This window comes from Pseudomonas aestiva, assembly GCF_039908605.1.
Taxonomy (GTDB): Bacteria; Pseudomonadota; Gammaproteobacteria; order Pseudomonadales; family Pseudomonadaceae; genus Chryseomonas; species Chryseomonas aestiva.
In genome coordinates this window covers 3,381,196-3,437,200 of the sequence record NZ_CP150916.1, presented here as the reverse complement: position 1 = coordinate 3,437,200, position 56,005 = coordinate 3,381,196, and the positions used below count along the sequence as shown (strand labels likewise).

Sequence of the window (56,005 nt, the reverse complement as noted above, 5' to 3'; positions counted from 1 at the left end):
TCTTCCGGCTCGCCGAAATAGCCGATGGGAATGTGCCGGGCGATAAAGGCCTGGCGCGCCTCGGGCGTCGGATGCAGCCGCTGCAGGATCTGCTCGGAATTGATCCGCCCCGGGGCGATGGTGTTGACCGTGATGCCCTCGACCGCCAGCTGACTCGCCAGCCCCTTGGACCAGAACTGGATCGCCGCCTTGGCCGTCCCGGCGCCGTTCACGTCCCGTGGCTCCATGCTGCCGCTGAAATTGACGATGCGTCCCCAACGCCTTTCGCGCATTCCACCCAGCAGCGCCTGGGTCAGGCGACGCGTGGCGGTGAAGTTGAGATTCCAGGCTTCGTCCCAGGCCGCATCGTCCGCCATCACTGAAAGCGGTCGTGTGCCGCCGGCGTTATTGACCAGGATATCCACCCGGCCCAGCCCTTCCTCCGCTTCCCGTGCCAGGCGCTGGACGTCTTCGGCGTCGGTGATATCCGCCACGATCACCAGCGGCCGGGCATGACCCGCCGCGGCAATCTCCTCGGCCAGGTCCTCCAGGGCGTCCCGCCGCCGCGCGGTGATCGCCAGCCGAACGCCTTCGGCCGCCAGGACGCGGGCGATGCCAGTGCCTATGCCCATGCTGGCGCCGGTCACCAGGGCAGTACGGTCGTGCAGTTGCAGATCCATGATCGATTCTCCACTTCAGGGTCGTAGGGTGGAAAACGGCGCAGCCTTTTCCACGCGGTTGGCTGAGCGCGGCGAAGCCCAACACGGCGCCACCTCATCCACGCCCCTAGCCTCACCCACCACCCAAATGAGATAAACGCCGTCCCAGTGCGAGGATTCCTTAGCAGGAGTGTGGAATGGATCTGCTCGACAGCATGCAGGTGTTCGTCGCCGTGGTGGAGCGCGGCAGCCTGGCCGCGGCGGCCCAGGCCCAGGGCATCTCGCCGACCATGGCCGGCAATCACCTGCGCGGCCTGGAAAAGCGCCTGGGCCTGCAACTGCTGGTACGCACCACCCGGCGCCAGCGCCTGACCGCCTTTGGCGAGGGCTACTACGCCCGCTGCCGCGAGATCCTCGCCCTGATCGCCGACACCGACCGCCAGGCCGAAACCCAGCGCCTGGCACCCGCCGGCATCCTGCGCGTCTCGGCGCCGGTGTCTTTCGGTACCTACGGCCTCACGCCACGACTCGGCGACTATCTGGCGCGGCAGCCCCAGGTCACCCTCGATCTGGTGCTGAGCGACCGGGTCCAGGATCTGGTGGAGGAGGGCATCGACATCGCCATCCGCATCGGTGAACTGGCCGACTCCTCCCTGGTGGCGCGACCCCTGGCGCCCTATGTGATGTGGTGCTGCGCCGCGCCCGGCTATCTCGCCCAGCGCGGCACGCCCGAGCGACTGGCCGATCTGGAGGCCCACGACTGCCTGGGCATGGACCCTCGCGCCCTGAGCCAGTGGCGCGCCCAGACCGGCACCCCCTTCGGCCCGCTGCCACCCGGCCGCCTGCACCTCAGCAACGGCCCCGCCCTGCGCCTGGCCGCCTTGCAGGGCCTCGGCATCATCCTGCAGCCGGCCTTCCTGCTGCAGGACGACGTCGCCGCCGGCAATCTGGTCCGCCTCTTCCAGGGCCAGGAACTCACCCGCCCCCTGACCGCGCTCTATCCCCAGACGAGATGGCGCTCGGTGACAGTGAGGAGCTTCGTGGAATTCCTGTTAGCGGAGTTCGCCCCGTAGCGTGGATGACGGCGCCAGCCTTTTCCACCGGCGCCTCCAAGGCGTGATCCCGCGTGGACAAGCTGCGCGTCGTCCCCCCTACGGCGCTATTCCCCCCAACCTCCTGTCTCTACCGCGAAGTCTCCACCCCAATCCTGCGGATAGAGCCCTTCCCGCACCGCTCGATGGAAACTCGAATAAGGCCAGTCCTTCACTGCGCCAACGTGGCCATGCTTGACCGGATTGAAGTGGATGTATTCCACATGACGCTGGTAATCCTGCTCGTCTCTTATCAGGTGCTCCCAATATCGACGCTGCCATATCCCACGTTCACCCCGGGCCCTTTGCGTCGCCGTACGCCATTCACCTACCGGCAGCCGCTTGGAGAAACCGAACTTGATCACCTTCCAGCGCAAGGCGAAATTCGCATCGTCCTGCGGTAGGGTCCAGATGCAATGCAGATGATCGGGGAGGGTGACCCAGGCATTGATATGAAAGGGATGGCGCAACTGCGTTGCCCGCACGGTCTCGCGGAGCAGATCAATATGGCGCGTCAGCAGATCGCTACGCCGATCCGCCAGGACAACGGTGAAAAAATAGGAAGCCCCCGAAACACGGGCACGACGAAATCGAGACATGGCAGCTCTTCCTTGAGCAGAGACAGAAACGATAGCTCAACCCGTAGCGTGGAAAACGGCGCAGCCTTTTCCACCGGCGCCACCGACGCACGACCCCAAAACTCCCGCGCGGACAAGCTTCGCGTTGTCCACCCTTGTATCTCGACGACAGCCTCCTTAGGGGGGCATAGTCCCCGACTGATCATCGGGGGAGGATGGCAGGCCGTGTCCACCCTTAAGCCTTTGAGCTTGCAACGTAGATAGGCCGCCTCCTCCACACCCATCCCCGAGTCCGAACGGTATCTAGAGCCTCCAGAGCTCGTATTGCACAAGGTTGGACGGGATGACGTGATCGTGTCGCATCTGAAGGAGGAGACATCATGGCCGTAATCGGTGTTGATATCGCCAAGCGCAGCTTCGATCTGGCGATCCTGCAATCCAATGGCAAGCACCGGACCAAGGGCAGGCTGAGCAATGATCCGTCAGGCTTCGCGGTCTTTGCCGACTGGCTGCAACAGCATGCCGAGCCAGGCGCTTGGATCGTGATGGAGGCCACAGGCACCTATCACGAAGCGCTCGCCGAGCATTTCCATGCGCTGGGCTACCGAATCGCCGTGCTCAATCCGGCACAGATCGCTCGCTATGCGCAAAGCCAGTTGCAGCGCAGCAAGACGGACAAACTCGACGCCAAGCTGATCGCCACCTATGGCCAGCGGCATGAAGACAGCCTGCGGGCCTGGCACCCGGAGCCTGTGTCCATCCGCACGCTTCGCGCGCTGACCCGGCGCCTGGAGGATCTCCAATCGCTACGGCAGATGGAGCTCAATCGGCTCGAGGTCAGCCCGGAAAAAGTCCAAAACTCGATCCAGGCGGTCGTGCAGCGGCTCGATGAGCAGATCGCCTGGACGCTCGAACAGATCAAACGGCATATCGACGATGACCCGGACCTGCGCGGCAAACGTGATCTGCTGGTGAGCATAGACGGCATCGCCGACAAGACCGCCGCCCTGATCCTGGCGGAGCTCGGCGATATCGGTCGCTTCGCCGATGCCCGCGCCGTGACCGCCTTTGCCGGTTTGAACCCACGCCTACAGGAATCAGGTCTTTACCGCGGCCATACCGGCATCTCGCGCATGGGATCGGTCCGCTTACGAAGTGCGCTATACCTACCCGCCGTCGTGGCGCTGACCTACAACCCGGCTATCAAGGCGCAAGCCGAGCGTCTGAAAACCAGGGGGAAGAAAGGTAAACAAACCGTCTGTGCCGCCATGCGCAAGCTGCTGACCATCGCCTATGGCGTGCTCAAATCGGGCAAGCCTTTCGATCCTGCTTTAGCGATTGCACACTGAGGGGCGAAGACGGTATCTACGCCTCCAACCGCTTCTCCATAAACACACTCAACGCATCGTCCCGATACGCTCCAAAAGGACCACGCCGCTGGTAACCCGCCGTCTCATAGAGCCGCACGGCCTCCGGCTGATAGGGCCCTGTTTCCAGTCGCGCCAACTCACACCCACGGCCTGCCGCTTCACGCTCCAGTTCCGCCAGCAGGTGACCACCCAGCCCCTGCCCGCGACCCCTGGGGCTCACATACATCCGCTTGATCTCGCCATAGCCCTCATGCAGCACCATGGCCCCACAGCCCAGGGCACTGCCGCTGTCATCCCGGGCGACCAGGAACAGCACGTTCGGCTGCATGAGCGACGTCAGATCCAGGGCATGACGACTCTCGGGCGGATAGAGGTCGTCCTGGTAGGCATCCAGTTCGGCGATCAGGGCGATCACCTCGGGTTGGTCGGGGGATTCGAGGGCGATGGGCATGGTGGCTCCGGTCAGGCAATCGCCCAAGCCTAAGCCATTAGCGCGCCTTCATCCCAGGCTCATCCGCAAGCCATCCCGCCCGCCGCGCTTGGCCTCATAGAGGGCACCGTCCCCGCGCTCCAGCAAGGCCGCCAGACTTTCCGGCGGTTGATCGAACAGTACGGCGCCGATACTCAGGGTGACGGGCTCGGGCGTCCGCAGGCGCTGCGCCGCCAGCTGGTTGAAGCGCTGGCGCAGGGTGTCTGCCAAACGCACGACATCCGCATCAGCCGCCTCGCCCAGCAGCACCACGAATTCATCACCCCCCAGTCGGGCGGCCAGGGCCTGGCGGGGCAGGGAGGTGCGCAGCAGGTCGCTCAGGGCGATCAGCAGGCCGTCACCCGCGGCGTGGCCATGGAGGTCGTTCACCAGCTTGAAGTTGTCCAGATCGATCAGCAGCAGGGCGCCGGGTCGGGCCGGGGTCGCCTGGCCGAACAGTCGCGGAGCCTCGGCTTCCAGGGCGCGGCGATTATGCAGACCGGTCAGGGGATCGCTGCCGGCCAGGCGCTCGATATGCTGCTCGCGGCGATAACGCACCGTGCCGGTCATCGACAGGGCGATCAGCATCACTGCCATCACCCCCTCGACCAGCGAGACCTGGATGATGACGCCGCGATAGACCGCCAGATCGATCAGGGCGCCGGGGGTGAGCGGTGGGATCATCTTGATCAGGTAGAAGAGTCCATGGATCAGCAGCACCGCGCGCAGCTGCCGCTCTCCGGCATTGCGCCGGCGCAGCAGCAGGCTCGCCCGTATCGCCAGGATGCCGATCATGAGCGACTGCACCACCAGCAGTACCTTGGACCACCAGGGCTCATTGGGCAGCAGCAACATCCCTAGCCAGATCGCCGCGAAGGCCCACCAGCCCAGACTCAGGCGCCGCCCGGTGAAGCGTGCCACGCCAAGCAGGAAGAGGCCATGCACCAAGATCAGCAGCCCGTTGGCGAACCAGATGCCCACCAGCAGCAGCCCCTGGCTACGCAGCAGCGCCAGGGTGCTACCCACGCAAATGAGGGCGAAACCCGAGCTCCAGTACAGCAGCGCCGACTCGCGCACCGACCGCCACTCGATGGCCAGGTAGCCCGCCGCGGCAGCCGCCAGGGCGATGGTAAGGGTCAGCATGGTGGGTGCATCGAGTGCCATGGGCGAATCGGACCTGTCTGGATACGAGAAGGGCGCTCCCTGCCGGGGGCGAGCACCTGCCAAGGCGGAGCCGCACCGCAGTCTTATCGACACGGCAGGCGCGGGCTTGAGGCAAAGGATTGCGCGCCATGATGATGGGCCGATAAACCTAATTCAAACCAGACCTGAGGCTGGCCCAGGCGGACCGTCCGTTACTGGGGTTTCACCAACGTGCGAATCGCCGATGCCGGCAACCGCGCCGTGCTGCCATCCGCCAGCCGCAGCACGAAGGCCTCGCCCAGCGACCAGACCACCTGCACGTCCTTGAGCACGCACTGGTCATCGGTAGGCAGCACCCTGGCCTGCTCCTTGGCGCAATAGGAGGTATCGAGCACGATCGCCTTGGCCTGGTAGTTACCCAGGCCCAGCGTCTTGACCATGGTCTCGGGGAGGGTGGTGAGCACACCGCTATAGCCGGCTAGGAAGAGGGCGAAGAACAACGAAAACATCATCGCCGCCTTCCAGCCAGCGATGAACAGCATGGAGGTCATGGTCGTGACGAAGGCAATGATGAAGGGAGCGATGGCCAGAGCGCCCCACTTGAACAGCGGCTGCCAATCGCTTACCAGCGGATAGGCCTGGGCCAGCATCCAGACGATAAACAGGCCGACGACCATCGTCGACAGGTAAGCCTCCCAGACGAACTTCAGGAAGCTGAAGCGACGCAAGTCGAACAGCCCCTGTACGGTCATGCCCGCCAGTAGCGTGATGGGGATGGGCGCTAGCAAGGCAATGCTGGTGAATAGCTCGGGATCGACGAAGAGAATGGCCGCATCGCTGAACCCCGCCAGCAGATAGGGCACGAAGAACACCAGCGCCATCAACAGCATGATCTTGCGAAAGCGCCCCTCGCCGCGATAGGGCAGGGCGTAGGTGATGTCTTCCTTGATCGCCGCCGTATTGATAAAGCGGTAATAGACCCAGGCCCCAGGCAGGAACAGCGCGGCAACGAAGGCGCCGATTGTTAGGAAGCCCAGGCAGGCAGCGGCCAGCAGCAGCGACGAGAATTGGAAGAGATCGAAGCTGGGATAGAAGTGATTACGCGCGAAATAGGCCAGGAACATCCCGAAGCCGAGGGCCGGCGGCAACCCCTTGGCCAGCAGCGAAGCATGACGCCGCAGGAAGGTGCCGGAGAACTTGAGGATGAAGTCGAAGAAGGCATCCGTGTCGGTAGCCGGTTGGTCTGTCCAACGGGGCATTGGGTCGTCCTTGATTGGTAATGCCGCTAAAGTTTGTAGCGTAGAAAACAGAGGAGCCTATCTTCGAATTGAGAGTAGTGTTGGTCTAAATAGTAGAAAGTACTTAGGGTCGGCGCCGTAGATGGGTTAATTATGGTCGTACACCCTATTGGCGGCTAGGCTATTTTTGGCTCAAAAGTTTTTGCTGTCGTGTGGTGTGTTAAATATCATAGATCTGGCTTTAAGTAATACAGGCTCTGGAAAAGAAATTTCTTCTTTGCCCTCGATGATGATCTTGTGACTGTAGTAGCCATCTTCAGCACAAATTTTTATGCACCACCCCTGAAATAGTTGTGAATTGGCGTGATCGATTTTTTGGGACTGGCAATATTCAGATATAGTGAAATAGCTGAGGCTTGGCCCGCTCGTAGGCGTTGACGCGACAAGTCTTTGACTTAGCTCGTTGAGCTTCTTTTCTGTTATTAAAAAGCGCTCTTTCGTCTCTCGCTCTAATCTTTCTCTTTCTTCTATCTCGTCGAGAAGTAGCATTACCGCCTTTTTTACCTCAGAGCCTTGAGGCACAGCAGGAGGAGGGTAAGTTCCATAGCGCTGTATAGACGGAAGTACTTCGTGGAAAACCCAGCGTTGGAATTTTTTGCAAGCGGGACTATTGTCTCTAAGAATAATTCTGAATAGCCCCGGTTGCGTGACGAATTGAGCGTCCTTAGGGTTGCTCAGTTCAATCTCTGTAATAGAATGCTTTTCATCGCTATCAAGAGCGTCAAGTAGCGCCTTTGTTAGTCCGGCAAGTCCTATTTTCTTTCCATCCTGAGCTAATGTTGTATTTTGCTCGGCAAGTAAAGCTACTACGTCAGCCAAACAAAATAATACTTCGCCATCGCGATAGATGGTTCTTATCTCTTTGTTGCCTTCTGGGTAAGAAAGTATAAGTCCACTTGTGCTCATTTTTTTCTCCTAAAAAAAGCCCCGCATAGGCGGGGCTTTTTCATCCCAACATCCATGGCAGGTGTCAGGTCAATCTACTCTGTGATGCGCGTCACATCAATCCCAACTCAACGCCCCACCGGTCTGATACTCGATCACGCGGGTCTCGAAGAAGTTCTTCTCCTTCTTGAGGTCCATGATCTCGCTCATCCAGGGGAAGGGGTTGGTAGCGCCCGGGTACTCTTCCTTGAGGCCGATCTGGGTCAGGCGGCGGTTGGCGATGAACTTGAGGTAGTCCTCCATCATCGCCGCGTTCATGCCCAGCACGCCGCGGGGCATGGTGTCGCGGGCGTATTCGATCTCCAGTTGGGTGCCCTGGAGGATCATCTGGGTGGCTTCGTCCTTCATCTGGGCATCCCAGAGGCTCGGATTCTCGATCTTGATCTGGTTGATCATGTCGATGCCGAAGTTCAGGTGCATGGACTCGTCACGCAGGATGTACTGGAACTGCTCGGCGGTGCCGGTCATCTTGTTGCGGCGACCCATGGAAAGGATCTGGGTGAAGCCGCAATAGAAGAAGATGCCTTCCAGTACGCAGTAGTAGGCGATCAGGTTCTTGAGGAACTGGCGATCGGTCTCCGGGGTGCCGGTCTTGAACTCGGGGTCGGAGATGGAGCGGGTGTACTTCAAGCCCCAGCTGGCCTTTTTCGCGACGCTCGGGATCTCGTGGTACATGTTGAAGATCTCGCCTTCATCCATGCCCAGCGACTCGATGCAGTACTGGTAGGCGTGGGTGTGGATCGCCTCTTCGAAGGCCTGGCGCAGGATGTACTGGCGGCATTCGGGGTTGGTGATCAGGCGGTAGACGGCCAGTACCAGGTTGTTGGCGACCAGGGAGTCGGCGGTGGAGAAGAAGCCGAGGTTGCGCTTGACGATGCGGCGCTCGTCCTCAGTGAGGCCGTCTGCGCTCTTCCAGGTTGCGATGTCGGCGTTCATGTTCACTTCCTGGGGCATCCAGTGGTTGGCGCAACCATCCAGATACTTCTGCCAGGCCCAGTCGTACTTGAAGGGTACGAGCTGGTTGAGGTCGGCGCGGGCGTTGATCATCTGCTTGTCGCCGACGTGCACGCGCGCGGAGGAGCCTTCCAGGTCGTCCAGGCCTTCCTGGATGTCCAGCTCGTTCAGCGCGGCCTTGGCGCGTGCCACGGCGTCGGAGTCGTCGGCGGATGGGGCACGGGCGTCATGGACCAGAGCGTCGCCCTCGGAGTCCAGGCGCTCGGTCTGAGCGGGCGCCTGCTGGCCGGCGGCCTGCGCGGGCTTGGCGGTGGCGGTGTCGTCGTCTTTGTCGAATTCTTCCCAGTTCAGCATGGGGTGTCTCCTGGCGGGCCTTAGCAGGCCGATCTATTGATATGCGTGTCGTTGCACGCAGAAAGGAATTCTTTGGGCGCTGTCTGGCTTTGCAGAAAGCCCAAGAGCTCATCGCTCTTGGGCTGTTCTCTACTGTGGCTTCTTGACCGTTTCTACTACGTGAGTCTTCGGATTATTCCGAGCTTTCTCAACGGTTGTGAAACGGCCGTTACCTGCATTACGGCCAATTTTTTGGCCACCAGACTTTCTAGCCATGGCGCATTCTCGCATAGCGTCCCTTGACACCGGTCCGTCCAGATGGGGATCATGCGCCCCTCCTATGGATCTGAATGGATCCAGCCTCCCGTTGAGCGACGCAAACGCCCTGTGGGAGATCGAGCCCGGATCTAGTTGGCGCTAGATCCGGGCTTTTTTATGCCCGCCAGATTCTGGCGGGCGCTTACTTTACTGGCAGGCTTCACACTCGGGATCGTCGAGGCTGCAGGCCTTGGGCACCGGAGCCGGTGCCGCGGCGGGCGCCGCTTCGAACTTCTGCGCCGGGGCGGGAGCCGCGCTGGCCTGGACGCCGGTGATGGGATCGGCGCTCACGGCGTTCAGCTTGCCGGTGTTGATGGTGGACTTCTCGGTGCTGGTGGCGGCCAGGGCACGGAGGTAGTAGGTGGTCTTCAGACCGCGGAACCAGGCCATGCGGTAGGTCACGTCGAGCTTCTTGCCCGAGGCGCCGGCGATGTACAGGTTCAGCGACTGGGCCTGGTCGATCCACTTCTGGCGACGGCTGGCGGCCTCGACGATCCACTTGGTCTCCACTTCGAAGGCGGTGGCGTACAGGTCCTTCAGATCCTGCGGGATGCGCTCGATCTGCTGCACGGAGCCGTCGTAGTACTTGAGGTCGTTGACCATCACCGAGTCCCACAGGCCGCGGGCCTTGAGGTCGCGTACCAGGTAGGGGTTGATGACGGTGAATTCGCCTGAGAGGTTCGACTTCACATAGAGGTTCTGGTAGGTCGGCTCGATCGACTGGGACACGCCGGTGATGTTGGCGATGGTCGCGGTCGGTGCGATGGCCATGATGTTGGAATTGCGGATGCCCTTCTTGGCACGCTCGCGCAGCGGGGCCCAGTCCAGGGTCTCGGACAGGTCGACCTCGATGTACTTGGCACCGCGCTCTTCGATCAGGCGCTTCTCGGAATCGATCGGCAGGATGCCCTGGGACCACAGCGAACCCTGGAAGCTGGAGTAGCTGCCACGCTCTTCGGCCAGGTCACAGGAGGCCTGGATGGCGTAGTAGCTGATCACTTCCATGGAGGTGTCGGCGAACTGCACGGCGGCATCCGAGCCGTAGGCGATGTGCTGCAGGTACAGCGCATCCTGGAAGCCCATGATGCCCATGCCGACCGGACGGTGCTTGAGGTTGGAGTTCTCCGCCTGGGGCACCGAGTAGTAGTTGATGTCGATGACGTTGTCGAGCATGCGCACGGCGGTCTTGACGGTGCGGGCGACCTTGGCCACGTCCAGCTTGCCGTCGACGATGTGGTTCACCAGGTTCACCGAACCCAGGTTGCACACGGCGATCTCGTCCTTGTTGGTGTTCAGGGTGATCTCGGTGCAAAGGTTGGAGCTGTGCACCACGCCCACGTGCTGCTGCGGGCTGCGCAGGTTGCACGGGTCCTTGAAGGTCAGCCACGGGTGGCCGGTCTCGAACAGCATGGACAGCATCTTGCGCCAGAGGTCCTTGGCCTTGATGGTCTTGTGCAGCTTGAGCTTGCCGTACTCGGTCAGGGCTTCGTAGTACTCGTAGCGCTCTTCGAAGGCCTTGCCGTAGAGGTCGTGCAGATCGGGCACGTCGGCGGGGGAGAACAGGGTCCAGTTGCCATCCTCGAAGACACGCTTCATGAACAGGTCGGGGATCCAGTTGGCGGTGTTCATGTCGTGGGTACGCCGACGGTCGTCACCGGTGTTCTTGCGCAGTTCGAGGAATTCCTCGATGTCCAGGTGCCAGGTTTCCAGGTAGGCGCAGACCGCGCCCTTGCGCTTGCCGCCCTGGTTGACCGCCACGGCGGTGTCGTTGACCACCTTGAGGAAGGGCACGACGCCCTGGCTCTTGCCGTTGGTGCCCTTGATGTAGGAGCCCAGGGCGCGCACCGGGGTCCAGTCATTGCCCAGGCCGCCGGCGAACTTCGACAGCATGGCGTTATCGTGGATGGCGCCATAGATGCCGGACAGGTCGTCGGGCACGGTGGTCAGATAGCAGCTGGACAGCTGCGGCCGCAGGGTGCCGGCGTTGAACAGGGTCGGGGTGGACGCCATGTAGTCGAAGCTGGCCAGCAGGTTGTAGAACTCGATGGCGCGGGCTTCTTTATCTTTCTCCATGTGCGCCAGGCCCATGGCCACGCGCATGAAGAACAGCTGCGGCAGCTCGAAGCGGGTGCCGTGGCTGTGCAGGAAGTAGCGGTCGTACAGGGTCTGCAGACCCAGGTAGGTGAACTGCTGGTCGCGCTCGTGATCGATGGCGGCGCCCAGGCGCTCCAGGTCGAAGCTGGCCAGTTTCGGGTCCAGCAGCTCCAGCTCCACGCCCTTGGCGACGTAGGCGGGCAGGGCCTTGGCGTAGAGGTCGGCCATCTCGTGATGGGTGGCGGACTCGGCGACGCCGAGGAAGCTCAGACCTTCGGCGCGCAGGCTGTCCAGCAGCAGGCGGGCGGTGACGTAGGAATAGTTCGGCTCACGCTCGACCAGGGTACGGGAGGTCATCACCAGGGCGGTGTTGACGTCCTTCTCGGCCACGCCGTCGTACAGGTTCTTCAGCGTCTCCTTCTGGATCAGCTCGCCGTTCACCTCTTCGAGGCCTTCGCAGGCTTCGGTGATGATGGTGTTCAGGCGGCCCATGTCCAGCGGCTGGGTGGTGCCGTCGGCCTTGGTGACGCGAATGCTCGGGTGCGGCTCGGCGATGTCGCTGACGGCGCCCTGCTTGCGCTCCTGGCTGCGGGCTTCACGGTAGATCACGTAGCTGCGGGCGACCTTCTGCTCGCCGGCGCGCATCAGGGCCAGTTCGACCTGGTCCTGGATCTCTTCGATGTGGATGGTGCCACCGGATGGCATGCGGCGCTTGAAGGTGCTGCTGACCTGGTCGGTGAGCTGCTTGACGGTGGTGTGGATGCGCGAGGAGGCCGCGGCGTTACCGCCTTCCACGGCGAGGAAAGCCTTGCTGATGGCCACGGTGATCTTGTCGTCGGTATAGGGGACGACGGTACCGTTGCGCTTGATGACGCGCAGTTGACCGGGGGCGGTGGCGCCCAGGTCCTGGCTGTCATCTTGCGCCGGGCGGCCCTGCTGGGCTTGCTCGCGGGTCAGGTCGGTGTGCATGCGGAACTCCCTTGATCGGAAAGAGGGGATCGTCGGCGAGCCGGCGATCCGGAAAAGTGTTGGTCTGGGCCTGCGCGACGACTGCCGATCGCGTCCTTACCCCTGAAGATTCCAACGAAAAGCCGTACTGCCGCCGATTCCCGAGGGAATCGACGTTCGGGGTCAGGGACCCTGGAAATTCATCATTCGGGCAACAGGATAAGCCCTCCTCGCTAGGGAAGACAGTCTTGACAGAGGGGTGTTTCGCCGTCCCGGGTCATACCGACGAACTGCTATATATGGTGGTGTAGGGGTGCAAGGGCCACTAGATGTCGCGTTTATCACGTTTTCGGCTGTGGATAAGACGTGGATAAGCTGTTCGGGACTGGGGGGTATCCTGGGGGTGGTACCTGGCCAGCGCGCGTGAAGGCTGGGCTCAGAGCGAAGTGGTCAAATAACGTACAACACGACGGGTGTGGTGAGACGTAAGCGGCAAGGGATATACCGGTTCGCTATGAGCACCCTCTCCACCATAAGAAAACGTTCGATGCCCGCTGCGACGTTCTGCCCCGGCCGGCGTCCGTGCGCCTGATCGACCAGCGCAGGCTTCCTCTATATAGCGTCACTCAGTGACGAGGCGCGACCAGCGTCAACAGCCGATCTTCTTCGTCCAGGCGGAAGTGACCGCGTAGCGCGGTCCCGGCGGACCAGCGCGGCGACAGCTCGATCAGCAGCCGGAGATCGAAGCTGCCGCCAGGATCCATGGCGAGGATCTCGGCGTCCTGGAAGAAGAACATCTGCCCGACCTGGGGATGCAGCGCCTTGAACAGACTCTCCTTGGCGGAAAAGGCCAGGGTGATGGCAAAGGCCTGCTGCCCTTCGTCCAGCGACTGCAGCCGTTCCCGTTCGGTCGGGGTGAGGATCTGCTCGGCCAGGCGCAGGGCCTTGTCCGGTTCGAGCAGGGTTTCCACGTCCAGACCAAGGCCCAGGTAGTCCCCTGCCTTGCCCACCACGGCGGCTGCCCAGCCATGGCTATGGGTGATCGCACCGACCCAGCCGGAAGGCCAGGCGGGCCCACGGTCCGTAGTGCGATGGCCGGGGACGACGGCGGTGCCGCTCAACTGGCGCAGCGCCTCGCGGGCGCAGAGACGACCGGCCAGGTATTCGGCCTGGCGCTTGGCCACGGCGCGACGGATGTTGTCCGGCGGCAGGGCGCCGAGGCGCAGGGCGTCGCGCTCGAAGCTCACCTGGGCGGGATCGAAGCGGCAGTGCCGCAGGGCCAGGGCTTCGAGCTCGACAGCCAGGGGTGGCAGCGGCTCGGGCGGCGTGCAGCAGCCGGGCAGGTCGGAGGCGGGCAGGGCAGGCATCTCAGCCGACCACTCGGGGAAGACAGCAACGGATCACGACGGGCTCCGATGAAAAGGCGCGCAAAGAATAGTCGACTACCGACTCCGGCTGGCGGAAAACCGCCTCGGCCCTGGGGGGATTTCCGCCGGTTTCCGTCGGATGGCGGGGTTCCGCCCGCCGCTGGCAACTAGACTTTCGACTGAAAGGTGCATGAAAGCTGGCCCTTTGATTGCGCACCAAGAAGTGGAACGGCGATTGCTTATATCTCGCCAGATGCTGGTGTTACCGTCGCACGGCCACCGGATCCACAACAAAAAGCTCTCAGGATGAGAGAGCCACTTTCAGCAGTGCCCACTCAGACAGGACGTCAGGCAGTGGCCACAAGGGATCGAGCCATGACAGCAACCGTCGATACAACAACAACTACCACAGCTCCCGCGCCCAAGGTGCCCGTCAAGCAGCCGCTCTACAAGAGTCTCTACTTCCAGGTGATCCTGGCGATCGTCCTGGGCATCTTGCTCGGCCACTTCTATCCCCAGACCGGCGCTGCCATGAAGCCCCTGGGCGACGGTTTCATCAAGCTGATCAAGATGGTCATCGCACCCATCATCTTCTGCACCGTGGTGACCGGTATCGCCGGCATGCAGAACATGAAGGCCGTGGGCAAGACCGGCGGCATGGCGCTGCTGTACTTCGAGATCTTCTCCACCATCGCGCTGCTGATCGGTCTGATCGTGGTCAACATCGTCCAGCCGGGCGCCGGCATGAACGTCGACGTCAGCACCCTGGACACCAAGGGCATCGCGGCCTATGCCGCTGCCGCGGAAAAGCAGACCACCATCGATTTCCTGCTGAACATCATCCCCTCGACGGTCGTCAACGCCTTCGCTACTGGTGAGATCCTGCAGGTCCTGTTCTTCGCCGTGCTGTTCGGCTACGCCCTGCATCGCCTGGGCGAGACCGGTCAACTGGTGTTCAACTTCATCGACCGCATCTCCCATGTCTTCTTCAACATCATCAACGTCATCATGAAGCTCGCCCCCATCGGCGCCTTCGGTGCCATGGCGTTCACCATCGGCAAATACGGTGTTGGCACCCTGGTGCAGCTGGGCTACCTGATGGCCTGCTTCTACATCACCTGCCTGCTGTTCGTGCTCCTGGTGCTGGGCACCGTGACGCGCCTGCACGGCTTCAGCATCCTCAAGTTCATCAAGTACATCCGTGAAGAACTGCTGATCGTGCTGGGTACCTCGTCCTCCGAGTCTGCCCTGCCGCGCATGCTGACCAAGATGCAGAAGCTGGGCGCCGAGAAGTCGGTGGTTGGCCTGGTGATCCCCACTGGCTACTCCTTCAACCTCGACGGTACCGCCATCTACCTGACCATGGCTGCGGTGTTCATCGCCCAGGCCACCAATACCCAGATGGACATCACCCACCAGATCACCCTGCTGCTGGTGCTGCTGATCTCCTCCAAGGGTGCTGCGGGCGTCACCGGTAGCGGCTTCATCGTGCTGGCCGCCACCCTGTCCGCCGTCGGTCACGTACCGGTCGCCGGCCTGGCGCTGATCCTGGGTATCGACCGCTTCATGTCCGAAGCCCGCGCCCTGACCAACCTGGTCGGCAACGGCGTGGCCTCCATCGTGGTCGCCAAGTGGTGCGGCCAGCTGGACGAGCAGACCCTGAAGACCGAACTCGCTCGCGGCCCGAACGCCGTCGAAGTCGAGGAAGCTCGCCAGACTGCCTGAGCCTGACGCAAGGCCGCTCCTGGAGCGGTCCTGCGGTAACGACCAAACGCCCGTATCGAAAGATACGGGCGTTTTCTTTTGCCCAGGATTCGGTGCGGAGAGGGTAGCGGTGGCGTGCCTGGCTGAGAGTGCCGAGCGGTCAGTCGACGGGGTTCAGGGTGACGGCCAGGGTGTCAGGGCGGTAGCTCCATCACGGGCGGAGTGGCAGCCGGGCTAGGGCGAAGGGCGGCAGGGCGTCCTGGGCGGGTCTTGCGAGCGCCCTCTTGCCGAAGGGCTGGCAGGGGCTGAGGGAATCACCCGCGAGCGTCGGACAGACGCGTACGAACCGCCAGGCAGCCTGGTCGCAGCCGGGTTGTCGAGGCAGAGGGATAGGGGGGGGGCGGGTAGCGGCAGGAGGGGCGAAGCGCTGGCAGGCCGCCAGCGCTTCGGGGGAGGATCAGCGACGCAGGGTGGGGCGATAGCCCATCACGCCGTAGAACAGGATATAGAGGTAGCAGACCAGCGGGATCAGGAAGGAGGGCAGCAGGCCGATGGTGTCGGCGAAGTAGCCCTGGATGGCCGGCACCAGCGCGCCACCGACGATACCCATGCACAGCAGGCCCGAACCCTTGGAGGTGAACTTGCCCAGGCCCTTGAGCGCCAGGGAGAAGATCGTCGGGAACATGATGGAGTTGAAGAAACCGATGGCCAGCAACGCCCACATGGCGACCTTGCCACCCTGCAGCACGGCGATGGCCAGCAGCACGCCAATGGCGATGGCGTTGAAGGTCAGCACCAGATTCGGCCGTACCTTGGTCATGATCACGCCGCCGATGAAGCGACCGATCATGGCGCCACCCCAGTACAGCGACAGGTACTTGGCGGCGGTGGCGGCGTTCAGGCCAGCCACGTCCGGGCTTTCCATCAGGCTCACCAGGTAGCTGCCGATGGAGACTTCCGCACCGACGTACATGAAGATGCCGACCACGCCGAGCAGCAGGTGGCGATAGGCCCAGACGCTGCTGGCGGTCAGGGCGTTTTCGTCAGTGGCGTTGTCCTGTTCGGTGTCCTTGATCTGCGGCAGGCGGAAGAGACCGATGATCACTGCCAGGGCCACCAGCATGCCGGCCAGGATCAGGTAGGGCAGCTGCACCGAGTGGGCGGCGGAGTCTTCGCCGACCAGTGCCAGGATGGTCACCGCGCCCACCAGCGGGCCGACGGTGGTACCCAGGGAGTTGAAGGCCTGGGTCAGGTTGAGGCGCGAGGCTGCGGTTTCCGGCTTGCCGAGGATGGTGACATAGGGATTTGCTGCCACCTGCAGCACGGTGATACCGGCCGCCAGCACGAACAGGGCGGTCAGGAAGAAGCCGTAGGACTGGGCTCCGGCTGCCGGGTAGAACAGCACGCAACCGACGCCGGCGGTGAGCAGGCCAACGATGATGCCCTTCTTGTAGCCCAGGCTTTCCACCAGGCGACCTGCCGGGAAGGACACGATGAAGTAGGCGGTGAAGAAGCAGAACTGGATCAGCGAGGCCTGCAGATAGCTGAGGGTGAAGACCGCCTTGAGGTGGGGAATGAGGATGTCGTTCAGTGAGGTGATCAGACCCCACATGAAGAACAGCATGGTGAGGACGATCAAGGGTCCGCGGTAGCTCTGGTTTTGATTGTGCATTGGGGCTCCATGGGTACTACAGTTTCTTGTTTCTGCCCGGCATGGCCAGACAGCGCTGTCTAGGGCGGCTGCGCAGACACAGCGAAGCGGCGCGAGATTAAGCTATTCACGCTGCTGAATCCATTCTTCCTGGAGGTTCGCAGGCGAAGTGCCGGCGCCTTCGACCGCGGGGCCTGTGACCGGTTCAGCCGGGCAGGGGGCGGAAATGAAAAACGGCGCCAGAGGCGCCGTTTGGGTCACACAAGCGAGGGCTGTCAGCCCTGCCAGCGCTTCAGGACCAGGGTGGCGTTGGTGCCGCCGAAGCCGAAGCTGTTGCTCATGATGAGGTCCAGCTTGGCGTCTTCCTTGGTCTCGCGCAGGATCGGCAGATCGGCGACCTCCGGATCCAGTTCGTCGATGTTGGCCGAGCCGGCGATGAAGTTGCCTTCCATCATCAGCATGCAGTAGATGGCCTCGTGCACACCGGCCGCGCCCAGGGAGTGGCCGGACAGGCTCTTGGTCGAGCTGATAGCCGGAGCCTTGTCGCCGAACACAGCGCGCACGCCCTTGATCTCGGCCACGTCGCCCACCGGGGTGGAGGTGCCGTGGGTGTTCAGGTAATCGATCTCGCCATCGACGGTGGACAGCGCCTGCTGCATGCAGCGAATGGCGCCTTCGCCGCTCGGGGCGACCATGTCGTAGCCATCGGAGGTCGCGCCGTAGCCGACAATCTCGGCGTAGATCTTGGCGCCACGGGCCAGGGCGTGTTCGAGTTCCTCGACCACCACCATGCCGCCGCCGCCGGCGATGACGAAACCGTCACGCTTGCTGTCGTAGGCACGGGAGGCCTTTTCCGGCGTCTCGTTGTAGTCGCTGGAGAGCGCGCCCATGGCATCGAACAGCATGCTCTGGGTCCAGTGCTCTTCCTCGCCGCCGCCGGCGAAGACGACGTCCTGCTTGCCGAGCTGGATCTGCTCCATGGCCAGGCCGATGCAGTGGGCGCTGGTGGCGCAGGCCGAGGCTACGGAGTAGTTCAGGCCCTTGATCTTGAAGGGGGTGGCCAGACAGGCGGAAACCGTGCTGCTCATGGTCCGGGTCACGCGGTAGGGACCGACGCGCTTGACGCCCTTCTCGCGCAGGATGTCCAGGGCTTCCATCTGGTTGAAGGTGGAAGCGCCACCGGAACCGGCGATCAGGCCGGTACGGGGGTTGGAAACCTGGTCTTCGGCCAGGCCGGAGTCCTTGATCGCCTGCTCCATCGCCAGATAGGCGTAGGCAGCGGCATCGCCGACGAAGCGCTTGACCTTGCGGTCGATCAATTCTTCGAGGTTCAGGTCGATGGAACCGGAAACCTGACTGCGCAGACCCATTTCGGCATATTCCGGATTGTGACGGATGCCGGCACGGCCTGCGCGCAGGTTGGCGGAAACGGTGTCTTTATCATTGCCCAGGCACGAAACGATACCCAGACCGGTAATGACGACGCGACGCATGCGAAAAGCCCTTAGAAGCTATCGGTGGAAGTGAACAGGCCGACGCGCAGACCTTCGGCGGAGTAGATCTCGCGGCCGTCCACGCTTACGGTGCCATCGGCGATGGCGAGAATCAGCGACCTGTTGATGGTGCGTTTGATATGGATATTGTAGGTGACCTTCTTGGCGGTCGGCAGTACCTGGCCGAAGAACTTCACTTCACCAGAGCCCAGGGCGCGACCGCGACCCGGATTGCCCTGCCAGCCAAGGTAGAAACCGACCAGCTGCCACATGGCATCCAGGCCCAGGCAGCCCGGCATTACCGGATCGCCTTCGAAATGGCAGCCGAAGAACCAGAGGTCGGGACGGATATCGAGTTCCGCCACCAGTTCGCCCTTGCCGTATTTCCCGCCTACCTCACTGATATGCACGATCCGATCAATCATCAGCATGTTCGGTGCGGGCAATTGGGCATTGCCCGGACCGAAGAGCTCGCCACGGCTGCAGCGCAGCAAGTCTTCGTAGGTAAAGGCGTGTTGTTTGGTCATGCAAGCTCCTGTAGCTGGCCTAGGTCCAGGCTCTGGCGACTCCAATGGTCGCTCTGGGTATGGCTTCGTGTAGCAGTAGACTGCCGGGGCATGGGGAAAGTCACAGGCCAGCGCCCCGCTCGTTAACGGACCATTGTGCACTTTCCGCAGTCAATTCTCCATCCTGGGCCGCGCGAGCGGCTACCGTATACTGGCGACGAGGCCGCGCGATCGCGGTGAAGCCGAGAGTTTCGATGACAGTCCAATCCCCCATCGCCGTCCTGGGCGGCGGCAGTTTCGGTACCGCCCTGGCCAATCTGGTCGCCGAGAACGGGCTGCCGGTGCGCCTGTGGATGCGTGATCCGCAACAGGCCGAGACCATCCGTCGCGAGCGCGAGAATCCGCGCTATCTGAAGGGCATCAAGGTGCACGCCGCGGTCGAGGCCACCAGCGACCTGCAGGGCGCCATCCAGGGCTGCGAACTGATCCTGGTGGCGCTGCCGTCCAGCGCGCTGCGCCAGGCGCTGGCGCCCATTGCCCCGCAACTGGAAGGGCGTTTTCTGGTCAGCACCACCAAGGGCATCGAGGCGCATTCCTTCATGCTGATGAGTGAGATCCTCGCGGAAATCGTGCCGCGGGCGCGCATCGGCATCATCTCCGGGCCCAACCTCGCCCGCGAGATCGCCGAGCATCAGCTCACCGCCACGGTGGTGGCCAGCGAAGACGAAGAGGTCTGCCGGCGGGTCCAGGCGGCGCTGCACGGTCGCACCTTCCGTGTCTATGCCAGCGCCGACCGCCTCGGCGTGGAGTTGGCCGGTGCCCTGAAAAACGTCTACGCCATCATCGCCGGCATGGCCGCGGCCCTGGCAATGGGTGAAAACACCCGCAGCATGCTGATCACCCGCGCCCTGGCCGAGATGACCCGCTTCGCCGTGCAGCGTGGCGCCAATCCCATCACCTACCTAGGCCTGGCCGGGGTGGGGGACCTGATCGTGACCTGCTCGTCGGAGAAGAGCCGCAACTACCGAGTGGGCCATGCCCTCGGTCGGGGACAGACCCTGGACGAGGCGGTGGCGCAGATCGGCGAGACCGCCGAGGGCGTCAACACCCTGCGCGTGCTCAAGGAAAAAGCGGATGAGCTGGGCGTCTACATGCCCCTGGTCAACGGCCTCTATGCGATCCTGTTCGAGGGTCGCAGTCTGGGCCAGGTGATCGAGGCCCTGATGGGCGGCGAACCCAAGACCGATGTTGATGTGGCGGACGCCCTTTTTACTTGAGCCGCTACACTGTCTGAAAAGAGGAATTCCCATGTCTCAACCCGAGCATTCCCGCGAGCTGCTGGGCCTGCGCCTGATCTGGATGCTGCTGTTCCTGTTCGTCTGGCTGGGTGCGCAGTACGTGCTGGCGGTGGTGGTACTGGTGCAGCTGGTGGTGCGCCTGATCAAGGGCGAGGCCAATCCCGGGCTGATCGCCTTCGGCGCCGCTCTGGGCACCTATCTGGCGCAGATCGTCCGCTTCGGCACCTTCGCCAGCGAAGTGAAGCCCTGGCCCTTCGCCGACTGGCCGGCCACCGCGCAACCCGACGACCGCTCCGCCACCGCGCCATGAGGCTCTGGCTGCTGCGCCATGGTGAAGCCGAAGCGCGAGCGCCGAGCGACGAGGTGCGCGAGCTGACTGCGGCCGGTCGCGCCGAGGTGCTGCGCAGCGCCCTGCAGCTGCAGGAAGCAAAGCTGCAGCTCATCCTGGCCAGTCCCTATGTGCGCGCGCAGCAGACGGCGGCCCTGGTCCGGCAGCAACTGGGCTGGCCGGGCGAGGTGCGCAGCGTCTCCTGGGCCACGCCCGACGGCGAGCCGGAACATGCCCTGCAGGAACTGGCGCTGCTGGAGGTGGAGGAGCTGTTGCTGGTCACCCACAACCCCTTCGTCGGTGAACTGGCCGGCTGGTTGCTGCACGGTCATCGGCAGGCGCCGGTGGCCATGGGCACCGCCTCCCTGCTGTGCCTGGAAGCGCCACTGCCCCTGGCCGGCGGTTTCGATCTGGTCAGTCGCTTCCACGGCTGACGCCCTTGCAAGGAAAGTACATGAGCATCTGGCAGACCCTTCCGGATCCCGCGGACCTCGAGCGTGCGCTCGAGAACACCCTGGCCGAACACCTGGACATGCGCATCGAGGCCTGGGACGACAGCAGCCTGACCGCCAGCATGGTGGTCGACCGCCGTACTCATCAGCCGATGGGGCTGCTGCATGGCGGCGCCTCGGTGGCCCTGGCGGAAACCGTGGGCTCGATCGCCAGCATGCTCTGTGTGGATCGCTCGCGCTTCTATTGCGTGGGTCAGGAAATCAATGCCAACCACCTGCGCGGGGTCCGGTCCGGGCGGGTGACGGCGGTGGCTCGGCCCCTGCATCTGGGGCGCAGCAGCCATGTCTGGGATATCCGTCTGAGCGATGAGGAGGGACGCGTGACCTGCGTCTCGCGCCTGACCGTGGCCGTGGTGCCGTTGCAACGGGACGCCTCCTAGCCATGACCAGCGTCTGGCTGGCAGGGAAGGCCAGCGCATGACCGCCCAGGTGCAGGAGTTGCGCCTGGAGCTGCCCCATATCGAGCTGAGCGCCCGGGTGTTCGGTCCGGAAAACGGCTATCCGGTGCTGGCGCTGCATGGCTGGCTCGACAATGCCATGACCTTCGCCCAGCTCGCCCCGCGGCTGCACGGTCTGCGCATCGTCGCGCTGGACCTGCCCGGACATGGCCTGTCGGCACATCGCCCCGCGGGCGTCGGCTATGCCATTCAGGACTATGGGCTGGATGTGCTCGCCGCCGCCCGGCAACTGGGCTGGGACCGCTTCGGCCTGCTCGGGCATTCCATGGGGGCCATCGTTGGCGTCATCGCCGCCGCCGCCCTGCCGGAGCAGATCGAGCGCCTGGCGCTGATCGATGGCCTGCTGCCCTACACCACGCCGGCGGAGGAGGTCGCCGAGAAGCTGGGCAGGGCCCTGCTCGCCGAACTGGAAGTGCCCAATCGGCGCAAGCCGGTCTACGCCACAGTGGAAGACGCCGTGGCGGCGCGGTTGAAGGGCGCCCTGACGGTCAGTCGCGAAGCCGCCGAGTTGCTTGCCGAGCGCGGCCTGATGGCGGTGCCCGGCGGCTACACCTGGCGCTCCGATCCGCGCTTGCGCCTGCCCAGCCGGATCCGCTTCACGCCGGAACAGGCCGCCGCCTGCCTGGGCGCCGTCCGCTGCCCGACGGCGCTGGTGGTGGCCACGGGCGGCCTGGTGGCGCCCCATGCCGAGGCGATGCGTCTGGCGCGGCAGCAGCCGAATGTCCGTCTCCATGAACTGCCGGGCGGGCACCATCTGCATCTGGACGATGCCGCGGGCGCCCAGGCCGTCGCAGATTGTTTCAATGCCTTCTTTGCCGCCGGCACCGGGCGCGACGAATAATGCGGCATGCCTAGCCGTCCGTTTTGCCCGCGCTTTTCCTCCGTTCGACGCTCTCTGCTGATCGGCCTGCTGTTGTCCACCGGGATGGCGCAGGCGGAGGTATTGCCGGAGATCGCGCCCATGGATCATGCCCAGCTCGTGCGCGAAAGCGGACCGGCCAGCGCCGAACGCCTCTATCCACTGGGACCGGTCAGTCGCATTGGCGGTCGTCTGCGCCTGGAGGACTCGCTGCAGCTGGAAGGCCAGTTGCTGACCCAGACCTTCGAACTGGCCAGCGGTCATCCGCCGCTGGCACGGTTGGACAGCGAACGGCAGCGCCTGCAGCAGCAGGGCGCGACGCTGCTCTACTGGTGCGAGGGGCGTGATTGCGGCGCCAGCAGTGTCATCGCCAACAGCCTGTTGGGCGAGGCCATGCTCTATGGGCCGGATGATCAGCAGGGGCTGCTGGTGCTGCAACTGGCGGAGCCGCAGACGGTGCTGACCCTCTATGGCATCACCCGTGGCAATCGTCGCGGCTACCTGCATGCCGAACGGCTGCAGGCCGGCCAGCCCCTGCCTGAGCTGTTGCCGAGCGCCGCCACCCTGCTCAAGGAATTGCAGCGCGACGGCCAGCTGCTCTTGTCCGCCCTGGAGCGGGCGCCAGAGCAACCCTGGATCGCCCGCCTCGCGGCGGCCCTGGCGCTCAATGGCGATGTGGCGGTGACCCTCGGCGGCGACCAGGCCACAGCCTGGCAGAGCGCCCTGCGCGAGGCGGGAATCCGCGCGCCGCGGCTGCAGACCGAAGCCGATCGGGCCGCCGGGCTCTATCGCCGCTAGACGTCGTTGACGTAGCGGGTGCGCCCGGCGCCCAGGCCGAACAGCGTGGCCAGCACGGCGATCAGGGTAAAGAGCACGCCCATGGGCGCCCAGCCGTGGGTGGCGTCGTGGATGATGCCCACCAGCAGCGGACCGAGCGAGGCCAGGCTGTAGCCTGCGCCCTGAGCCATGCCCGACAGCCGCCCGGCGGTTTCCGCATCCCGCGAGCGCAGCACCAGCAGGGCGAGGGCCAGGCTGAAGGTGCCGCCCTGGCCCAGGCCGAGGATCACCGCCCACAGCCAGAGACTGCCGACGGGGGCGTACAGGCAGCCGAGCAAGCCGGCGAGGGTCAGACTCATCACCACCACGATGGCCAGGCGCTGGTCCTGGCCGCGGGTCGCCAGCCAGGGGGCGGTGAGGGCGCTGACCAGCTGGGTCATCACCGAGCCCGACAACATTAGGCCGGCCTGCACCATGCCCAGGCCGCGATCCATCAGCAGGGTCGGCAGCCAGCCGAAGACGATATAGGCCAGCGACGACTGCAAGCCCATGTAGAGGGTGATCTGCCAGGCCAGCCGATTGCGCCACAGCGAACCCCCAGCACCCCGCGCCGGTGCGGTCGTGGGCGCCTGGCGCAGCTGTGGCAGCCACACCAGCAGCGCGATCACGGCGACCAATGCCCAGGCGGCGAGGGCGGGCTGCCAGTGGCCGTCGAAGGCTTCGGCAAGGGGCGCGGTGGCCCCGGCGGCCACGGCGGCGCCAATGCACAGCATCATGGTGTAGAGCCCCATCAACTGGCCGGCCTGGGCGGGAAAGTCGCGCTTGACCAGGGCCGGCAGCAGTACGCCAAGGATGCCGATGCAGGCGCCGGCGATCAGGCTGCCGAGAAACAGCCCAAGGGGCGGCAGCAGGCTGCGCAGGACGATGCCACAGGCGAGCAGCGCCAGGATGGCGCCCAGGGTGCGTTCGCTGCCCCAGCGGCGCGCCAGGCGCGGAGCCAGGGGCGCGAACAGCCCCAGGCAGAGCACCGGCAGGGTGGTGAGCAGGCCGATGGCACTGCTGGACAGGCCCGTGCTGGCCTCGATCTGCCGCAGCAGGGGCGCCAGGCTGGAGAGGGCCGGGCGCAGGTTGAGGGCGATGAGCATGAGGCTGGCGAGCAGCAGGCCGCGTTGCCAGGACGTGAGATGGGAAGTCGCTGAGGAAGACATGAGCACTGCTATGACCGGGGAAACCGCCAATGCTAGCGCACCCTGGCCATAACGCACGGCGCTTCCATTCGCTACCCTGCAGCGGGAAAAAATAGTTGGCGGACCGGCTAAAAAATCGCCAGTTCGTTAATCGCCGCACCGCCGCTCGCTTGTCCGGGGTCAGCTGGAGGTTTTCCACGAGGTTATCCACAGCAACTGTGGATTACCCTCGGAAAACAGCCCTTTTGCTTTGGCGGGCGATCTGTTAAGCGCGGCCGGTGCCCGCCAGCAGACGGGCATTTGCTACTATTACGCCCCTTCGCGCTGCCTGTCGAACCAGCGCCACCGCTGAACCGGAGTAACGATGACCGATCCCATTCGCCTCACCCAATACAGCCACGGTGCCGGTTGTGGCTGCAAGATCGCCCCCAAGACCCTGGAGACCATCCTGGCCGGCAGCGGCGCCCAGCACCTGGATCCACGGCTGTGGGTGGGCAATGCCTCGCGCGACGACGCGGCGGTCTATGGCCTGGATGACGAGCGCGGGGTGGTCTCCACCACCGATTTCTTCATGCCCATCGTCGATGACCCCTTCGATTTCGGCCGCATCGCCGCCACCAATGCCATCAGCGACATCTACGCCATGGGTGGCGATCCGCTGCTGGCCATCGCCATTCTCGGCTGGCCGGTCAACGTGCTGCCGCCGGAAGTGGCGCGCGAGGTCATCGCCGGGGGGCGGCGGGTCTGCGACGAGGCCGGCATTCCCCTGGCCGGCGGTCATTCCATCGACGCCCCCGAGCCGATCTTCGGCCTGGCCGTCACCGGGATCGTGGAAAAGCGCCATCTCAAGCGCAACGACACCGCGACCCTGGGCAGTCGCCTCTATCTGACCAAGCCGCTGGGCATCGGCATCCTTACCACCGCCGAGAAGCGCGCCCTGCTGCGGCCCGAGGATCGCCATCTGGCGCGCGACACCATGTGCCAGCTCAATCGCCCTGGCAGTCGCTTCGGCCGCCTGGCCGGGGTCACGGCGATGACCGACGTCACCGGCTTCGGCCTGCTCGGCCACCTGGTGGAGATGGCCGACGGCAGTGGCCTCACCGCCGAACTCGACTTCGCTGCCATCCCCCGCCTCGAAGGGGTGGAGTTCTACCTCCAGCAGGGCTGCGTGCCCGGCGGTACCGAGCGCAACTTCGACAGCTACGGCAGCCGCATCGCCCCGCTGGCCGAAGACCGCCGCCAACTGCTGTGCGATCCCCAGACCAGCGGCGGCCTGCTGGTGGCCGTGGCGCCCGAGGGCGAGGCGGAATTTCTCGCCGTCGCCGCGGAACTGGGCCTGGCCCTGCAACCCATAGGGCAACTGGTGGACCGGCGCGCCCATGCGGTCGAGGTGGCCTGATGAGCCAGCGTGAGGATGCCCGCGACCTGCAGGCGCTGTTCCTGAGCGATATTCCCCTGGTCGATGTCCGCGCCCCCGTGGAGTTCGGCAAGGGCGCCTTTCCCCAGGCGACCAATCTGCCGCTGATGAATGACCTGGAACGCCAGCGCGTCGGTACCCGCTACAAGCAGCAGGGTCAGCAGGCGGCGTTGCAACTGGGTCATCAGCTGGTGTCCGGGACAGTGAAGGAGGCGCGCATCCAGGCCTGGGCCGACTTCGCCCAGGCGCATCCCGAGGGCTATCTCTATTGCTTCCGTGGCGGCTTGCGCTCGCAGATCAGCCAGGAATGGCTGCGCAGCGAAGCCGGTATCGCCTATCCGCGGGTGGTAGGGGGCTACAAGGCCATGCGCACCTTCCTCATCGACACGCTGCAGCAGGCGCTCGCCGAGTGCGGCTTCGTGGTGGTGGGCGGCATGACCGGCACTGGCAAGACCGAAGTGGTGGCCCAGCTCGACAACGCCGTCGATCTCGAAGGCCACGCCAACCACCGGGGCTCCAGCTTCGGCAAGCGCGCCACGCCGCAGCCGGGGCAGATCGATTTCGAGAACAGCCTGGCCATCGACCTGCTGCGGCGTCGCCATGCAGGGCAGGCGCAATTCGTGCTGGAAGACGAGTCGCGCCTGGTCGGTCGCTGCTCCCTGCCGCTGGAATTGCACCAGGGCATGCAGCAGTACCCCTTGGTCTGGCTGGAGGACAGCCGGGAAAACCGCATCGAGCGCATCCTGCGCGACTATGTCATCGACCTGGCGGCGGAATTCATCGGCCTGCACGGCCCCGAGCAGGGCTTCGCGCTGTTCGCCGAGCAGTTGCGCAAGAGTCTTTCCGGTATCGCCAAGCGTCTGGGCGGGGAACGCTTCCAGCGCCTGTCGGCCATTCTTGAAGAGGCCCTGGCGGAGCAGGAGCGCTCGGGCGACGTCGCGGTCCATCGTGGCTGGATCGAGGGACTGCTGGCGGAATACTACGACCCCATGTACGCCTATCAGCGCGAGAGCAAGGACTCCCGGGTGATCTTCAGTGGCGATCAGGCCACCGTGGTCGAATTTCTGCGCGACCGGCGCTGAACAGCCTCCGCGCTTGGCGGTCTACGCTGCGGTTATCCGGCCGTTCCGGCCGGCTGCAGGTCGCAAGGAAACAAAGAGATGAAAGCGAAACTGGTTCCTGTTCTGGCCGCCACCTTGGCTGCCGTGGTACTCGCAGGGTGCTCGGGCAAGGTGGTCAATCGCGATAGCTGCGCCGCCCAGACCCGTTCTGCCTGGCAGGAGCTCGACCTGGCCAAGGCCGAAGGCTTTTCCGGTACGGTGAGCTATTCCAAGGCGCTGGCGCTGCTGTCCACCGCCAAGACGCAACAGCAGGTCGAGGCCTACACCGGCTGCGTGAAGAATGCCGAAAAGGCGAGCTTCTATATTCGCGAGTCCCGCGCCGGTCGTTGATCGGTCGTGCGGCTGGCAAACGGCCGCCATCCAAAGCGACGTCGGCATAACCGCGTGCGACGGATAGCGGTCCGTTAGCCCCCAGCCCCTCAAGAATCGGCTTCTGCGGACGACAGCGTCGGTAGAACTCATTCCGTTGGGGTGCCGTATGAAAGGGATTGCCCGCTATCGCCTGGCCAATTGGCGAACCGCGACCAAACTGGCCGTGGGCTTTGGCCTGGTGCTGCTGCTGACCCTGGTGGTGGCCTTGCAGGGCGGGCTCGCGCTCAAGGACGTGGAACATCGCTTCGGTTCCCTGCGCGACATGGCCGCGGTCAACCGGCAGGTGATGCAGCTCCGCGCCCTGGAGCAGGGTTTTCGCCTCAGCGGCGAGGCCACCCAGGCCGAGCACCTGCGGCAGGCGCTGCCGGCGGTACTCGATCACCTGGGGCAGCTCGCGACCGAGGTGGGCAGTGCCAACGCGGCCGATATCGACGCCGCCCGCGCGGCCACCCAGGCCTATGGCGCCGCCTTCGCCGACTATGAGCGCCTCAACACCTCACGCCGTCTAGCGATGGAAGGGGCGGCCTTCCTCGTGGAGGGCGCGGCCAACAGCCTGGACATCCTCCAGTCCGGCCTGCTGGATGACGGTGCCTATGCCCTCAAGGACTCCGGTGGCAAGCAGGGCGCCGAACTCCTGACCCTGTCGCAACAGGTCGGCGAACTCTATCGCCTGATGCTCAAGAGCCTCGACGAAGCCCAGGCGCGGGCGAGCAAGAGCACGGTGGACAATCAGCCGCTGCCGTCGGCCAGTGCCGCATTGGAGCTGTTGGCCAAGGTAGAGCCGCAACTGAGCGATCCGGCCTATTCCTCGGTCATCCAGGACGTCTCCACCAACATCAAGGAATTCATCCGCCGCCTGGGCGACTATGCCGCCGCCATGGCCCAGGAGCAGGCCGCCGGCGCGCGCATGACCAGCCTGGCCGAGACCGCCGTGCAGCGGGTTGATGCCCTCTACGGCCAACAGGAAGTCGAACTGCAGGCGATGATGACCAAGCGGCTGCTGACCATCGGTGGCGTGGCCCTGCTGGCGTTGATCGTCGGCGCCCTGGCCGCGCTGATCATCACCCTGGCCATTGTCCGGCCGCTGCGCAAGGTGATCGCCGCTGCCGAACGCATCGCCCAGGGTCAGCTGGACGTCGAATTGACGGTGGATCGGGGCGACGAGATCGGTCAGCTGCAGAGATCCAGCGCCAGCATGGTGGCGGCACTGCGCGGCATGGTCCTGCAGTTGCAGAACGGTATCGGCCGACTCGGCCAGTCCGCGGCTGCCCTGGCCGAGCAGGCGCGCGAGGCGCAGCTGGGCGTGACCCGCCAGCGGGAGGAAACCGATCAGGTGGCCGCGGCCATGGCCGAACTGGCCGCCACGGCCCAGGGGGTCGCCGCGGACGCCGAGGCCGCTGCCGGTGCCGGCGATCAGGCCGAACGCCAGGTCAGCGATGGCCAGGCGGTGATCGGCCGCAGCCTGGCCGGTATCGAGACCCTGGGGGTGGACGTTCGCGCCGCTGCCGAGCGGCTCCAGGGCGTGTCCCACGACAGCCAGGCGATCAGCAGCGTGCTCGACGTGATCAAGGCGGTGGCCGAGCAGACCAATCTGCTGGCGCTCAACGCGGCCATCGAGGCGGCGCGCGCCGGGGAACAGGGTCGCGGCTTCGCCGTGGTCGCCGACGAGGTCCGCGCCCTGGCGCGCCGTACCCAGCAGTCGAGCGTCGAGATCGAACAACTCATCGTGGTGCTGCAGAAGGGCAGTGGCGAGGCGGTCGCGCGGATGCAGCAGAGCGAGACCCTGCTGGCCGGGACCCTGGGCAGTGCCGGTGATACGCGGCGCGCCTTTGCCGGTATCGCCACGGCGGTGGCCAGCATCCAGCAGAAGAATCAGCAGATCGCCGCGGCGGCGGTCCAGCAGCGTGGGGTGGCCGAAGAGGTCGCGGTCAATGTGACGCGCATTCGCGACGGCGCCGATCAATCCAGTCAGGCGATGGCGGCGACGGCCTCGGCCAGCCGCGAGCTGGCCGAGCTGGGTGACGAACTCTCGCGCCTGGTGCAGCGCTTCCACGTCTGACCGGCGCTGTTACTGAGCGTTGAGCGCCTGGCCGGTAGTGCCCTGGCTGGCCGGGCCAAGCAGATAGAGATAGACCGGCAGGATGGCGTCCGCCGCAGGCACCCGGGCCGGGTCCTCCTCGGGATAGGCCGCCGCGCGCATGGCGGTACGGGTACCGCCCGGGTTGACGCTGTTGACCCGGATACCGGCTTCTCCAAGCTCCTCGGCCCAGACCTGCATGAGGCCCTCGGTGGCAAACTTGGATACCGAATAGGCGCCCCAGCCAGCCCGGCCCTTGCGACCGACACTGCTGGAGGTGAAGATCACCGAGGCCTCACCGGCAGCCTTGAGCAGGGGCAGCAGGGCCTGGGTCAGGGCGAAGCCGGCCTGGACATTGACCTGCAGCACCTGCGCCAGGGCCGTGGCGGGCGTCTGCCCCAGCAGTACCCGCGGCCCCAGCAGGCCGGCGTTGTGCACCAGTCCATCCAGACGACCATGACATCGCTGCAGGCGCTCAGCGACGGCGGCATAGGCCGCCGCATCGGCCTGTTCGAGATCCAGCACCAGAGTCTCGGCCCGGCCGCCGCCGGCCTGGATCTCCTGGCGCACCTGATCCAGCGCCGCGGCATCGCGGCCCTGGAGAATGAGGGTCGCGCCCAGGGCGGCGCAGCCCTTGGCCAGGGCGGCGCCGATGCCGCGACTGGCGCCGGTGACGAGGATGATACGGTCTTTGAGCAGCTCGGCCGGAGCCTGGTAGTCGAACATCTGAACCCCTAGCAGCCGCACAGTGCGCGATCGAGCAGCGCACGCAATTCCAGCGGATGGTCGATGATGGCGTCGGCACCCCAGTGCTCGGGGTGGTCGTCCGGATGGATGTAGCCGTAGCGCGCCGCCACCGTCTTGCTGCCGGCGGCGCGGCCCGACTCGATGTCGCGCAGGTCGTCGCCGATGAACAGGGCGGTCTGGGGATCGACATCCAGTTGCCGGCAGGCCAGCACCACCATCTCCGGGTCCGGCTTGCTGTGCGTGACGTGGTCCGGGCAGACCAGGCAGGCCGAGCGCTCGGCCAGGCCCAGGCGCTGCATGATGGGCTCGGCGAAGCGCACCGGCTTGTTGGTCACCACGCCCCAGCGCAGCCGGGCAGCGTCTAGATCGCGCAGGATCTCTTCCATGCCGTCGAACAGCCGGGTATGGACCGCGCACTGCGTCTGGTAGCGCTCGAGGAATTCCAGGCGCAGCGGTTCGAGTTCGGCGCCCAGCGGATCGACCTCGAAGCCGGCCAGGATCATCGCCTTGGCACCGCCGGAAATGACGCCGCGCAGGCGGGCCTCGTCGGCCGCTGCCAGGCCCTGGTCCTGGCGCATGGCCTGGATGATGGCGATGAAATCCGGCGCCGTGTCCAGCAGGGTGCCGTCCATGTCGAAAAGGACCGCTTGCAGACGCATGGCCTAGTCCTCGCGCTGGGTGCGCACCATATAGTTCACCGTCACGTCGCCTTCCAGCTTGTATCTCTTGGTCAGCGGGTTGTAGGTGAGGCCGATGACGTCACGCAGATTGAGGCCGGCCGCACGAGCCCAGGCCCCCAGCTCCGAGGGGCGGATGAACTTGCGGAAATCGTGGGTACCGCGCGGCAGCAGGCGCAGCACGTATTCGGCACCGACGATGGCGAACAGATAGGCCTTGGGATTGCGGTTGATGGTGGAGAAGAACACCTGACCGCCCGGCTTGACCAGGTCGTGGCAGGCCTTGATCACCGAGGAGGGATCCGGCACGTGTTCGAGCATCTCCAGGCAGGTCACCACGTCGTAGGTGCCGGCGTGCTTGCGCGCGTGGTCCTCGGTGGTCTCCTGGATGTATTCCACCGGCACGCCGGATTCCAGCTGGTGCAGCCGGGCCACCGCCAGGGGCGCCTCGGCCATGTCGATGCCGGTCACCTGGGCACCACGTTGGGCCATGGCTTCGCTGAGGATGCCGCCACCGCAGCCGACGTCCAGCACCTTCTTGCCGGCCAGACCGGCGTGCTGGTCGATCCAGTTGACGCGCAGCGGGTTGATGTCGTGCAGCGGCTTGAATTCGCTCTCGCGGTCCCACCAGCGGTAGGCGAGGGCCTCGAACTTGGCGATCTCGGCGTTATCGACGTTGGACATGGTGTTCTCCAGAGGCAAGGGAGCGGGGCGCGTCAGGCGCCCTGCTGGATACGGGTGGCCCACTGCTGCGCATTGGCTATGAGTTCGGCCTCGTCCAGGCGCACGAGTTCGCTCTGGCGCAGCAGCGGCACGCCGCCGACCCAGACGTCGCTGACGCGATCGCGGCCGGTGGCGTAGATGAGTTGCGAGACGGGGTCATAGAGCGGCTGCTGGGCGAGACCGCTGAGGTCGACGGCGGTCAGGTCGGCCGCCTTGCCGATTTCCAGCGAGCCCAGGCAGCGCTCCAGGCCCAGGGCGCGGGCACCGTTCAGGGTGGCCATGCGCAGCGCGCGATGGGCGTCCAGGGCGGTGGCCGAGCCAGCGACGGCCTTGGCCAGCAGGGCCGCGGTACGGGTCTCGCCGAGCAGATCGAGGTCGTTGTTGCTGGCCGCGCCGTCGGTGCCGATGGCGACGTTGACGCCGGCCTGCCAGAGGCGCTCCACCGGGCAGAAGCCGCTGGCCAGCTTGAGGTTGGACTCGGGGCTGTGGATGACGTGGCTGTTGGTTTCGACCAGGTTTTCCAGATCCTCGTCGTCCACCTGGGTCATGTGCACGGCCTGGAAACGCGGGCCGAGCAGACCCAAGCGCCGTAGCCGGCTGAGCGGCCGCTCGCCGGTCTGCTCCAGCGCCTGCTCTACCTCGAAGGCGGTCTCGTGGACGTGCATCTGGATCGGTGCCTGCAACTGCTCGGCCAGCACCAGGATCTCTTCGAGCTTGGCGTCGGCCACGGTGTAGGGCGCATGGGGGCCGAAGGCCACGCTGATGCGCTCGTGCAGCTTCATGTCGTCGAACAGCTCCAGGCCGCGACGGATCATGTCGTCGGCGGTACGGGCGCCGGGAATCGGGAAATCGAGGATCGGCAGGCAGACCTGGGCGCGCACCCCGGTGCGATGGATCGCCTCGCAAGCCACCTGGGGATAGAAGTACATGTCCGAGAAGCAGGTGATGCCGCCACGGATCTGCTCGGCGATGGCCAGGGTGGTGCCGTCACGGACGAAATCCTCGTCGACCCAGCGGCCTTCGGCGGGCCAGATGTGATCCTGCAGCCAGGTCTGCAGCGGCAGGTCGTCGGCCATGCCGCGAAACAGCGTCATGGCGGCGTGGCCGTGGGCATTGATCAGTCCGGGGATCAGCACCTTGCCCGGCAGCTCCAGGGTCTCCTTGGCCGGATGGCGCAAGGCCTCGCTGCGCGGGGCGAGCAGGGCGATGCAGCCGTCGCGCACACCCAGCGCGTAATCGCGCAGGACCACCCCGGCCGGCTCCACCGGCACGATCCAGCTGGGGAGCAACAAGAGGTCCAGGGGCGCGGGGGTGGGCATCTGCGGCGGTTCCAAGAGGGGCGAGCCGGCAGTATAGCGGTCCTTGCGGCGCTACCGCTAAATCCGCACGCCGATGCCGGTATACTGGCGGGCTACAGATTCAGGTCGAGGAAAGATCATGCGAGAGCGTCTGCTGGCGGCGGAAAAGATCAAGGCGATCGAGTGGCGGGACGGTGCCCTGCACCTGCTCGACCAGCGCCTGTTGCCGCTGCGCGAACACTGGGTCGCCTGTCACGGCGCCGCCGAGGTGGCCCAGGCCATCCGCGACATGCTGGTGAGAGGCGCGCCGGCCATCGGCATCAGCGCCGCCTATGGCGTGGTGCTGGGTGCCCGCCAGCGCGCCGCGGCGGGCGAGGACTGGCAAGCGACCATCAACGCCGACTTCGAACTGCTGGCGGCCTCGCGGCCCACCGCGGTCAACCTGTTCTGGGCGCTCAACCGGATGCGCGAGCGCTTGGCGCGCACCGCGGGGGAGGGTGCCCTGGCGGCGCTGGAAGCCGAGGCGATAGCCATCCACCTGAGCGATCGCGAAGCCAATCTGACCATGGCCCAGCTGGGCGTCGAGCTGATCCGCAAGCACGACGCCAGCAAGCAGACCTTCCTTACCCACTGCAATACCGGCGCCTTGGCCACCGGTGGTTTCGGCACCGCCCTGGGCGTCCTGCGCGCGGCGCACCTGGACGGCCTGGTGGAATGCGTCCACGCCGACGAGACCCGCCCCTGGCTGCAGGGCTCGCGCCTCACCGCCTGGGAGCTGGCCGGGGAGGGCATCCCGGTCAGCCTCAACGCCGATGCCGCCGCGGCGCACCTGATGAAGACGCGCAACGTCGCCTGGGTGATCGTCGGCGCCGACCGCATCACCGCCAATGGCGACGTGGCCAACAAGATCGGCACCTACAACCTGGCGGTCATCGCCATGCACCACGGGGTGCGCTTCATGGTGGTGGCGCCCAGCTCCACCATCGACATGAAGCTCGCGTCCGGTGACGACATCCCCATCGAGGAGCGCGCCGGTCACGAGTTGCTGGAAGTGGGCGGGCAGCGCATCGCCGCCGGCGTGGAGGCCTTCAATCCGGTGTTCGACGTCACCCCGGCCGATCTCATCGACGCCATCGTCACCGAGCGCGGTGTGGTGGAGCGTCCGGACGCCAAGAAGATGGCCGAGCTGATGAATCGCCGACGCCTGCATTGAGGCGATCGCCAGGGGCGGATACATCCCTGAATGTGTTAGAATTTCGCTCTTTGCACAGGCTTTGTCCGAAAGCCCTCGGCAGGCGGTGATGCAGTGCCGAAAACCGGTTGGAGCGCCCTTCGCGCCGCCGGTGGCAGGCGCCGCCAGACGGGCTTTCGCCTCTCCTATATCAGGCTCGGCCGACGTGCGGACGAGCCCTAGCGCTTTTCAGATCAGAAGGAACCAGGCTTCTCATGGGTGAACTGGCCAAAGAAATCCTCCCGGTCAATATCGAAGACGAATTGCGGCAGTCGTATCTCGACTACGCGATGAGCGTCATCGTCGGCCGGGCTCTGCCGGATGTGCGCGACGGCCTCAAGCCGGTGCACCGGCGCGTGCTCTACGCCATGAGCGAGCTGGGCAACGACTGGAACAAGCCGTACAAGAAATCCGCCCGTGTGGTGGGTGACGTCATCGGTAAGTACCACCCCCACGGCGATACCGCCGTCTACGACACCATCGTGCGGATGGCGCAGCCCTTCTCGCTGCGCTACATGCTGGTGGACGGCCAGGGCAACTTCGGTTCGGTGGACGGCGACAACGCCGCGGCCATGCGTTACACCGAAGTGCGGATGTCCAAGCTCGCCCACGAACTGCTGGCCGACCTGGACAAGGAAACCGTCGACTGGGTGCCCAACTACGACGGCACCGAGCAGATCCCGGCGGTGATGCCCACGCGCATCCCCAACCTGCTGGTCAATGGTTCCAGCGGCATCGCGGTCGGCATGGCCACCAACATTCCGCCGCACAACCTCGGCGAAGTGATCGATGGCTGCCTGGCGCTGATCGAGAACAGCGAGCTGACCGTCGACGATCTGATGCAGTACATCCCCGGTCCGGACTTCCCGACCGCGGGCATCATCAACGGCCGTGCCGGCATCATCGAGGCCTATCGCACCGGTCGCGGGCGCATCTATGTGCGGGCCCGCGCCGAGGTCGAGGACATCGACAAGAGCGCCAATCGTCAGCAGATCGTCATCACCGAGCTGCCCTACCAGCTCAACAAGGCACGGCTGATCGAGAAGATCGCCGAGCTGGTGAAAGAGAAGAAGATCGAAGGCATCACCGAGCTGCGCGACGAGTCCGACAAGGACGGCATGCGCGTGGTCATCGAGCTGCGTCGCGGCGAAACCCCCGAGGTGGTGCTCAACAACCTCTACGCTCAGACCCAGCTGCAGACGGTGTTCGGCATCAACGTGGTGGCCCTGCTCGACGGCCAGCCGCGGACCCTGAACCTCAAGGAACTGCTGGAAGCCTTCATCCGTCACCGCCGTGAAGTGGTGACCCGGCGGACCGTCTACGAACTGCGCAAGGCGCGCGAGCGTGGCCACATCCTCGAAGGCCAGGCGGTCGCCCTGTCCAACATCGATCCGGTCATCGAGCTGATCAAGAGCTCGCCGACCCCGGCCGAAGCCAAGGAACGCCTGATCGCCACGCCCTGGGAATCCAGCGCGGTACGCGAGATGGTCGAGCGCGCCGGCGCCGATTCCTGCCGTCCGGACGAACTGCCCGAGCAATACGGTCTGCACGACGGCAGGTACCACCTCTCGCCGGAACAGGCCCAGGCGATCCTCGACCTGCGCCTGCACCGCCTGACCGGCCTGGAGCACGAGAAGCTCATCGCCGAGTACCAGGAGATCCTGCTGCAGATCGGCGAGCTGATCCGCATCCTGACCAATCCCGAACGGCTGATGGAAGTCATCCGCGAGGAGCTGGAAAAGGTCAAGGCCGAGTTCGGCGACAAGCGTCGCACCGAGATCATCGCCTCCCAGGTGGACCTGACCATCGCCGACCTCATCACCGAGGAAGATCGCGTCGTCACCATCTCCCATGGCGGCTACGCCAAGTCCCAGCCGCTGCATGCCTACCAGGCCCAGCGCCGGGGCGGTCGCGGCCGTTCGGCCTCGGCGGTCAAGGAAGAGGACTACATCGAGCACCTGCTGGTCGCCAACAGCCATACCACCCTGCTGCTGTTCTCCAGCCTGGGCAAGGTCTACTGGAAGCGTACCTACGAGATCCCCGAGGCCTCCCGCGCCGCCCGTGGCCGGCCGCTGGTCAACCTGCTGCCGCTGGCCGAAGGCGAGCGCATCACCGCCATGCTGCCAGTCGATCTGGAAGCGGTGCGCCAGCAGGCGCCCATCGGTGAAGAAGACCTGGGCGAGCAGGACGACAACCTGGACATCGAAGACGCCGTGCTGGTGGAAGACGACGTCGAGAGCGAAGGGGAAGGCGAAGAGGGCGAGCTCCTAGATGCCGGCCAGGACGAGCCCACCGGTGCCTACATCTTCATGGCCACCCGCAACGGCACCGTGAAGAAGACCCCGCTGGTGCAGTTCAGCCGTCCGCGCAGCAATGGCCTGATCGCGCTGAAACTGGAGGAGGGCGACAGCCTGATCGCCGCCGCCATCACCGACGGTGCCCGCGAAGTCATGCTGTTCTCCGACGGCGGCAAGGTCATCCGTTTCAAGGAGCGCCATGTGCGCACCATGGGCCGTACCGCCCGCGGCGTGCGCGGCATGCGCCTGGCCGAAAGCCAGCGCCTGATTTCCATGCTGATCCCCGAGCCGGGCGCGGAGATCCTCACCGCTAGTCTCAACGGCTTCGGCAAGCGCACCGCCATGGCCGAATACCCGCAGCGCGGCCGCGGTGGCCAGGGCGTGATCGCCATGGTCATCAACGAGCGCAACGGTCCCCTGATCGGCGCCATCCAGGTGCTGGACGGCGAAGAGATCATGCTGATCTCCGACCAGGGCACCCTGGTGCGTACCCCGGTCGAAGGCATCTCCCGTACCGGCCGTAATACCCAGGGCGTCACCCTGATCAAGCTCGGCAAGGGCGAGAAGCTGGTGGGTCTGGAGCGGGTGCAGGAGCCTTCGGTGGACGAAGAGCTGCTGGATCACGAAGCCGAACTGGACGACGAGGTGCTCGACAAGGAGTTGCCGGTCGACAGCCACGAGCCGGACCAGGACGATGTGCTGCCCGGTGCCAGCGACGTACCGAGCGATGACCTTCCCGACGAGGATGACGAGTGATGAGCAAGCGTGCCTACAACTTCTGCGCCGGCCCGGCGGCCCTGCCTGAAGCTGTGCTGCGCCAGGCCCAGGCCGATCTGCTGGATTGGCAGGGCCGTGGCCTGTCGGTAATGGAGATGAGCCATCGCGGTGAAGACTTCACCGCCATCTCGAACCAGGCCGAGGCCGATCTGCGCGAGTTGCTGGGTGTCCCCGGCAACTACAAGGTGCTGTTCCTGCAGGGCGGTGCCAGTCTGCAATTCGCCCAGCTGGCGATGAACCTGATGCCCGAGGGCGGCACCGCCGACTACATCGACACCGGCATCTGGTCGCGCAAGGCCATCGAGCAGGCGCAGCACTATGGCACCGTCAATGTCGCCGCCAGCGCCAAGGGCTACGACTACTTCGCCATCCCGGGGCAGCACGAGTGGCAGCTGTCCAAGGATGCCGCCTACGTTCACTACACCCCCAACGAGACCATCGGCGGCCTGGAGTTCGACTGGATTCCGGACGTGGGCGATGTGCCCTTGGTGGCGGATGCCTCTTCCGACATCCTCTCGCGTCCGCTGGACGTCTCGCGCTTCGGGCTGATCTACGCCGGCGCACAGAAGAACATCGGGCCCAGCGGTCTGGTGGTGGTGATCGTCCGCGAAGACCTGCTGGGTCGCGCTCGCGCCGCCTGCCCGACGCTGCTGGACTACAAGGTCGAGGCCGACAACGGCTCCATGTACAACACGCCGGCGAGCTTCTCCTGGTACCTCTCGGGCCTGGTGTTCAAGTGGCTGAAGGAGCAGGGCGGCTTGCCCGCCATGGAGCGCCTGAATCGCCAGAAGAAAGAGTTGCTGTACGGCTTCATCGACGCCAGCGACTTCTACAGCAACCCCATCGCCAAGAACGACCGCTCCTGGATGAACGTACCCTTCCGCCTGGCGGACGAGCGCCTCGACAAGGCGTTCCTCCAGGGCGCCGAAGCGCGCGGCCTCCTGTATCTGCAGGGGCATCGTTCGGTGGGTGGCATGCGCGCCTCCATCTACAATGCCGTCACCCTGGAGGCCGTCCAGGTGCTGGTGAACTATCTGGCCGAATTCGAGAAGGAGCACGGCTGATCATGTCGGAACACGAGCTCAAGGCCCTGCGCCTGCGTATCGACAGCCTGGACGAACGCATCCAGGACCTGATCAGCGAACGCGCTCGCTGCGCCCAGGACGTGGCGCGGGTCAAGATGGGAACGCTGGCGGAAGGCGAAAAGCCCGTGTTCTATCGACCCGAGCGCGAAGCCCAGGTCCTCAAGCGGGTGATGGAGCGCAACGGCGGTCCGGTCCGTGACGAAGACATGGCGCGGCTGTTCCGCGAGATCATGTCCTGCTGCCTGGCTCTGGAGGAGCCGCTGCACGTGGCCTATCTCGGCCCGGAAGGCACCTTCTCCCAGGCCGCGGCGCTCAAGCACTTCGGCAAGGCCGTGGTGACCCGGCCCATGGCGGCCATCGACGAGGTGTTCCGCGAGGTCGCCGCCGGTGCTTCCCAGTTCGGCGTGGTGCCGGTGGAGAATTCCACCGAGGGTGCGGTCAACCACACCCTGGACAGCTTTCTCGAGCACAACCTGTCGATCTGCGGCGAGGTGGAACTGCGTATCCACCACCATCTGTTGATCGGCGAAAACACCAAGGCCGACAGCATCACCCGCATCTATTCCCACGCCCAGTCGCTGGCTCAGTGCCGCAAGTGGCTGGACTCCTATTACCCGAGCGTCGAGCGGGTAGCGGTGGCCAGCAACGCCGAAGCGGCGCGGCGGGTGAAAGGGGAGTGGAACAGCGCGGCCATCGCCGGCGACATGGCGGCCTCGCTCTACGGCCTGACGCCGGTTCAGCAGAAGATCGAGGATCGCCCGGACAACTCCACGCGCTTCCTCATCATCGGCAACCAGGACGTGCCGCCCAGTGGCGACGACAAGACCTCCATCATCGTCTCCATGCAGAACAAGCCGGGCGCCCTGCACGAGCTGCTGCTGCCGTTCCACACCAACAACATCGACCTCAGCCGGATCGAGACGCGGCCTTCGCGCAGTGGCAAGTGGACCTATGTCTTCTTCATCGACTTGCTTGGCCACCAGGCCGATCCGCTGATCCGCGATGTCCTGGAGCGTCTGTCCACCGGCGCCGTGGCGCTCAAGGTCCTCGGTTCCTATCCCCGCGCCGTACTCTGACGGAGCAGGCGTTGGTTGCGGGCGTCAGCGGCGACGCACGCAGCCGTGTTCGTCGAAGGTCACCAGCCGCGTGCGGTCCTTGCGCTGGCGCGCCTCGTAGTGATAACGGGTCAGGGCATCCAGCTGGAAATCCGTTGCGGTGGCCCCAGGGCGTTCTCCACGTCCGCCCGGCTCATGCCGACCTTGACCTGTCCGCGGATGATTGCCTGGCGCCTTGCGCTGGCACTGAGCAGATCGCCACAGCCGTCCGTCTTGGCTGCCACCACCGTGGGCGTGCGCGCGACTTCCTTGCGGGGAGCGGCCTTGGGTTTCGCCATCAGCGTGGGTTTGGCGCCGCCCGGACGGGGATTGTCCGCGCGCTGCAGACGGCTGTCGCTGTCCGAGGCGCAACCGCTGGCGGAAAAGGTGAGGTGGCCGCTGGCATCTTCGCAGCGATACACCGTGGCCGCCTGGGCGCTGGTGCAACCCAGCAGCAGGCCGAGCACGAGCAGCTTCTTCATGGGACGTCCTACTTGACGTAGGGGCTCAAGCTTAGCGAAGCCGGGGAAGTTCGGCGAGGGTCGGAAGCGTGCCCTCGGGGCCTTGCGGAAGCCTTGCAAATAGCTGTTTTGAAACCCTTTTGCCTTCGCACCCGCCAGCGGTCCGGTGTATCATCCCCGCCGTCAGCCCCGCCGGGGCAGTGGTTATCCCCCCCTTATGGACTTACCCAGTCAATACTCAATCGCCTTTTTCGTCCCGTTGTTGAGTTAGGGTTCGTCGGTGCGCTCCGCCGGCGGGCCGGAGTGCGCTATGACCGTAGTGAACGAAGCAGAAATCAGAAAGCCCCACGAGACGCTGCAGGAGCGGCTCGCCCAGGTCGTGGAGTTGCTGGAGCGCTACGACCTCGCTGTCGAGGCGCGTGAAGACCACGATCGCGCCCCCGTATCCCCCGCCGATATTCCCGAAGAAGGCCTCGAAGAGCTGCGTGCCCGCCTGGACGAGCTGCACCCGGCTGACGTCGCCTTCATCCTCGAAGCCTTGCCACGGGAAGACCGCCTGACCGTCTGGGGTCTGGTCAAGACCGAGCGCGATGGCGAGATCCTGCTCGAGGTCTCGGACGCGGTCCGCGAGACCCTGATCGCCGACATGGACGACCAGGAAATTCTCGCGGTAGCCGGCCAGCTCGACGCCGACGAACTCGCCGACCTGGCGCCGGATCTGCCGCGCGATGTCGTTCACGAGCTCATGGACGCCCTCGACGCCCAGCAGCGCGAGCGGGTGCGCTCCGCGCTGTCCTACGAAGAGGATCAGGTCGGCGCGCTGATGGACTTCGAGATGGTGACCATCCGTGATGACGTCGCCCTGGAAGTGGTATTGCGCTACCTGCGGCGGCTGAAAGAGCTGCCCGACCATACCGACAAGCTGTTCGTTGTCGATAACGACAGCATCCTCAAGGGTGTGCTGCCGATCAAGCGCCTGCTGGTCAACGATCCGGAAAAGCTGGTGGTCGAGGTCATGGCCAAGGAGGCGGTGGCCTTCCATCCCGACGGCGATGCCTATGACGCGGCCCAGGCGTTCGAGCGCTATGACCTGGTTTCGGCACCGGTGGTGGACAAGAACGGCAAGCTGATCGGTCGTCTCACCATCGATGAGATGGTCGACCTGATCCGTGAGGAAAGCGAAAGCGAAGTCCTCAACATGGCCGGTCTGCGCGAAGACGAAGACGTCTTCGCCTCGGTGTGGAAATCGGTTGGCAACCGCTGGACCTGGCTGGCCACCAACCTCATCACGGCCTTCATCGCTTCGCGGGTCATCGGCCTGTTCGAGGGTTCGATCGAGAAGCTGGTGGCTCTGGCCGCACTCATGCCCATCGTGGCCGGTATCGGCGGCAACTCGGGCAACCAGGCCATCACCATGATCGTCCGCGCCATGGCGCTGGGGCAGATCAGTGTCACCAGCACCGCACGGCTGCTGCGCAAGGAAATGGGCGTCGCCCTGTGCAATGGCGTTATCTGGGGTGGGGTGATAGGGCTGGTGGCCTTCTATCTCTATAGCAGTTGGTCACTGGGCCTGGTGATGATGGGCGCCATGACCCTCAATCTGCTGCTGGCTGCATTCATGGGGGTGTTGATTCCCATGACCCTGCAGCGCTTCGGCCGTGACCCGGCCATGGGGTCGAGCGTGCTGATCACCGCGGTGACCGACAGCGGCGGCTTCTTCATCTTCTTGGGACTCGCCACCCTCTTCCTGATGTAGGACAGGGTAGGGGGCAAAGGGCTACCCAGGGGCAGGGCAGCCCGGACACCGTCAGGATGCGGCGTCGATGTCGTGGGCGATCAGCGAGATCAGGGCGTTCTGCTGCCGACCCGACAGCTGCCGAAAGCGCTGCAGCAACTCCCGCTCGCTGGCGGTGATCTCCGGACTGTCCAGGCGAAGCCCGGGTTCGTCGCCAAGGGCGCCCTCTTGCTGCAAGCTCTGCTCGAGACGCGCGATGATTTCGGAGTTCATGCTGCGATGATGGTTGCGGGCCACATCCGCGATGCGCTCTCGCATGCCCTCGGGCAGACGCACGACGAATTTGTCAGCGGTACGGCTTGAGTAGGATCTAATGGCCTGGGTCATTGAGGTACTTCATCTGGAGTCAAAAATCAGTGAAGGCGTTAGCCCTCGTCTCGTTCCGCTAGCACTCACGGCACCTTGGACTCTGTAACCACCTGTCCCTAGGTATCTGTTTTTATTGACGTCAATTTACCGACGTACGCAACAAATTGCAAAGCTGCCGAAGAACTTCCTGCCGTTGTCCGTCCTCGCGCACTGCGGCGCTGCCGAACCGGAACATGACAAACCTTCCGCTGCTCGTTACCATGAGCGCCCTTTCCTGTCCCAGTAGCTCAATTGGATAGAGCATCCCCCTCCTAAGGGGAAGGTTGGTGGTTCGACCCCACTCTGGGACACCAGATTCCTTTCCAGTACCTCTCCTCGCGATCCGACGCCTTCGGGTGCCCTTGCCGAACCGTTACAGCAGTTTGGAGGATAGGGCAAAAACGGCGACCTTGTCCGACTTCCAGGCTCTTCCAGTAGCGATTTGTGGCTGTGATCACAGCATAGAGCAGCAGACGAAAACCTGCCGAATTTATCTGTACTCTCCGTTGGCTAACCGTCTGCATTGCTTGTATCTGGAGCGCCTCTGGAGGTTCGCGTCATGGCCTTTTATCCCGTCCTACTTTCAGTCGTGTTCGTCGTTCGTAATCAGGCTGCCGAGTTGCAGAGCGTCCTCGAACGCGCGGCAACTGTTATCGGTCCCTTGGTAAGTGACTACGAACTTATCATTGTCGATAACGCCTCCGCTGATGACAGCGTAGCGCGACTCAAACAACTCACCAGTATCACCGGCCTGCCCAATCTGCAGGTATATGCCCTGACCAAGGAAGTGGATTCCGATACAGCTGCCTGGGTGGGTCTGGAAAATGCGCTTGGTGACTTCGCGGTCGTCATAGATCCGGAAACCGATGACATCGCCTTCTTGCCTGACATGTTGCAACAGGCGGCCGGCGGCATCGACGTGGTGTTCGCCAACAATCAGCAGAAAGTTCGCCAGACCCTGTCCTACAGTCTTTGCTCCAGAGGTTTCAACAGCCTCTACCGGCAATTCAACGGGGTCGATCTGGCCAAGGATGCGCCCCAGTACCGGATGCTCAGCAAGAAGGTCATCAATTATATCCTGCGCCATCCCGCGCCGGCCTTGACCTATAGGCACCTGCCGGCGACGGCGGGCTTCTCCCGTACCAATCTCGAATACAGCATGCCGCCGCGCAGTAGCAAGCCCAAGCGGCTGTCCGGCAGCTTCGATCGCGGTGCCCGCCTGCTGGTGTCCTCCACCCGCAAGCCGATGCGCATGGTCAGCTTCCTGTCCATCGTGGGTGCCCTGTCCAATCTGCTCTATTCCATCTACGTCATTGCCATCGGCCTGTTCAAGGATGACGTCGCACCGGGTTGGGTGACGATTTCATTACAGCAGTCCGGCATGTTCTTTCTCATTTCGCTGGTCCTGCTCGTCCTTGGCGAATATGTCCTGCAGTTGACCCACAGAGTCAACGAAGGGCCGCTCTATCATGTCGCCCAGGAGTTCACGAGCGCCGTCATGACGCGCCGTGACAAGCTCAATGTCGAAGTAGTGCAGGGCGGTAATGCCGCAGGACCGGCTACTCAATTTGGCATGGCCTGACGATCATGAAAGATGCGATCGTCATCGGTGGCGGATTTTACGGGGCCATGACGGCCCTGTATCTCATGCGCGTGAGGGGCTTTGCGAAAGTCACCCTGATCGAGCGGGAAGACGGGCTGTTGAAGCGTGCCTCTTATCACAATCAGGCACGTGTTCATAACGGTTATCACTATCCGCGCAGTTTCGTCACGGCCTTTCGCAGCCGGGTCAACTTGCCGCGCTTCTTGCGCGACTATCCCGATGTGGTAGTGCGGGATTTCACCAAGTTGTATGCCATTGCCCGCAACAACTCCAAGGTAACGGCCAAGCAGTTCGAACGCTTCTGTCAGGGGATCGAGGCTTCCCTGCAGCCGGCATCCGAAGAATTAAGTCGATTGTTCGACGATCGATTGATCGAGGCGGTGTATCTGACTGAGGAATATGCCTTCAACTCCGCCGTACTTGCCGCCGAAGTGAGTCGCGAGCTCGATGCCGTCGGCGTCGAGGTGCGCCTCAAGAGTCGCGTGATGGCGATCCGCGGTGAAGCGGGGGGACTGGGTGCCGAGGTCGTGGATGAAGCCGGACGACAGGAGGAGCTGCATTGCCGCTACCTCTTCAACTGTACCTACAGCGGCCTCAACCAGTACGGCGGCGATTTCCCCGGCACGGCCACCCGGTTACGCCATGAGATCACCGAGATGGCCCTGGTGGAGATGCCTCCGGAGCTGCGCAACCTCGGCGTGACGGTCATGGACGGTCCGTTCTTTTCCATGATGCCGTTCCCGGCGCGCGGTCTGCACACTCTGTCCCATGTGCGTTACACCCCGCACCTGAACTGGGAAGACGCCAATGGCACCGATCCCTATGCCCTGCTCGACGACTACGACCGTGCTTCGCGAGCGGACTGGATGGTGCGCGACGTGGCCCGCTACATGTCGGCTGCGGCACGGGTGGAGTACCGGGATTCGCTGTTCGAGGTGAAGACCATCCTGATGAAGAACGAAGGTGACGACGGCCGTCCCATCCTCTTCGAACAACATTCCCAGCTGCCCGGCTGCTATTCGATGCTGGGCGGCAAGATCGACAACATTTTCGATGCCCTGGAGCGCCTCGATGCCGAACCCTTCCACTGAAGCGACACCCAGGGGGGTGTCCGGCGTCGCCGGCTTCATCAGCGTTCTGATCTTTTCCATCATCAATTTCTTTCTGTTCGGCAAGGGCGTCATCCTCGACCCCTTCCACCAGGGGGAATATTTCGCCACGCTGCCGACGCTGCTGCACAGTCAGCCGGGCGCCCATGCCTTCACCATCCATGGCGGGCTGGATTTCATCCCGGTGTGGCTGGCGGAGACCTGGTTCGGCGCCCAGCACACCTTCCTGGTGACCCAGATCCTCTATGGACTGTGCAACACCGGCGCGGCCCTATTGCTGTGGGGAACGGCCGTCTTGCTGTGCCCCGTGCCCAAGGGCCGCGCGCGCCTGATCCTGCTGGTCGCCATGGGCGCCGTGGCGACCCAGGTGGTGGGCTATCGCGATCTCTTCCTGCTGCTGTCACTGTTCCTCTTCTGTCTGCATCGCAAGGTGGAGACCACGCCGCGGCGATTGGTCTGCGAGGTGCTGCTCGGCCTGGCCGCCGGCTTCAATCTGTTCTGGTCCTATGACCGCGGGATCGCCGGGGTGCTGGCCATCGGTTCGGCGGTACTGCTCACGCTGCTTCTGCATCGGCGCCATTTCCTGTCGCTGCTGACCTTCGTGGCAACGGTTGGCTGGCTTGGCTTTGGTACCGATTTCTTCGCCCTGACCGATTACGTCAAGAACCTGACCTTCCTTCTGGAAACCTCGTCCCAGTGGGGCTATGGCCTGAATGCCCGGCCGCTGGCGCTGAGCCTGCTGCTGGCAGTGCCTACGGCGCTGGCCGGTTTCGCCCTGATCCGCTGTCTGCCCTGGCCGTGGCGCTGGAGCGAGGATCTGCCGCTGATTGGCGCCCTGGCAGTGCTGCTCGCGATCTTCTTCAAGATCGGGGTCAATCGCGCGGACTTCCAGCATATCCAGATGGGCTTCTGGGTACCCCTGCTGAGCCTGCTCTATGCCGCCCGCCGGCAGCGGCTGGCCCGCAACGGTGGCTGGGACATCTCGGCGCATCCGCGCGCGGCGGCCGCGGCCATTGCCGCTGCCGTACTGATGGGGCTGGTCGGACTTAATCCCTCGCCGTTCTTTGCGGTGCTGCTGGCGGGTGCGCTGCTGGCCTTCAGCCGGCGTCTGCTGGTACCGGCCCTGGCGGCGCTGTTGGTGCTGCTCGCCGCCTTCAACCTCTACAAGTCGCCGGTCGAGCGGGTGTGGGCCCAGGGGCTCGCCTGGGTGCCGGCGCTGACCGCCTTGCCGGATGACGCCGCCTTGGCCACGCCCGGGGTGCAATGGGCCTCGCGGCGCCTGCTGGAAAGCGGCGCTCACTGTGTGTTCGATCTGGCCAACAATGGGGTCATCAACGGCGTGACCGATCTGCCGGCCTGTACCAAGTACATCTATCCGGTCTATGCCACGCCACCCTACGAAGCCGATCTGCTCAGCGATCTGCAGCATGCCGATCCGCCGGCGGTGGTGTATTCGACGACCTTCTGGTCATTCAAGCTGAACAACATTTCCATGCACGACAAATTTCCACGACTCAAGGCCTACCTGGACGAGCGTTATCCCGTCGAGGAGTGCCAACCGGACTATTGCCTGAGATTCAAGACCAAGGGGTGAGCTACATGAAGACCGACGCATTGATAGGGTACAGCGGCTTCGTGGGGTCGACGCTGCTCAAGCAGAAGGCCTTCGGCGCGCTGTTTCGCTCCACCAATATCGACCAGATTGGCGATCAGCCCTATGGCCAGGTCATCTGCGCCGGAGCGCCGGCGCAGAAGTGGATCGCCAATCGCGATCCTGCGGCCGATCGCGAGAAGATCGATGGCCTGATCAGTCATCTGTCGCGGATCCAGTGCGATTCCTTCGTGCTGATCAGCACCGTGGATGTCTTCAAGCAGCCGCTCGGCGTCGATGAGACCACCGCGGTGGACGCAGAGGGACTGCACGCCTATGGCGCCAATCGCTATCGACTGGAGCAGTTCGTCCGTGAGCATTTCGCCAAGGCCCTGATCGTCCGCCTGCCGGGCCTGGTCGGGCCCGGGCTGCGCAAGAACGTGATCTACGACCTGCTCAACGACAACAACCTGCACGCGGTGGAAAGTCGCGGCGTCTTCCAGTTCTATCCGATGGTCAATCTCGGCTATGACATCCAGACCGCCCAGGCTGCCGGGCTGGACCTGGTGCACCTGACCGCCGAGCCCATCAGCGTGGCTGACATCGCCAGCCAGGGTTTCGGACGCGACTTCGGCAATACCCTGGAGGGTACGCCAGCGCGCTACGATTTCCGCAGCGTGCATGCCGAAGTCTTCGGCGGGCGTGACGGCTACCAGTACAGCGCGCGCGACACCCTGCTCGCGGTCCGCGCCTATGCCCAGTCGGAACCCCCGGTCATCAAGGCGGAGGGTCAGTGATGCGCATCGCCATCTCCAATATCGCCTGGGATCCGACCGATGACGCCATGGTCGCCGAGATCCTGCAGCAATACCGGGTGGATGCCATCGACATCGCCCCCGGCAAGTATTTTGCCGATCCCAAGGCGGCCACCGCTCAGGAAATCCAGGTCGTGCGTCAGCAGTGGCAGGCCCGCGGCATCGAGATCACCGGCATGCAGGCGTTACTGTTCGGCACCACCGGCCTCAACGTTTTCGGCGCCGACGACGTGCAGCGCGCGCTGCTGGCGCAGCTGGAGGGCGTCTGCCGGGTCGCCGAGGGGCTGGGCGCGACGCGCCTGGTGTTCGGCTCGCCGCGCAATCGCGATCGCTCGGGGCTGAGTGACGACCAGGCCCTGGCGCAGGCACGGGACTTCTTCCGCCGCCTGGGTGATGTGGCCGCGGCGCACCGGGTGCAGATCTGCCTGGAGCCCAATCCGCCACGCTATGGCGCCAACTTCATGATCGACAGCGATTCCACCGCCGCCGTGGTACGGGCCGTGGAGCATCCGGCGATCCTCATGCAGCTCGATACCGGCGCCCTGACCATCAACGAGGAGGATGCCGCCCGCGTCCTCGAAGAGCATGCCGAACTGATCGGTCACGTCCATGCCAGCGAACCGGATCTGGTGACCCTGGGGGAGGGCGGTACCAACCACGAGGGAATCGCCTTCGCCCTGACCCGGCGGCTGCCGGAGCAGGTGGTCAGCATCGAGATGCTGCCGGCCAAGCAGGGCTCCAACCTGGCCGCGCTGGAGCGTGGCGTCCAGGTCGCGGTCAAGGCCTATCGCGACCTGCCGGAGGCTGCCGCATGAAGTGGCTGATCCTGATCCTGGGCATTGCGTCCAACGCCTCGGCGAGCGTGCTGGTGAAGCTGGCCATGCTGCCGCCGCGGCGTTTTCCCAGTCTGAGCGATCCCATGGCCGCGCTTGCCAACTGGCCATTCTGGCTGGGGCTCTTCATGTATGGCCTGGCCTTTCTGCTGTATGCCGCCGCCCTTGCCAAGCTGCCGCTGAACGTGGCGCATCCGGTGCTGACGGCCGGGGCCATCGCCAGCGTCGCCTTGTTGTCGGTGGTGATCTTTCGCGAAGCCTTTCCCTGGACCACGGCGGCAGGCATCGTCCTGATCATCGCCGGCGTCGCCCTCATCACGGCCCGTGTCGGTTGAACCTGGAGGACCTATGACTACTGCAATTCCCGCCACCGAGCGCGCCCTCTGGCAGGTGCCCAGCTATTCGACGACCTTCTGGAACGGTCGCAGCCGTCCGCACTGCGTGGTGATCCCGGTCATCAACGAAGGCGAGCGGATTCTCAACCTCTTGCGGCGCATGGCGGCGGTCAGGATCGCCGACATCGCCGATGTCATCATCGTCGACGGTGGCAGTACCGACGGCTCGCTGGAGCCGCAGCGGCTACAGGAGCTGGGCGTGCGTGGGCTGCTGGTCAAGACCGCACCGGGCAAGCTCAGCTCCCAGCTGCGCTGCGCCTATGCCTTCGTGCTCGACGAGGGCTACACCGGCATCGTGACCATCGACGGCAATGACAAGGACGATCCGGACGCCATCCCGCGCTTCATCGACGCCATCGAGCAGGGCTACGACTTCGTCCAGGCCTCGCGCTTCCTGGCCGGCGGCGTGGCGGAAAACACCCCCAAGTCCCGCGACTTCGCCATTCGCTTCATCCATGCGCCCATGCTGAGCCTGGCCTCGGGTTTCCACTGGACCGACACCACCCAGGGTTTCCGCGCCTACAGCCGGGCCATGCTGCTGGATCCGCGCGTGGCACCGTTCCGCGACGAGTTCACCACCTACGAGTTGCTGGCCTATCTTTCCTATCGGGTACCGAAATTGGGCTATCGCTGCGTGGAACTCCCCACCGTGCGGCGCTATCCGAAGGGCGAGGTACCCACCAAGATCAGCAGCGTCAGAGGTAATCTGTCGGTGCTGCAGGTACTGATGAAGGCCTGTGCAGGCCAATACAACCCACGCCTGGGCGAGGACGCCCAGCTGGCGGCGCAACGACGAAGCTGATTCCGTCGCGCTTGCCGGGTGTGCAAGAGACGATGGAGTAGGCAATGGTGCGTGTGCTGTCGGCGTTTCGCGGGCTCTATTTCGCGACGCTGTTGATGTTGATCGGGACCGGTCTGCTGAGTACCTATCTCGGTCTGCGACTGGCCGCCGATCAGGTGCAGGGACTCTGGGTCGGCGCCCTGACCGCTGCCTATTACGCGGGCCTGGTGATAGGCGGCAAGTTGGGGCATCGACTGATCGCCAAGGTCGGCCATATCCGTGCCTATGTGACCTGCGCCGGCGTAGTCGGCGCAGCGGTGCTGGGGATCGGCCTGCTGCCCTGGCTGCCGATGTGGTTGGCACTCAGGGTGCTGATCGGCATGGGCATGATGTGCCAGTACATGGTGCTGGAGAGCTGGCTCAACGAGCAGGCCGGCCCAGGCGAGCGCGGCAAGGTCTTTTCCGGCTACATGACCGCTTCCTACCTCGGCCTGGCGCTGGGGCAGGTGGTGCTGGTGCTCTCGCCGGATCTCGGCGTCGACAAGCTGATGCTGGTCGCCATCTGTTACGCCCTGTGCCTGGTGCCGGTGGCGGTCACCGGCAAGATCCACCCGGCACCGCTCAAGCCGGCGCCGCTGGAACCCACGTTTTTTATCCAGCGAATTCCGCAGTCGTTGACCACGACCCTGGTCGCCGGACTGGTGATCGGCTCCTTCTACGGCCTGGCGCCCCTCTATGCCAGCGCCCAGGGCCTGCCCACCGAGCGCATCGGCCTGTTCATGGCCTGCTGCATCTTCGCCGGCCTGATCGCCCAGTGGCCAATCGGCTGGCTGTCGGATCGGCATGATCGCAGCTGGCTGATCCGGGTGGTCGCCATCGCCCTGATGCTGGCTGCCCTGCCACTGGCCGTGCTGCCCCATGTGCCGCCGGTGGTGCTGCTGCCGCTCGGCCTCATCGCCAGCCTGTTGCAATTCGTGCTCTATCCCCTGGCGGTGGCGCTGTCCAATGACCATATCGAAGGGGAGCGGCGGGTATCCCTGAGCGCCATGCTACTGGTGACCTTTGGCATCGGTGCCTGTATCGGTCCGCTGGTGGTGGGTGCGCTGATGAATCTGGTCGGACCCAACATGCTCTATGCCTTTGTCGTGCTCTGCGGTGCCATCCTGATCTGGCGCATTCGTCCGGATGCGGTCACCGGCAAGCACCTGGTCGACGAGGCGCCGCTGAGCCACGTACAGATGCCCGAAGGGTCGACCAGTTCGCCGCTGGCAGCGGCCCTGGATCCACGGGTCGATAGCCAGGTGGTGCATGACCAGATGCACACTGAGCCGGTCGTAGAGGAGGAGCCTGTCGAGGAGGGAGCACCGCTGCAGGAAGAGATCGAGTTCCTGCAGAACCCGCCTGAATCCAAGGCGCCCTGAGCGGTGGAGGAGGGCGTCCAGCAGTCGTGGACGCCCGGTCGGTCACTCGAACCGGCGGTTTTCTCGCTGCAACTGGTAGATGAAGCGCTCGATCTGGCGCTGGGCTGCGCCGGTCAGGCTGTTGAAGCAGACGCCGACGTCGCTGTATTCCATACGCTCCGGACAGGCCACGTGGCGAATGGTCACCGGGGTGTTGATCGTTCCGATGGGCAACTCCGCGCTGAAGCTCTGTACCTGCTGCCCCGTTTGCAGCAGATGAGTGACGTTGCCAGGGAAACGCAGCTTGCAGCCCGTGGCCGACAGATCGATCAACTGGCCTCGCAGCTGGATCGGGCTGTTGCCCTGGCTCAGCTCCGCCGTCGCCGGCTGGGTCAGCAGCAACTTGACCCGATAGGCATTGCGCCGCTGGTGATAGGTGAGTTCGGTGGGCAGGCCGATCCAGTAGCAGCGATTGCCATCCAGCTCGCTGAACTCGACCGGATGATTGATCTCCCAGGTGACCTTGATGCCTTCGTGGAAGCTGTCCACCCGGAACGACTGGCCCTGTTCGAGCAGACGTTCGGCCTCGCGTGGGATGAACTCATCCAGCGCGATCAAGCCCTTCGCCTCGTCGATCTCGACGACGAAGCTCTGGAATTGCTGCCCCTGACGATTGAAGGTGATCCGCAGCGGAATATGCTGCTGTTGCGCTGGCCGCAGGCAGGCCAGGATCTCGCCCTTGGAGCGATAGACCTGGGGTGGCTGAGCGGCATGGTCGCTAGCGGAAGAGCCTTGCACCTGGAAACTCCTGTAAACAGCGGTCAGCAAGGATACTGGCTTAACGCCATCTGTACAGTGAAAAACGCTGGCATGAGAATGCCCGTGATCAAGCCGAGCTCAGGGGACGCTGATAGCCGCCACCGGTCTGACTGCCGCGACGGTTGTACAGCGTGGGCGCCGAAGTGCCCTGCAGTACATTGAGCAGTTTGCCGACCACGAAGCGGTTGGCCTGGATGATCTGGCCATTACGGACGTTGTGAGCCTTGCATTGCTCCATGAGCTGCGCGAGCTGACTGGAGCGTGCCAACAATTCTTCCCCGTCGGGCTGCTGGGCGGCGTAGGCCTGCAAACCCTGCAGATCCGCTCGCAGACCATGGGTCTGGAGCAGCAGGGTACGCTGCTGAGCGTGCTGATCGAGCTGTTTGAGCAGGATCTGCTTGGTGCCCAGCAGGGCCTCCAGCCGATCGAGCTGGCGCTCGCTCAGGGCCTGGAACTCCTGCTCGATCAGGGCCAGCAGTTGCTCGCTCAGGTCGATGTCGTGGCGGGTGATCTCGAGCAAGTTGGCATGGGGCATGGCGCGGTTTCCGTTCGAACGTTAGTGGCGATCGTCAGAAAGGCCATGCCGAGCCGGGCGTCAGGACTCGAACGCCATCAGCTTGTCGGCCACCTTCTGGCTGTCGACCTTGTAGGAGCCATCGGCGATGGCCTGTTTCAGGCGGCTGACCTTGTCGCTGTCGACCACCGGCAGATCCTTGAGCCCTGCCGTCAAGGAGCTCAGTTGCTTGGCCTCGGCGCTCAAGCTGACCGACTCGCCGGAGGCGGTGCTCTTGGTAGCCTTGACGTCGCTGGTCTGAGCCGTGGACACGTCCTTGGTGGACGCCGCCTTGGTGTTGCCTATGCCCGCAGTAGAGGACGAATTCAGGCGATTGATATCTAGAGCCATGAGTGAAGATCCTCGTGTCGTCTCATTCGCATGTCCGGCTTATCGGCGTGCCATGCCGAAACTTTAGCCGCAGACCTGTGCGCCTTGTCACATCCTTCGACAGGATGACGCGCAGAGGTTCAGGATGCAGACGCCAAGGTACTCCTTTTGACTTCTTCGCTAAAGCGCCACCTCCACCTGCCCCTGATCGACGACCCGACCGCGGATCACCCGGTTGGAGCTCAGGTTGCGTACACGAATCTCCTCATCCTTGGCGCCTGCGCTGAGGGCTTCGCCCTGCATGCGGATACTGAAGGAAGCGCTGCGGGCATTGATCACCACCTGTTCGCCCTTGCGGATGAGTTCGGCCTGCTCGATAAAGGAGGGCGCCAGCACCTGCTCGCTGACCACCTGACGCTTCAGCTGGGTACCTATCACCTGCTCCAGGCTGGTCAGGTAACCCTGGGTCAGGGTGCCGACATCGCGCTCCACCAGGGCCACGTTCTGGTCGTCGAGCACCGCGCCACGCAACAGCGGCTGCTGAGTAACCACCACCGGGCGATACAGCTTGACCTGAGCGGGCACGAATACCGTCCAGGGACTGCCGCCTTCGCAACGCACCTTGACGTTGATCCGGCCCACCGGCGTCGGGCTGCCCTGTTGGGATAGCGTCAGGGGTTTGTCGCAGGCGGCAAGGCGCAATCGGGGATCCAGGGAGTTGATCTGGGTTTCATGGCGAGCGTTGGAATGGGTCTCCAGCAAATATTCCTGCACGCGCTCCTCAAGAAAACTTTCGACAGCGCCGATAAGTTCGTCAGATGAGGTGTAGTCGCCTTCTGCATAGGCCTTTCCGCCCAGGCATGTCAGGATCAACACAAGATTCGCAGCCCAGCGGCAAGAGTTCTTCATAGGTCGGAAACACGTCGCTTCGATCTTCATGAGTCACATCTAAGCAAGCCCTGTGCCGAGTTTTCCAACCGGTCCGTGGCAACGAGAGGAGTCGCCAAATGGCTGGTGTATTGGACGCAGTCAACCAACGTACCCAACTGGTGGGCCAGAACCGTCTGGAACTGCTGCTGTTCCGCCTGGACGGCTCGCAGCTCTACGGCATCAACGTCTTCAAGGTGAAGGAGGTGCTGCAGTGCCCCAAACTCACCGTGATGCCGAAATCCAGTCCGGTGGTACGGGGCGTGGCCAGCATTCGTGGCGGCACCTTTCCCATCATCGACCTGGCGATGGCTACCGGTCGTCGTGGGCTGGAAGACATCAACAACTGCTTCGTGATCATCACCGAGTACAACACCAAGGTGCAGGGCTTCCTGGTGCGCTCGGTGGAGCGAATCGTCAACATGAACTGGGAAGGCATCAATCCGCCGCCCAAGGGGACCGGTCGTGACCACTACCTGACCGCCGTCACCCGGGTCGACAACCAGCTCGTCGAGATCATCGACGTGGAAAAGATCCTCTCCGAAGTCGCACCGTCGGTCGAAACCGTGTCGGCCGGCGTCATCAGCGAAGTGGTACAGGCCAAGGCCGTCACCAAGCGCGTTCTGATCGTCGACGACTCCTCGGTGGCCCGCAAGCAAGTGAGCCGCTGCCTGGAAACCGTCGGGGTAGAGGTCATCTCCCTCAACGACGGTCGCCAGGCCCTGAACTTTCTCCAGGCGATGGTGGCGGAAGGCAAGCGTCCGGAAGAGGAATTGCTGATGATCATTTCCGACATCGAGATGCCGGAAATGGATGGCTACACCCTGACGGCGGAAATCCGTCATGATTCGCGGATGCAGAAAGTGCATATACTGCTGCATACCTCCTTGTCCGGCGTCTTCAACCAGGCGATGGTCAAGAAGGTCGGTGCGGACGACTTCCTGGCCAAGTTCCGTCCCGATGATCTTGCCTCCCGGGTAGCCGAGCGCATCAATGCGGTCGACAGTCACTAGGTGAAGGCGTCTCTATCCCGGTATCCAGAAGGCGGAGCGGCAGTGTCAGCAGTCAACGCGGATTTTGTGCTTTTTCGTGATTTCCTCGAGAAATCCAGCGGGATCCTGCTCGGTGACAACAAGCAGTACCTCGTCTCCAGTCGGCTCAACAAGCTGATGGAGACCGAGGGGATCAAGACGTTGTCGGAGTTGGTGCAGCGCATCCAGATGCAGCCCCGTGGCGGTCTGCGGGAAAAGGTCATCGATGCGATGACGACCAATGAAACCCTCTGGTTTCGCGACACCTATCCCTTCGAGGTGCTGAAGAACCGCCTCTTGCCGGAGTTGACCAAGAACACCTTCGGCCAGCGCCTGCGGGTCTGGTCGGCGGCCTGCTCTTCGGGTCAGGAACCCTATTCACTGTCCATGACCATGGACGAATTCGAGCGCAGCGCGGCGGGGCAGGGGCGTGGCGGTATGCAAATCGTGGCGACCGACCTCTCCGGCGCCATTCTCACCGCGGCCAAGTCGGGTGAGTACGATTCGCTGGCGATCGGTCGAGGGCTATCCCAGGAGCGCTTGCAGCGCTACTTTGACGTGCTCCAGCCGAATCGCTGGGCGGTTAAGCCGGCGATTCGCAGCCGTATCGAATTCCGCGCGCTAAATCTGCTGGACAGCTACGCCAGCCTCGGCAAATTCGACATGGTGTTCTGCCGCAATGTGCTGATCTACTTCTCCGCTGAAGTGAAGAAGGACATCCTCACGCGCATTCACGGTACCCTCAAGCCGGGCGGTTATCTGTTCCTGGGCGCCTCCGAGGCCCTCAACGGCCTGCCGGATCTCTACCAGATGGTGCAGTGCAATCCGGGCATCATCTACAAGGCCAAGTAAGCATTCGATAGAGGGTGGCAAAGCTGGATTTCAGCACATGGTCTTCGCGGTACTTTGCAGCTCTGTGTGCTATCTAGCTGTAATTGGTTCCTAGTACTAACCGTACCCATCCAAGCGACTGCTGTTGCTCGGCTTTAAACATTCCGGTTGGTATGCACGGTGCTGCGTTGGCTTTTATCGTCCACGCAACTTGCCGGCATGCTGTACAACCTGAGCACAGCCTAGTCTCAGCCACGCCTATACCTGCCGGGGGTGATAGGTCTTAAGTTCCTCTCCGCGTTCAGCCTGATTCGTTGCATCGCACGGGCATGTTGAGCATCTTGCGAAGCGTCGCAATGTGGTTTTCGGCAATCTCGGGCGTTGAGCGCTTTGCGGGGGCTACTCGATGTGCCGGGCGGGGACGATGGTCCATGCCGAGGTCTCTGTTCGCCACGGTCTGCATTGCCGGCCTGTCTCGCAGTGCATAAGGCCGGAAACCTCCCGACTGCGCTCGTCTGATCAAGCCAAAGGCATAGGCCACTACGTCGCGTATGCCGCCGCTACGGTGTCTGGCCTCCAGTTCTGCCAACACCTGCTGACGCTGCTCCAGCGCCAACTCATCAAGTCCAGTTAGAAGCTCTTGCAACTGCTTTTCATCAACTCCCGCAAGACAGGATGGAAGCGGAGTGCTGCCCTCTGTGCTTTCGAGCTCTGAAGGGTACGTACGTACTTTATACGTCTTACTACTGTACGTACTGTATTGGCCAATGGGTTCGTCGTGGACTTCGTTGGTCTGTGACAGACCAGTTTGGCCTATGCCAGACCCCATCTGTACCGCCTCGGAGCTAGAGCTCCCGAGGTCATCAGGGCTAGCCTGCCCATCGTCACTGCGCTGCTTTTGCTCGAACGCATGATTGAGATGCTGCGCAATCCGGTGGATCGGATGGCCCGTCTCGTGAAGGCACGCGTGCAATAGGCCGGCAAGCGTCTGGTCGGCAGTGCATGCTCGATCAAACGCTAAGGCACGCTCATGCACCCTGTAGCGCTCGCTCATCACCTTGCCCGTCATGGGGTCACGCTGTACACCGAGCAGAGTGATCCAACCCGTCAGGCGTAGCACCTTCAGCACACGTCGTGCCGTCTCATAG

Annotated in this window: 52 protein-coding genes and 1 tRNA gene (2 of these 53 running past the window's edge); 29 read left to right on the top strand and 24 right to left on the bottom strand. The window is 64.1% G+C overall.

What is annotated here, in order from left to right; genetic code table 11:
- Positions 1-659: the 5' portion of an SDR family oxidoreductase gene (locus AABM56_RS15945; RefSeq protein WP_285386219.1), read on the bottom strand. Its footprint begins 100 nt before the window's first position; the window shows 659 of its 759 coding nt (coding positions 1-659); its start codon is at positions 657-659; the stop codon falls past the left edge of the window.
- A gap of 176 nt (positions 660-835) precedes the next feature.
- On the opposite strand from AABM56_RS15945, the gene AABM56_RS15940 reads away from it, so the two are divergent.
- Positions 836-1,711 (top strand): LysR family transcriptional regulator, encoded by an 876-nt coding sequence (locus AABM56_RS15940; protein ID WP_347883485.1) that lies wholly within the window; start codon positions 836-838, stop codon positions 1,709-1,711.
- A gap of 86 nt (positions 1,712-1,797) precedes the next feature.
- Here AABM56_RS15940 and AABM56_RS15935 read toward each other — a convergent pair whose 3' ends face one another.
- Complete coding sequence (locus AABM56_RS15935) at positions 1,798-2,328, bottom strand: transposase (protein ID WP_208692100.1); 531 nt, start codon at positions 2,326-2,328, stop codon at positions 1,798-1,800.
- 359 nt (positions 2,329-2,687) lie between these two features.
- Here AABM56_RS15935 and AABM56_RS15930 point away from each other — a divergent pair, with 359 nt between their 5' ends.
- A complete protein-coding gene (locus tag AABM56_RS15930; protein ID WP_347883270.1) occupies positions 2,688-3,656 on the top strand; it encodes an IS110 family transposase in 969 nt (322 codons plus the stop codon).
- 16 nt (positions 3,657-3,672) lie between these two features.
- Here the strand turns inward: AABM56_RS15930 and AABM56_RS15925 are convergent, their stop codons facing one another.
- The 7 genes from AABM56_RS15925 to AABM56_RS15895 all read right to left on the bottom strand — a co-directional run bounded on the left by AABM56_RS15925 (position 3,673) and on the right by AABM56_RS15895 (position 13,546).
- Complete coding sequence (locus tag AABM56_RS15925) at positions 3,673-4,128, bottom strand: GNAT family N-acetyltransferase (RefSeq protein ID WP_347883484.1); 456 nt, start codon at positions 4,126-4,128, stop codon at positions 3,673-3,675.
- 48 nt (positions 4,129-4,176) lie between these two features.
- Positions 4,177-5,310 carry a GGDEF domain-containing protein gene (locus AABM56_RS15920; RefSeq protein ID WP_347883483.1) on the bottom strand — a complete coding sequence of 378 codons (1,134 nt, stop codon included), beginning with the start codon at positions 5,308-5,310 and terminating at the stop codon, positions 4,177-4,179.
- 191 nt (positions 5,311-5,501) lie between these two features.
- Positions 5,502-6,548, bottom strand: coding sequence for a hypothetical protein (locus tag AABM56_RS15915; protein WP_347883482.1), 1,047 nt, complete (start codon positions 6,546-6,548; stop codon positions 5,502-5,504).
- Between the two features lie 171 nt (positions 6,549-6,719).
- Entirely contained in the window at positions 6,720-7,493 is a 774-nt protein-coding gene (locus tag AABM56_RS15910; protein WP_158894026.1) for a BRO family protein, read from the bottom strand.
- 96 nt (positions 7,494-7,589) lie between these two features.
- Positions 7,590-8,840, bottom strand: a complete 1,251-nt coding sequence (locus AABM56_RS15905) for a ribonucleotide-diphosphate reductase subunit beta (RefSeq protein WP_183629036.1) — start codon at positions 8,838-8,840, stop codon at positions 7,590-7,592.
- A gap of 444 nt (positions 8,841-9,284) precedes the next feature.
- On the bottom strand, positions 9,285-12,200 hold the full coding sequence (locus tag AABM56_RS15900) for a ribonucleoside-diphosphate reductase subunit alpha (protein ID WP_133862494.1): 2,916 nt from the start codon (positions 12,198-12,200) through the stop codon (positions 9,285-9,287).
- 605 nt (positions 12,201-12,805) lie between these two features.
- Positions 12,806-13,546 (bottom strand): 4'-phosphopantetheinyl transferase superfamily protein, encoded by a 741-nt coding sequence (locus AABM56_RS15895; RefSeq protein ID WP_347883481.1) that lies wholly within the window; start codon positions 13,544-13,546, stop codon positions 12,806-12,808.
- A gap of 375 nt (positions 13,547-13,921) precedes the next feature.
- Here AABM56_RS15895 and AABM56_RS15890 point away from each other — a divergent pair, with 375 nt between their 5' ends.
- Entirely contained in the window at positions 13,922-15,271 is a 1,350-nt protein-coding gene (locus AABM56_RS15890) for a dicarboxylate/amino acid:cation symporter (RefSeq protein ID WP_133862492.1), read from the top strand.
- A 436-nt stretch (positions 15,272-15,707) separates the two neighbouring features.
- Here AABM56_RS15890 and AABM56_RS15885 read toward each other — a convergent pair whose 3' ends face one another.
- The 3 genes from AABM56_RS15885 to fabA all read right to left on the bottom strand — a co-directional run bounded on the left by AABM56_RS15885 (position 15,708) and on the right by fabA (position 18,921).
- The gene (locus AABM56_RS15885) at positions 15,708-16,922 is read right to left on the bottom strand and encodes a sugar MFS transporter (RefSeq protein WP_273807724.1); all 1,215 of its coding nucleotides are present in this window, start codon (positions 16,920-16,922) and stop codon (positions 15,708-15,710) included.
- A 254-nt stretch (positions 16,923-17,176) separates the two neighbouring features.
- Positions 17,177-18,394, bottom strand: a complete 1,218-nt coding sequence (gene fabB / locus AABM56_RS15880) for a beta-ketoacyl-ACP synthase I (protein ID WP_133862490.1) — start codon at positions 18,392-18,394, stop codon at positions 17,177-17,179.
- A gap of 11 nt (positions 18,395-18,405) precedes the next feature.
- Positions 18,406-18,921, bottom strand: a complete 516-nt coding sequence (gene fabA / locus AABM56_RS15875; protein ID WP_058761548.1) for a 3-hydroxyacyl-[acyl-carrier-protein] dehydratase FabA — start codon at positions 18,919-18,921, stop codon at positions 18,406-18,408.
- A gap of 233 nt (positions 18,922-19,154) precedes the next feature.
- Here fabA and AABM56_RS15870 point away from each other — a divergent pair, with 233 nt between their 5' ends.
- The 6 genes from AABM56_RS15870 to AABM56_RS15845 are packed head-to-tail and all read left to right on the top strand — an operon-like array spanning position 19,155 to position 23,153.
- Positions 19,155-20,177: an NAD(P)H-dependent glycerol-3-phosphate dehydrogenase gene (locus tag AABM56_RS15870; RefSeq protein WP_133862489.1), complete on the top strand. Its 1,023-nt coding sequence runs from the start codon at positions 19,155-19,157 to the stop codon at positions 20,175-20,177.
- 25 nt (positions 20,178-20,202) lie between these two features.
- Positions 20,203-20,508: a DUF4389 domain-containing protein gene (locus AABM56_RS15865; RefSeq protein WP_263258936.1), complete on the top strand. Its 306-nt coding sequence runs from the start codon at positions 20,203-20,205 to the stop codon at positions 20,506-20,508.
- The gene (gene sixA, locus AABM56_RS15860; RefSeq protein WP_347883480.1) at positions 20,505-20,960 is read left to right on the top strand and encodes a phosphohistidine phosphatase SixA; all 456 of its coding nucleotides are present in this window, start codon (positions 20,505-20,507) and stop codon (positions 20,958-20,960) included. Before AABM56_RS15865 ends, sixA begins: the two co-directional genes overlap by 4 nt.
- A 20-nt stretch (positions 20,961-20,980) precedes the next feature.
- Positions 20,981-21,418 (top strand): hotdog fold thioesterase, encoded by a 438-nt coding sequence (locus tag AABM56_RS15855; RefSeq protein ID WP_133862486.1) that lies wholly within the window; start codon positions 20,981-20,983, stop codon positions 21,416-21,418.
- A gap of 37 nt (positions 21,419-21,455) precedes the next feature.
- Positions 21,456-22,337: an alpha/beta hydrolase gene (locus AABM56_RS15850; protein ID WP_347883479.1), complete on the top strand. Its 882-nt coding sequence runs from the start codon at positions 21,456-21,458 to the stop codon at positions 22,335-22,337.
- A 6-nt stretch (positions 22,338-22,343) separates the two neighbouring features.
- Complete coding sequence (locus tag AABM56_RS15845) at positions 22,344-23,153, top strand: DUF4892 domain-containing protein (protein WP_133862484.1); 810 nt, start codon at positions 22,344-22,346, stop codon at positions 23,151-23,153.
- Here AABM56_RS15845 and AABM56_RS15840 read toward each other — a convergent pair.
- On the bottom strand, positions 23,150-24,340 hold the full coding sequence (locus AABM56_RS15840) for an MFS transporter (RefSeq protein ID WP_347883478.1): 1,191 nt from the start codon (positions 24,338-24,340) through the stop codon (positions 23,150-23,152). The two genes, AABM56_RS15845 and AABM56_RS15840, sit on opposite strands and share 4 nt — an antisense overlap.
- A gap of 343 nt (positions 24,341-24,683) precedes the next feature.
- On the opposite strand from AABM56_RS15840, the gene selD reads away from it, so the two are divergent.
- The 4 genes from selD (at position 24,684) to AABM56_RS15820 (ending at position 29,288) form a co-directional block, all read left to right on the top strand.
- Entirely contained in the window at positions 24,684-25,718 is a 1,035-nt protein-coding gene (gene selD / locus AABM56_RS15835) for a selenide, water dikinase SelD (RefSeq protein ID WP_133862483.1), read from the top strand.
- Positions 25,718-26,818 carry a tRNA 2-selenouridine(34) synthase MnmH gene (mnmH, locus tag AABM56_RS15830; protein ID WP_347883477.1) on the top strand — a complete coding sequence of 367 codons (1,101 nt, stop codon included), beginning with the start codon at positions 25,718-25,720 and terminating at the stop codon, positions 26,816-26,818. Before selD ends, mnmH begins: the two co-directional genes overlap by 1 nt.
- A 78-nt stretch (positions 26,819-26,896) precedes the next feature.
- The gene (locus AABM56_RS15825) at positions 26,897-27,187 is read left to right on the top strand and encodes a hypothetical protein (RefSeq protein WP_133862481.1); all 291 of its coding nucleotides are present in this window, start codon (positions 26,897-26,899) and stop codon (positions 27,185-27,187) included.
- A gap of 148 nt (positions 27,188-27,335) precedes the next feature.
- Complete coding sequence (locus AABM56_RS15820; protein WP_347883476.1) at positions 27,336-29,288, top strand: methyl-accepting chemotaxis protein; 1,953 nt, start codon at positions 27,336-27,338, stop codon at positions 29,286-29,288.
- A gap of 9 nt (positions 29,289-29,297) precedes the next feature.
- Here AABM56_RS15820 and AABM56_RS15815 read toward each other — a convergent pair whose 3' ends face one another.
- From AABM56_RS15815 to AABM56_RS15800, 4 genes are read right to left on the bottom strand one after another with little or no spacing between them, the layout of a single operon-like run.
- Complete coding sequence (locus AABM56_RS15815) at positions 29,298-30,032, bottom strand: YciK family oxidoreductase (RefSeq protein WP_133862479.1); 735 nt, start codon at positions 30,030-30,032, stop codon at positions 29,298-29,300.
- An 8-nt stretch (positions 30,033-30,040) separates the two neighbouring features.
- Positions 30,041-30,712, bottom strand: a complete 672-nt coding sequence (gene mupP, locus AABM56_RS15810; protein WP_347883475.1) for an N-acetylmuramic acid 6-phosphate phosphatase MupP — start codon at positions 30,710-30,712, stop codon at positions 30,041-30,043.
- Positions 30,713-30,715: 3 nt separating this feature from the next.
- A complete protein-coding gene (ubiG, locus tag AABM56_RS15805; RefSeq protein WP_007160470.1) occupies positions 30,716-31,414 on the bottom strand; it encodes a bifunctional 2-polyprenyl-6-hydroxyphenol methylase/3-demethylubiquinol 3-O-methyltransferase UbiG in 699 nt (232 codons plus the stop codon).
- Between the two features lie 32 nt (positions 31,415-31,446).
- Entirely contained in the window at positions 31,447-32,772 is a 1,326-nt protein-coding gene (locus tag AABM56_RS15800; RefSeq protein WP_133862477.1) for a TRZ/ATZ family hydrolase, read from the bottom strand.
- A 118-nt stretch (positions 32,773-32,890) separates the two neighbouring features.
- Here AABM56_RS15800 and mtnA point away from each other — a divergent pair, with 118 nt between their 5' ends.
- From mtnA to pheA, 4 genes are all read left to right on the top strand, one after another.
- Positions 32,891-33,964 carry an S-methyl-5-thioribose-1-phosphate isomerase gene (gene mtnA, locus AABM56_RS15795; RefSeq protein ID WP_347883474.1) on the top strand — a complete coding sequence of 358 codons (1,074 nt, stop codon included), beginning with the start codon at positions 32,891-32,893 and terminating at the stop codon, positions 33,962-33,964.
- A gap of 233 nt (positions 33,965-34,197) precedes the next feature.
- A complete protein-coding gene (gene gyrA, locus AABM56_RS15790) occupies positions 34,198-37,035 on the top strand; it encodes a DNA gyrase subunit A (RefSeq protein WP_347883473.1) in 2,838 nt (945 codons plus the stop codon).
- Positions 37,035-38,120 carry a 3-phosphoserine/phosphohydroxythreonine transaminase gene (gene serC, locus AABM56_RS15785; protein WP_133862474.1) on the top strand — a complete coding sequence of 362 codons (1,086 nt, stop codon included), beginning with the start codon at positions 37,035-37,037 and terminating at the stop codon, positions 38,118-38,120. The genes gyrA and serC overlap by 1 nt, the downstream gene beginning before the upstream one ends.
- 2 nt (positions 38,121-38,122) lie before the next feature.
- Positions 38,123-39,217 carry a prephenate dehydratase gene (pheA, locus tag AABM56_RS15780; protein WP_133862473.1) on the top strand — a complete coding sequence of 365 codons (1,095 nt, stop codon included), beginning with the start codon at positions 38,123-38,125 and terminating at the stop codon, positions 39,215-39,217.
- Positions 39,218-39,327: 110 nt separating this feature from the next.
- Here the strand turns inward: pheA and AABM56_RS15775 are convergent, their stop codons facing one another.
- Positions 39,328-39,717 carry a DUF4124 domain-containing protein gene (locus AABM56_RS15775; RefSeq protein ID WP_347883472.1) on the bottom strand — a complete coding sequence of 130 codons (390 nt, stop codon included), beginning with the start codon at positions 39,715-39,717 and terminating at the stop codon, positions 39,328-39,330.
- Between the two features lie 298 nt (positions 39,718-40,015).
- On the opposite strand from AABM56_RS15775, the gene mgtE reads away from it, so the two are divergent.
- Complete coding sequence (mgtE, locus tag AABM56_RS15770; RefSeq protein ID WP_133862503.1) at positions 40,016-41,452, top strand: magnesium transporter; 1,437 nt, start codon at positions 40,016-40,018, stop codon at positions 41,450-41,452.
- Positions 41,453-41,503: 51 nt separating this feature from the next.
- Here the strand turns inward: mgtE and AABM56_RS15765 are convergent, their stop codons facing one another.
- Complete coding sequence (locus tag AABM56_RS15765; RefSeq protein ID WP_007160462.1) at positions 41,504-41,818, bottom strand: Arc family DNA-binding protein; 315 nt, start codon at positions 41,816-41,818, stop codon at positions 41,504-41,506.
- Positions 41,819-42,076: 258 nt separating this feature from the next.
- On the opposite strand from AABM56_RS15765, the gene AABM56_RS15760 reads away from it, so the two are divergent.
- The 9 genes from AABM56_RS15760 to AABM56_RS15720 all read left to right on the top strand — a co-directional run bounded on the left by AABM56_RS15760 (position 42,077) and on the right by AABM56_RS15720 (position 50,387).
- Positions 42,077-42,153: transfer RNA gene (locus AABM56_RS15760), tRNA-Arg, on the top strand.
- A gap of 245 nt (positions 42,154-42,398) precedes the next feature.
- The gene (locus tag AABM56_RS15755) at positions 42,399-43,421 is read left to right on the top strand and encodes a glycosyltransferase (protein ID WP_133862472.1); all 1,023 of its coding nucleotides are present in this window, start codon (positions 42,399-42,401) and stop codon (positions 43,419-43,421) included.
- 5 nt (positions 43,422-43,426) lie between these two features.
- Positions 43,427-44,533, top strand: coding sequence for an FAD-dependent oxidoreductase (locus tag AABM56_RS15750; RefSeq protein WP_133862471.1), 1,107 nt, complete (start codon positions 43,427-43,429; stop codon positions 44,531-44,533).
- Positions 44,514-46,145, top strand: coding sequence for a hypothetical protein (locus AABM56_RS15745; protein WP_347883471.1), 1,632 nt, complete (start codon positions 44,514-44,516; stop codon positions 46,143-46,145). The genes AABM56_RS15750 and AABM56_RS15745 overlap by 20 nt, the downstream gene beginning before the upstream one ends.
- Before the next feature lie 5 nt (positions 46,146-46,150).
- Positions 46,151-46,939, top strand: coding sequence for a pyridine nucleotide transhydrogenase (locus AABM56_RS15740; protein ID WP_347883470.1), 789 nt, complete (start codon positions 46,151-46,153; stop codon positions 46,937-46,939).
- Positions 46,939-47,772: a sugar phosphate isomerase/epimerase gene (locus AABM56_RS15735; protein ID WP_133862469.1), complete on the top strand. Its 834-nt coding sequence runs from the start codon at positions 46,939-46,941 to the stop codon at positions 47,770-47,772. Before AABM56_RS15740 ends, AABM56_RS15735 begins: the two co-directional genes overlap by 1 nt.
- Positions 47,769-48,125, top strand: coding sequence for an SMR family transporter (locus AABM56_RS15730; RefSeq protein WP_027598043.1), 357 nt, complete (start codon positions 47,769-47,771; stop codon positions 48,123-48,125). The genes AABM56_RS15735 and AABM56_RS15730 overlap by 4 nt, the downstream gene beginning before the upstream one ends.
- 13 nt (positions 48,126-48,138) lie before the next feature.
- Entirely contained in the window at positions 48,139-48,987 is an 849-nt protein-coding gene (locus AABM56_RS15725; RefSeq protein WP_133862468.1) for a glycosyltransferase family 2 protein, read from the top strand.
- 44 nt (positions 48,988-49,031) lie between these two features.
- Positions 49,032-50,387 (top strand): MFS transporter, encoded by a 1,356-nt coding sequence (locus AABM56_RS15720; RefSeq protein WP_347883469.1) that lies wholly within the window; start codon positions 49,032-49,034, stop codon positions 50,385-50,387.
- Positions 50,388-50,429: 42 nt separating this feature from the next.
- Here AABM56_RS15720 and AABM56_RS15715 read toward each other — a convergent pair whose 3' ends face one another.
- From AABM56_RS15715 to flgA, 4 genes are all read right to left on the bottom strand, one after another.
- Positions 50,430-51,164, bottom strand: coding sequence for a flagellar regulator YcgR PilZN domain-containing protein (locus AABM56_RS15715; protein WP_347883468.1), 735 nt, complete (start codon positions 51,162-51,164; stop codon positions 50,430-50,432).
- An 88-nt stretch (positions 51,165-51,252) separates the two neighbouring features.
- On the bottom strand, positions 51,253-51,720 hold the full coding sequence (locus tag AABM56_RS15710; protein WP_133862465.1) for a flagella synthesis protein FlgN: 468 nt from the start codon (positions 51,718-51,720) through the stop codon (positions 51,253-51,255).
- Positions 51,721-51,780: 60 nt separating this feature from the next.
- Positions 51,781-52,089 carry a flagellar biosynthesis anti-sigma factor FlgM gene (flgM, locus tag AABM56_RS15705; RefSeq protein WP_059315614.1) on the bottom strand — a complete coding sequence of 103 codons (309 nt, stop codon included), beginning with the start codon at positions 52,087-52,089 and terminating at the stop codon, positions 51,781-51,783.
- A gap of 159 nt (positions 52,090-52,248) precedes the next feature.
- Positions 52,249-52,842 carry a flagellar basal body P-ring formation chaperone FlgA gene (gene flgA / locus AABM56_RS15700; RefSeq protein ID WP_263258885.1) on the bottom strand — a complete coding sequence of 198 codons (594 nt, stop codon included), beginning with the start codon at positions 52,840-52,842 and terminating at the stop codon, positions 52,249-52,251.
- Between the two features lie 233 nt (positions 52,843-53,075).
- On the opposite strand from flgA, the gene AABM56_RS15695 reads away from it, so the two are divergent.
- Both AABM56_RS15695 and cheR read left to right on the top strand, forming a co-directional pair.
- On the top strand, positions 53,076-54,008 hold the full coding sequence (locus AABM56_RS15695; RefSeq protein ID WP_044340938.1) for a chemotaxis protein CheV: 933 nt from the start codon (positions 53,076-53,078) through the stop codon (positions 54,006-54,008).
- Between the two features lie 42 nt (positions 54,009-54,050).
- Positions 54,051-54,878 (top strand): protein-glutamate O-methyltransferase CheR, encoded by an 828-nt coding sequence (cheR, locus tag AABM56_RS15690; RefSeq protein ID WP_208692067.1) that lies wholly within the window; start codon positions 54,051-54,053, stop codon positions 54,876-54,878.
- A gap of 280 nt (positions 54,879-55,158) precedes the next feature.
- On the opposite strand, the gene AABM56_RS15685 is transcribed toward cheR, so the two are convergent.
- Positions 55,159-56,005 carry the 3' portion of an STY4528 family pathogenicity island replication protein gene (locus AABM56_RS15685; protein ID WP_347883467.1) on the bottom strand. The gene runs 212 nt beyond the window's last position, so the window shows 847 of its 1,059 coding nt (coding positions 213-1,059); its start codon lies beyond the right edge, outside the window; it ends in the stop codon at positions 55,159-55,161.

What these genes read in the sequence shown, in the direction of transcription:
- AABM56_RS15940 (WP_347883485.1), top strand. Translation starts at nt 836, where the DNA reads ATGGATCTGCTCGACAGCATGCAGGTGTTCGTCGCCGTGGTGGAGCGC.
- AABM56_RS15935 (WP_208692100.1), bottom strand. Translation starts at nt 2,328, where the DNA reads ATGTCTCGATTTCGTCGTGCCCGTGTTTCGGGGGCTTCCTATTTTTTC.
- AABM56_RS15930 (WP_347883270.1), top strand. Translation starts at nt 2,688, where the DNA reads ATGGCCGTAATCGGTGTTGATATCGCCAAGCGCAGCTTCGATCTGGCG.
- AABM56_RS15925 (WP_347883484.1), bottom strand. Translation starts at nt 4,128, where the DNA reads ATGCCCATCGCCCTCGAATCCCCCGACCAACCCGAGGTGATCGCCCTG.
- AABM56_RS15920 (WP_347883483.1), bottom strand. Translation starts at nt 5,310, where the DNA reads ATGGCACTCGATGCACCCACCATGCTGACCCTTACCATCGCCCTGGCG.
- AABM56_RS15915 (WP_347883482.1), bottom strand. Translation starts at nt 6,548, where the DNA reads ATGCCCCGTTGGACAGACCAACCGGCTACCGACACGGATGCCTTCTTC.
- AABM56_RS15910 (WP_158894026.1), bottom strand. Translation starts at nt 7,493, where the DNA reads ATGAGCACAAGTGGACTTATACTTTCTTACCCAGAAGGCAACAAAGAG.
- AABM56_RS15905 (WP_183629036.1), bottom strand. Translation starts at nt 8,840, where the DNA reads ATGCTGAACTGGGAAGAATTCGACAAAGACGACGACACCGCCACCGCC.
- AABM56_RS15900 (WP_133862494.1), bottom strand. Translation starts at nt 12,200, where the DNA reads ATGCACACCGACCTGACCCGCGAGCAAGCCCAGCAGGGCCGCCCGGCG.
- AABM56_RS15895 (WP_347883481.1), bottom strand. Translation starts at nt 13,546, where the DNA reads ATGCCTGCCCTGCCCGCCTCCGACCTGCCCGGCTGCTGCACGCCGCCC.
- AABM56_RS15890 (WP_133862492.1), top strand. Translation starts at nt 13,922, where the DNA reads ATGACAGCAACCGTCGATACAACAACAACTACCACAGCTCCCGCGCCC.
- AABM56_RS15885 (WP_273807724.1), bottom strand. Translation starts at nt 16,922, where the DNA reads ATGCACAATCAAAACCAGAGCTACCGCGGACCCTTGATCGTCCTCACC.
- fabB (WP_133862490.1), bottom strand. Translation starts at nt 18,394, where the DNA reads ATGCGTCGCGTCGTCATTACCGGTCTGGGTATCGTTTCGTGCCTGGGC.
- fabA (WP_058761548.1), bottom strand. Translation starts at nt 18,921, where the DNA reads ATGACCAAACAACACGCCTTTACCTACGAAGACTTGCTGCGCTGCAGC.
- AABM56_RS15870 (WP_133862489.1), top strand. Translation starts at nt 19,155, where the DNA reads ATGACAGTCCAATCCCCCATCGCCGTCCTGGGCGGCGGCAGTTTCGGT.
- sixA (WP_347883480.1), top strand. Translation starts at nt 20,505, where the DNA reads ATGAGGCTCTGGCTGCTGCGCCATGGTGAAGCCGAAGCGCGAGCGCCG.
- AABM56_RS15855 (WP_133862486.1), top strand. Translation starts at nt 20,981, where the DNA reads ATGAGCATCTGGCAGACCCTTCCGGATCCCGCGGACCTCGAGCGTGCG.
- AABM56_RS15850 (WP_347883479.1), top strand. Translation starts at nt 21,456, where the DNA reads ATGACCGCCCAGGTGCAGGAGTTGCGCCTGGAGCTGCCCCATATCGAG.
- AABM56_RS15845 (WP_133862484.1), top strand. Translation starts at nt 22,344, where the DNA reads ATGCCTAGCCGTCCGTTTTGCCCGCGCTTTTCCTCCGTTCGACGCTCT.
- AABM56_RS15840 (WP_347883478.1), bottom strand. Translation starts at nt 24,340, where the DNA reads ATGTCTTCCTCAGCGACTTCCCATCTCACGTCCTGGCAACGCGGCCTG.
- selD (WP_133862483.1), top strand. Translation starts at nt 24,684, where the DNA reads ATGACCGATCCCATTCGCCTCACCCAATACAGCCACGGTGCCGGTTGT.
- mnmH (WP_347883477.1), top strand. Translation starts at nt 25,718, where the DNA reads ATGAGCCAGCGTGAGGATGCCCGCGACCTGCAGGCGCTGTTCCTGAGC.
- AABM56_RS15825 (WP_133862481.1), top strand. Translation starts at nt 26,897, where the DNA reads ATGAAAGCGAAACTGGTTCCTGTTCTGGCCGCCACCTTGGCTGCCGTG.
- AABM56_RS15820 (WP_347883476.1), top strand. Translation starts at nt 27,336, where the DNA reads ATGAAAGGGATTGCCCGCTATCGCCTGGCCAATTGGCGAACCGCGACC.
- AABM56_RS15815 (WP_133862479.1), bottom strand. Translation starts at nt 30,032, where the DNA reads ATGTTCGACTACCAGGCTCCGGCCGAGCTGCTCAAAGACCGTATCATC.
- mupP (WP_347883475.1), bottom strand. Translation starts at nt 30,712, where the DNA reads ATGCGTCTGCAAGCGGTCCTTTTCGACATGGACGGCACCCTGCTGGAC.
- ubiG (WP_007160470.1), bottom strand. Translation starts at nt 31,414, where the DNA reads ATGTCCAACGTCGATAACGCCGAGATCGCCAAGTTCGAGGCCCTCGCC.
- AABM56_RS15800 (WP_133862477.1), bottom strand. Translation starts at nt 32,772, where the DNA reads ATGCCCACCCCCGCGCCCCTGGACCTCTTGTTGCTCCCCAGCTGGATC.
- mtnA (WP_347883474.1), top strand. Translation starts at nt 32,891, where the DNA reads ATGCGAGAGCGTCTGCTGGCGGCGGAAAAGATCAAGGCGATCGAGTGG.
- gyrA (WP_347883473.1), top strand. Translation starts at nt 34,198, where the DNA reads ATGGGTGAACTGGCCAAAGAAATCCTCCCGGTCAATATCGAAGACGAA.
- serC (WP_133862474.1), top strand. Translation starts at nt 37,035, where the DNA reads ATGAGCAAGCGTGCCTACAACTTCTGCGCCGGCCCGGCGGCCCTGCCT.
- pheA (WP_133862473.1), top strand. Translation starts at nt 38,123, where the DNA reads ATGTCGGAACACGAGCTCAAGGCCCTGCGCCTGCGTATCGACAGCCTG.
- AABM56_RS15775 (WP_347883472.1), bottom strand. Translation starts at nt 39,717, where the DNA reads ATGAAGAAGCTGCTCGTGCTCGGCCTGCTGCTGGGTTGCACCAGCGCC.
- AABM56_RS15765 (WP_007160462.1), bottom strand. Translation starts at nt 41,818, where the DNA reads ATGACCCAGGCCATTAGATCCTACTCAAGCCGTACCGCTGACAAATTC.
- AABM56_RS15755 (WP_133862472.1), top strand. Translation starts at nt 42,399, where the DNA reads ATGGCCTTTTATCCCGTCCTACTTTCAGTCGTGTTCGTCGTTCGTAAT.
- AABM56_RS15750 (WP_133862471.1), top strand. Translation starts at nt 43,427, where the DNA reads ATGAAAGATGCGATCGTCATCGGTGGCGGATTTTACGGGGCCATGACG.
- AABM56_RS15745 (WP_347883471.1), top strand. Translation starts at nt 44,514, where the DNA reads ATGCCGAACCCTTCCACTGAAGCGACACCCAGGGGGGTGTCCGGCGTC.
- AABM56_RS15740 (WP_347883470.1), top strand. Translation starts at nt 46,151, where the DNA reads ATGAAGACCGACGCATTGATAGGGTACAGCGGCTTCGTGGGGTCGACG.
- AABM56_RS15735 (WP_133862469.1), top strand. Translation starts at nt 46,939, where the DNA reads ATGCGCATCGCCATCTCCAATATCGCCTGGGATCCGACCGATGACGCC.
- AABM56_RS15730 (WP_027598043.1), top strand. Translation starts at nt 47,769, where the DNA reads ATGAAGTGGCTGATCCTGATCCTGGGCATTGCGTCCAACGCCTCGGCG.
- AABM56_RS15725 (WP_133862468.1), top strand. Translation starts at nt 48,139, where the DNA reads ATGACTACTGCAATTCCCGCCACCGAGCGCGCCCTCTGGCAGGTGCCC.
- AABM56_RS15720 (WP_347883469.1), top strand. Translation starts at nt 49,032, where the DNA reads ATGGTGCGTGTGCTGTCGGCGTTTCGCGGGCTCTATTTCGCGACGCTG.
- AABM56_RS15710 (WP_133862465.1), bottom strand. Translation starts at nt 51,720, where the DNA reads ATGCCCCATGCCAACTTGCTCGAGATCACCCGCCACGACATCGACCTG.
- flgM (WP_059315614.1), bottom strand. Translation starts at nt 52,089, where the DNA reads ATGGCTCTAGATATCAATCGCCTGAATTCGTCCTCTACTGCGGGCATA.
- AABM56_RS15695 (WP_044340938.1), top strand. Translation starts at nt 53,076, where the DNA reads ATGGCTGGTGTATTGGACGCAGTCAACCAACGTACCCAACTGGTGGGC.